Source organism: Candidatus Nitrososphaera sp. 86-2, from assembly GCF_056726185.1.
On the sequence record NZ_JBWZON010000001.1, the window covers coordinates 436,451 to 490,209 of the forward strand.

The 53,759-nt window shown below is 54.1% G+C and carries 66 protein-coding genes and 3 tRNA genes (1 of these 69 cut by a window edge); 41 read left to right on the forward strand and 28 right to left on the reverse strand.

The features are described 5' to 3' along the window. The 7 genes in view from ACYOR7_RS02665 to ACYOR7_RS02695 are tightly spaced (at most 21 nt apart) and all read left to right on the forward strand, a layout consistent with a single transcriptional unit that may run on beyond the window. Positions 1-282, forward strand: partial view of a complex I subunit 1/NuoH family protein gene (locus tag ACYOR7_RS02665; protein ID WP_294804555.1) — the final stretch only. 984 nt of this gene lie to the left of the window's left edge; the window shows 282 of its 1,266 coding nt (coding positions 985-1,266); its start codon lies beyond the left edge, outside the window; its stop codon occupies positions 280-282. Then, entirely contained in the window at positions 279-779 is a 501-nt protein-coding gene (locus tag ACYOR7_RS02670) for an NADH-quinone oxidoreductase subunit I (protein ID WP_294804557.1), read from the forward strand. Before ACYOR7_RS02665 ends, ACYOR7_RS02670 begins: the two co-directional genes overlap by 4 nt. Beyond that, positions 772-1,305, forward strand: coding sequence for an NADH-quinone oxidoreductase subunit J family protein (locus ACYOR7_RS02675; protein ID WP_479913048.1), 534 nt, complete (start codon positions 772-774; stop codon positions 1,303-1,305). Before ACYOR7_RS02670 ends, ACYOR7_RS02675 begins: the two co-directional genes overlap by 8 nt. Continuing rightward, positions 1,289-1,591, forward strand: coding sequence for an NADH-quinone oxidoreductase subunit NuoK (nuoK, locus tag ACYOR7_RS02680; RefSeq protein WP_294804561.1), 303 nt, complete (start codon positions 1,289-1,291; stop codon positions 1,589-1,591). The genes ACYOR7_RS02675 and nuoK overlap by 17 nt, the downstream gene beginning before the upstream one ends. Before the next feature lie 9 nt (positions 1,592-1,600). Continuing rightward, positions 1,601-3,340, forward strand: a complete 1,740-nt coding sequence (locus ACYOR7_RS02685; protein ID WP_479913049.1) for a complex I subunit 4 family protein — start codon at positions 1,601-1,603, stop codon at positions 3,338-3,340. A gap of 2 nt (positions 3,341-3,342) precedes the next feature. Continuing rightward, a complete protein-coding gene (locus tag ACYOR7_RS02690; protein ID WP_479913050.1) occupies positions 3,343-5,376 on the forward strand; it encodes an NADH-quinone oxidoreductase subunit 5 family protein in 2,034 nt (677 codons plus the stop codon). Positions 5,377-5,397: 21 nt separating this feature from the next. Beyond that, on the forward strand, positions 5,398-6,912 hold the full coding sequence (locus ACYOR7_RS02695; RefSeq protein ID WP_294804567.1) for an NADH-quinone oxidoreductase subunit N: 1,515 nt from the start codon (positions 5,398-5,400) through the stop codon (positions 6,910-6,912). 117 nt (positions 6,913-7,029) lie between these two features. Here ACYOR7_RS02695 and ACYOR7_RS02700 read toward each other — a convergent pair whose 3' ends face one another. The 3 genes from ACYOR7_RS02700 to ACYOR7_RS02710 all read right to left on the reverse strand — a co-directional run bounded on the left by ACYOR7_RS02700 (position 7,030) and on the right by ACYOR7_RS02710 (position 9,386). Further along, a complete protein-coding gene (locus ACYOR7_RS02700) occupies positions 7,030-7,935 on the reverse strand; it encodes a polyprenyl synthetase family protein (RefSeq protein ID WP_294804569.1) in 906 nt (301 codons plus the stop codon). A gap of 311 nt (positions 7,936-8,246) precedes the next feature. Further along, positions 8,247-8,621, reverse strand: coding sequence for a hypothetical protein (locus tag ACYOR7_RS02705; RefSeq protein ID WP_294804571.1), 375 nt, complete (start codon positions 8,619-8,621; stop codon positions 8,247-8,249). A 174-nt stretch (positions 8,622-8,795) separates the two neighbouring features. Then, positions 8,796-9,386, reverse strand: coding sequence for a hypothetical protein (locus tag ACYOR7_RS02710; RefSeq protein WP_479913051.1), 591 nt, complete (start codon positions 9,384-9,386; stop codon positions 8,796-8,798). 417 nt (positions 9,387-9,803) lie between these two features. Here ACYOR7_RS02710 and ACYOR7_RS02715 point away from each other — a divergent pair, with 417 nt between their 5' ends. After that, a complete protein-coding gene (locus ACYOR7_RS02715) occupies positions 9,804-9,974 on the forward strand; it encodes a DUF1059 domain-containing protein (RefSeq protein ID WP_479913052.1) in 171 nt (56 codons plus the stop codon). Positions 9,975-10,041: 67 nt separating this feature from the next. Here the strand turns inward: ACYOR7_RS02715 and ACYOR7_RS02720 are convergent, their stop codons facing one another. Beyond that, positions 10,042-10,206, reverse strand: a complete 165-nt coding sequence (locus ACYOR7_RS02720) for a hypothetical protein (protein ID WP_294804574.1) — start codon at positions 10,204-10,206, stop codon at positions 10,042-10,044. Between the two features lie 451 nt (positions 10,207-10,657). After that, a tRNA-Glu gene (locus tag ACYOR7_RS02725) sits at positions 10,658-10,773 on the reverse strand. 58 nt (positions 10,774-10,831) lie between these two features. Between ACYOR7_RS02725 and ACYOR7_RS02730 the strand changes: the two genes are divergently transcribed. From ACYOR7_RS02730 to ACYOR7_RS02745, 4 genes are all read left to right on the forward strand, one after another. Beyond that, on the forward strand, positions 10,832-11,527 hold the full coding sequence (locus ACYOR7_RS02730) for an iron-containing redox enzyme family protein (protein WP_294804576.1): 696 nt from the start codon (positions 10,832-10,834) through the stop codon (positions 11,525-11,527). Between the two features lie 62 nt (positions 11,528-11,589). Then, positions 11,590-11,664, forward strand: a tRNA-Ile gene (locus tag ACYOR7_RS02735). Positions 11,665-11,855: 191 nt separating this feature from the next. After that, positions 11,856-12,185, forward strand: coding sequence for a hypothetical protein (locus tag ACYOR7_RS02740; RefSeq protein WP_294804578.1), 330 nt, complete (start codon positions 11,856-11,858; stop codon positions 12,183-12,185). Between the two features lie 439 nt (positions 12,186-12,624). Further along, the gene (locus ACYOR7_RS02745) at positions 12,625-12,804 is read left to right on the forward strand and encodes a hypothetical protein (RefSeq protein WP_479913053.1); all 180 of its coding nucleotides are present in this window, start codon (positions 12,625-12,627) and stop codon (positions 12,802-12,804) included. A 39-nt stretch (positions 12,805-12,843) separates the two neighbouring features. Here the strand turns inward: ACYOR7_RS02745 and ACYOR7_RS02750 are convergent, their stop codons facing one another. From ACYOR7_RS02750 to ACYOR7_RS02765, 4 genes are all read right to left on the reverse strand, one after another. Continuing rightward, a complete protein-coding gene (locus tag ACYOR7_RS02750; RefSeq protein ID WP_294804580.1) occupies positions 12,844-13,017 on the reverse strand; it encodes a hypothetical protein in 174 nt (57 codons plus the stop codon). A 101-nt stretch (positions 13,018-13,118) separates the two neighbouring features. After that, complete coding sequence (locus ACYOR7_RS02755; protein WP_294804582.1) at positions 13,119-13,427, reverse strand: hypothetical protein; 309 nt, start codon at positions 13,425-13,427, stop codon at positions 13,119-13,121. Positions 13,428-13,650: 223 nt separating this feature from the next. Continuing rightward, positions 13,651-15,000 (reverse strand): Nramp family divalent metal transporter, encoded by a 1,350-nt coding sequence (locus tag ACYOR7_RS02760; protein WP_294804584.1) that lies wholly within the window; start codon positions 14,998-15,000, stop codon positions 13,651-13,653. A gap of 111 nt (positions 15,001-15,111) precedes the next feature. Continuing rightward, positions 15,112-15,249, reverse strand: coding sequence for a hypothetical protein (locus ACYOR7_RS02765; protein ID WP_294804585.1), 138 nt, complete (start codon positions 15,247-15,249; stop codon positions 15,112-15,114). Between the two features lie 112 nt (positions 15,250-15,361). On the opposite strand from ACYOR7_RS02765, the gene ACYOR7_RS02770 reads away from it, so the two are divergent. Together ACYOR7_RS02770 and ACYOR7_RS02775 are read left to right on the forward strand one after the other, a co-directional pair. Further along, on the forward strand, positions 15,362-15,520 hold the full coding sequence (locus ACYOR7_RS02770) for a hypothetical protein (RefSeq protein WP_294804587.1): 159 nt from the start codon (positions 15,362-15,364) through the stop codon (positions 15,518-15,520). Between the two features lie 31 nt (positions 15,521-15,551). After that, positions 15,552-15,938: a hypothetical protein gene (locus tag ACYOR7_RS02775; protein WP_294804589.1), complete on the forward strand. Its 387-nt coding sequence runs from the start codon at positions 15,552-15,554 to the stop codon at positions 15,936-15,938. A 150-nt stretch (positions 15,939-16,088) separates the two neighbouring features. On the opposite strand, the gene ACYOR7_RS02780 is transcribed toward ACYOR7_RS02775, so the two are convergent. The 4 genes from ACYOR7_RS02780 to ACYOR7_RS02795 are packed head-to-tail and all read right to left on the reverse strand — an operon-like array spanning position 16,089 to position 17,828. After that, on the reverse strand, positions 16,089-16,589 hold the full coding sequence (locus tag ACYOR7_RS02780; protein WP_294804591.1) for an RDD family protein: 501 nt from the start codon (positions 16,587-16,589) through the stop codon (positions 16,089-16,091). Positions 16,590-16,644: 55 nt separating this feature from the next. Continuing rightward, positions 16,645-16,920: a CBS domain-containing protein gene (locus tag ACYOR7_RS02785; protein ID WP_479913054.1), complete on the reverse strand. Its 276-nt coding sequence runs from the start codon at positions 16,918-16,920 to the stop codon at positions 16,645-16,647. Positions 16,921-16,923: 3 nt separating this feature from the next. After that, positions 16,924-17,082 (reverse strand): DUF294 nucleotidyltransferase-like/CBS domain-containing protein, encoded by a 159-nt coding sequence (locus tag ACYOR7_RS02790; RefSeq protein WP_479913055.1) that lies wholly within the window; start codon positions 17,080-17,082, stop codon positions 16,924-16,926. Positions 17,083-17,126: 44 nt separating this feature from the next. Then, positions 17,127-17,828 (reverse strand): adenylate/guanylate cyclase domain-containing protein, encoded by a 702-nt coding sequence (locus ACYOR7_RS02795; RefSeq protein ID WP_479913056.1) that lies wholly within the window; start codon positions 17,826-17,828, stop codon positions 17,127-17,129. Between the two features lie 107 nt (positions 17,829-17,935). Between ACYOR7_RS02795 and ACYOR7_RS02800 the strand changes: the two genes are divergently transcribed. Further along, a complete protein-coding gene (locus ACYOR7_RS02800; protein ID WP_294804597.1) occupies positions 17,936-18,532 on the forward strand; it encodes a hypothetical protein in 597 nt (198 codons plus the stop codon). 29 nt (positions 18,533-18,561) lie between these two features. Here the strand turns inward: ACYOR7_RS02800 and ACYOR7_RS02805 are convergent, their stop codons facing one another. After that, a complete protein-coding gene (locus tag ACYOR7_RS02805) occupies positions 18,562-18,735 on the reverse strand; it encodes a hypothetical protein (RefSeq protein WP_294804599.1) in 174 nt (57 codons plus the stop codon). A gap of 148 nt (positions 18,736-18,883) precedes the next feature. Beyond that, a complete protein-coding gene (locus ACYOR7_RS02810) occupies positions 18,884-19,528 on the reverse strand; it encodes a DUF4443 domain-containing protein (protein ID WP_294804601.1) in 645 nt (214 codons plus the stop codon). A gap of 112 nt (positions 19,529-19,640) precedes the next feature. Between ACYOR7_RS02810 and ACYOR7_RS02815 the strand changes: the two genes are divergently transcribed. The 10 genes from ACYOR7_RS02815 (at position 19,641) to ACYOR7_RS02860 (ending at position 27,593) form a co-directional block, all read left to right on the forward strand. After that, positions 19,641-19,862, forward strand: coding sequence for a CbtB domain-containing protein (locus tag ACYOR7_RS02815; RefSeq protein ID WP_294804603.1), 222 nt, complete (start codon positions 19,641-19,643; stop codon positions 19,860-19,862). Between the two features lie 15 nt (positions 19,863-19,877). After that, positions 19,878-20,606, forward strand: a complete 729-nt coding sequence (locus tag ACYOR7_RS02820) for a CbtA family protein (protein ID WP_294804605.1) — start codon at positions 19,878-19,880, stop codon at positions 20,604-20,606. A 45-nt stretch (positions 20,607-20,651) separates the two neighbouring features. Then, positions 20,652-21,074 carry a type II toxin-antitoxin system RatA family toxin gene (locus ACYOR7_RS02825; RefSeq protein ID WP_294804607.1) on the forward strand — a complete coding sequence of 141 codons (423 nt, stop codon included), beginning with the start codon at positions 20,652-20,654 and terminating at the stop codon, positions 21,072-21,074. 28 nt (positions 21,075-21,102) lie between these two features. Beyond that, positions 21,103-22,344, forward strand: coding sequence for a glycosyltransferase (locus ACYOR7_RS02830; RefSeq protein ID WP_294804609.1), 1,242 nt, complete (start codon positions 21,103-21,105; stop codon positions 22,342-22,344). Between the two features lie 79 nt (positions 22,345-22,423). After that, complete coding sequence (gene sso10a, locus ACYOR7_RS02835) at positions 22,424-22,732, forward strand: Sso10a family chromatin protein (RefSeq protein ID WP_294804611.1); 309 nt, start codon at positions 22,424-22,426, stop codon at positions 22,730-22,732. Between the two features lie 45 nt (positions 22,733-22,777). After that, the gene (locus ACYOR7_RS02840) at positions 22,778-23,992 is read left to right on the forward strand and encodes a S1C family serine protease (protein WP_479913057.1); all 1,215 of its coding nucleotides are present in this window, start codon (positions 22,778-22,780) and stop codon (positions 23,990-23,992) included. Between the two features lie 56 nt (positions 23,993-24,048). Continuing rightward, positions 24,049-25,230, forward strand: coding sequence for a 7,8-didemethyl-8-hydroxy-5-deazariboflavin synthase CofG (gene cofG, locus ACYOR7_RS02845; RefSeq protein ID WP_294804614.1), 1,182 nt, complete (start codon positions 24,049-24,051; stop codon positions 25,228-25,230). Next, positions 25,220-26,482 carry a 5-amino-6-(D-ribitylamino)uracil--L-tyrosine 4-hydroxyphenyl transferase CofH gene (gene cofH, locus ACYOR7_RS02850; protein ID WP_294804616.1) on the forward strand — a complete coding sequence of 421 codons (1,263 nt, stop codon included), beginning with the start codon at positions 25,220-25,222 and terminating at the stop codon, positions 26,480-26,482. The genes cofG and cofH overlap by 11 nt, the downstream gene beginning before the upstream one ends. 60 nt (positions 26,483-26,542) lie before the next feature. Further along, positions 26,543-26,677: transfer RNA gene (locus ACYOR7_RS02855), tRNA-Trp, on the forward strand. A 424-nt stretch (positions 26,678-27,101) separates the two neighbouring features. After that, complete coding sequence (locus tag ACYOR7_RS02860; protein ID WP_294804618.1) at positions 27,102-27,593, forward strand: cupredoxin domain-containing protein; 492 nt, start codon at positions 27,102-27,104, stop codon at positions 27,591-27,593. On the opposite strand, the gene ACYOR7_RS02865 is transcribed toward ACYOR7_RS02860, so the two are convergent. The 3 genes from ACYOR7_RS02865 to ACYOR7_RS02875 are packed head-to-tail and all read right to left on the reverse strand — an operon-like array spanning position 27,590 to position 29,256. Next, positions 27,590-27,724 (reverse strand): hypothetical protein, encoded by a 135-nt coding sequence (locus ACYOR7_RS02865; RefSeq protein ID WP_294804620.1) that lies wholly within the window; start codon positions 27,722-27,724, stop codon positions 27,590-27,592. The genes ACYOR7_RS02860 and ACYOR7_RS02865 overlap by 4 nt on opposite strands. Before the next feature lie 24 nt (positions 27,725-27,748). Next, positions 27,749-28,948 carry an alanine dehydrogenase gene (locus ACYOR7_RS02870; protein ID WP_479913058.1) on the reverse strand — a complete coding sequence of 400 codons (1,200 nt, stop codon included), beginning with the start codon at positions 28,946-28,948 and terminating at the stop codon, positions 27,749-27,751. Between the two features lie 38 nt (positions 28,949-28,986). Beyond that, the gene (locus ACYOR7_RS02875) at positions 28,987-29,256 is read right to left on the reverse strand and encodes a hypothetical protein (protein WP_294804624.1); all 270 of its coding nucleotides are present in this window, start codon (positions 29,254-29,256) and stop codon (positions 28,987-28,989) included. A gap of 147 nt (positions 29,257-29,403) precedes the next feature. On the opposite strand from ACYOR7_RS02875, the gene ACYOR7_RS02880 reads away from it, so the two are divergent. After that, positions 29,404-29,622, forward strand: a complete 219-nt coding sequence (locus tag ACYOR7_RS02880) for a hypothetical protein (protein WP_294804626.1) — start codon at positions 29,404-29,406, stop codon at positions 29,620-29,622. On the opposite strand, the gene uvrC is transcribed toward ACYOR7_RS02880, so the two are convergent. From uvrC to uvrB, 3 genes are read right to left on the reverse strand one after another with little or no spacing between them, the layout of a single operon-like run. After that, entirely contained in the window at positions 29,609-31,219 is a 1,611-nt protein-coding gene (uvrC, locus tag ACYOR7_RS02885; RefSeq protein WP_479913059.1) for an excinuclease ABC subunit UvrC, read from the reverse strand. The two genes, ACYOR7_RS02880 and uvrC, sit on opposite strands and share 14 nt — an antisense overlap. Beyond that, positions 31,216-34,074, reverse strand: a complete 2,859-nt coding sequence (uvrA, locus tag ACYOR7_RS02890) for an excinuclease ABC subunit UvrA (RefSeq protein ID WP_479914444.1) — start codon at positions 34,072-34,074, stop codon at positions 31,216-31,218. The genes uvrC and uvrA overlap by 4 nt, the downstream gene beginning before the upstream one ends. Positions 34,075-34,084: 10 nt before the next feature. Continuing rightward, positions 34,085-36,094 (reverse strand): excinuclease ABC subunit UvrB, encoded by a 2,010-nt coding sequence (uvrB, locus tag ACYOR7_RS02895; RefSeq protein ID WP_479913060.1) that lies wholly within the window; start codon positions 36,092-36,094, stop codon positions 34,085-34,087. 70 nt (positions 36,095-36,164) lie between these two features. Between uvrB and ACYOR7_RS02900 the strand changes: the two genes are divergently transcribed. Further along, on the forward strand, positions 36,165-36,293 hold the full coding sequence (locus ACYOR7_RS02900; protein ID WP_294806617.1) for a hypothetical protein: 129 nt from the start codon (positions 36,165-36,167) through the stop codon (positions 36,291-36,293). Between the two features lie 99 nt (positions 36,294-36,392). Next, on the forward strand, positions 36,393-38,033 hold the full coding sequence (gene asnB / locus ACYOR7_RS02905; protein WP_479913061.1) for an asparagine synthase (glutamine-hydrolyzing): 1,641 nt from the start codon (positions 36,393-36,395) through the stop codon (positions 38,031-38,033). A gap of 124 nt (positions 38,034-38,157) precedes the next feature. Here asnB and ACYOR7_RS02910 read toward each other — a convergent pair whose 3' ends face one another. Beyond that, positions 38,158-38,709 (reverse strand): ArsR/SmtB family transcription factor, encoded by a 552-nt coding sequence (locus ACYOR7_RS02910; protein WP_294806623.1) that lies wholly within the window; start codon positions 38,707-38,709, stop codon positions 38,158-38,160. A gap of 106 nt (positions 38,710-38,815) precedes the next feature. Between ACYOR7_RS02910 and ACYOR7_RS02915 the strand changes: the two genes are divergently transcribed. Next, positions 38,816-39,133: a hypothetical protein gene (locus ACYOR7_RS02915; protein ID WP_294806625.1), complete on the forward strand. Its 318-nt coding sequence runs from the start codon at positions 38,816-38,818 to the stop codon at positions 39,131-39,133. 10 nt (positions 39,134-39,143) lie between these two features. Here ACYOR7_RS02915 and ACYOR7_RS02920 read toward each other — a convergent pair whose 3' ends face one another. Next, positions 39,144-39,512 (reverse strand): phosphomannose isomerase type II C-terminal cupin domain, encoded by a 369-nt coding sequence (locus ACYOR7_RS02920; RefSeq protein ID WP_479913062.1) that lies wholly within the window; start codon positions 39,510-39,512, stop codon positions 39,144-39,146. A 215-nt stretch (positions 39,513-39,727) separates the two neighbouring features. Here ACYOR7_RS02920 and ACYOR7_RS02925 point away from each other — a divergent pair, with 215 nt between their 5' ends. From ACYOR7_RS02925 to ACYOR7_RS02940, 4 genes are read left to right on the forward strand one after another with little or no spacing between them, the layout of a single operon-like run. Further along, complete coding sequence (locus tag ACYOR7_RS02925) at positions 39,728-40,420, forward strand: HD domain-containing protein (protein WP_479913063.1); 693 nt, start codon at positions 39,728-39,730, stop codon at positions 40,418-40,420. Between the two features lie 54 nt (positions 40,421-40,474). Beyond that, positions 40,475-41,356, forward strand: a complete 882-nt coding sequence (locus ACYOR7_RS02930; RefSeq protein ID WP_294806631.1) for an electron transfer flavoprotein subunit beta/FixA family protein — start codon at positions 40,475-40,477, stop codon at positions 41,354-41,356. Beyond that, on the forward strand, positions 41,353-42,537 hold the full coding sequence (locus ACYOR7_RS02935) for an electron transfer flavoprotein subunit alpha/FixB family protein (protein ID WP_294806633.1): 1,185 nt from the start codon (positions 41,353-41,355) through the stop codon (positions 42,535-42,537). Before ACYOR7_RS02930 ends, ACYOR7_RS02935 begins: the two co-directional genes overlap by 4 nt. 1 nt (position 42,538) lies before the next feature. Beyond that, positions 42,539-44,407: an electron transfer flavoprotein gene (locus tag ACYOR7_RS02940; protein ID WP_479913064.1), complete on the forward strand. Its 1,869-nt coding sequence runs from the start codon at positions 42,539-42,541 to the stop codon at positions 44,405-44,407. On the opposite strand, the gene ACYOR7_RS02945 is transcribed toward ACYOR7_RS02940, so the two are convergent. Continuing rightward, positions 44,404-44,952 (reverse strand): thioredoxin family protein, encoded by a 549-nt coding sequence (locus ACYOR7_RS02945; protein WP_294806638.1) that lies wholly within the window; start codon positions 44,950-44,952, stop codon positions 44,404-44,406. The genes ACYOR7_RS02940 and ACYOR7_RS02945 overlap by 4 nt on opposite strands. An 85-nt stretch (positions 44,953-45,037) precedes the next feature. On the opposite strand from ACYOR7_RS02945, the gene ACYOR7_RS02950 reads away from it, so the two are divergent. The 6 genes from ACYOR7_RS02950 (at position 45,038) to ACYOR7_RS02975 (ending at position 49,301) form a co-directional block, all read left to right on the forward strand. Further along, positions 45,038-45,334 (forward strand): hypothetical protein, encoded by a 297-nt coding sequence (locus ACYOR7_RS02950; protein WP_479913065.1) that lies wholly within the window; start codon positions 45,038-45,040, stop codon positions 45,332-45,334. Between the two features lie 469 nt (positions 45,335-45,803). After that, on the forward strand, positions 45,804-46,193 hold the full coding sequence (locus ACYOR7_RS02955) for a hypothetical protein (protein WP_294808558.1): 390 nt from the start codon (positions 45,804-45,806) through the stop codon (positions 46,191-46,193). 23 nt (positions 46,194-46,216) lie between these two features. After that, positions 46,217-46,570, forward strand: a complete 354-nt coding sequence (locus tag ACYOR7_RS02960) for a hypothetical protein (RefSeq protein ID WP_294808556.1) — start codon at positions 46,217-46,219, stop codon at positions 46,568-46,570. A 90-nt stretch (positions 46,571-46,660) separates the two neighbouring features. Next, a complete protein-coding gene (locus ACYOR7_RS02965; RefSeq protein ID WP_479913066.1) occupies positions 46,661-48,013 on the forward strand; it encodes a tRNA (N(6)-L-threonylcarbamoyladenosine(37)-C(2))-methylthiotransferase in 1,353 nt (450 codons plus the stop codon). A 95-nt stretch (positions 48,014-48,108) separates the two neighbouring features. Beyond that, positions 48,109-49,077: an FtsZ/tubulin family protein gene (locus tag ACYOR7_RS02970; RefSeq protein WP_294805688.1), complete on the forward strand. Its 969-nt coding sequence runs from the start codon at positions 48,109-48,111 to the stop codon at positions 49,075-49,077. 32 nt (positions 49,078-49,109) lie between these two features. Beyond that, positions 49,110-49,301 carry a hypothetical protein gene (locus ACYOR7_RS02975; RefSeq protein ID WP_294805687.1) on the forward strand — a complete coding sequence of 64 codons (192 nt, stop codon included), beginning with the start codon at positions 49,110-49,112 and terminating at the stop codon, positions 49,299-49,301. 100 nt (positions 49,302-49,401) lie between these two features. Here ACYOR7_RS02975 and ACYOR7_RS02980 read toward each other — a convergent pair whose 3' ends face one another. The 3 genes from ACYOR7_RS02980 to ACYOR7_RS02990 all read right to left on the reverse strand — a co-directional run bounded on the left by ACYOR7_RS02980 (position 49,402) and on the right by ACYOR7_RS02990 (position 51,011). Beyond that, on the reverse strand, positions 49,402-49,881 hold the full coding sequence (locus ACYOR7_RS02980) for a hypothetical protein (RefSeq protein WP_294805686.1): 480 nt from the start codon (positions 49,879-49,881) through the stop codon (positions 49,402-49,404). 566 nt (positions 49,882-50,447) lie between these two features. Continuing rightward, positions 50,448-50,831, reverse strand: coding sequence for a 50S ribosomal protein L31e (locus ACYOR7_RS02985; RefSeq protein ID WP_294805685.1), 384 nt, complete (start codon positions 50,829-50,831; stop codon positions 50,448-50,450). Between the two features lie 21 nt (positions 50,832-50,852). Continuing rightward, entirely contained in the window at positions 50,853-51,011 is a 159-nt protein-coding gene (locus ACYOR7_RS02990; RefSeq protein ID WP_294805684.1) for a 50S ribosomal protein L39e, read from the reverse strand. Positions 51,012-51,097: 86 nt separating this feature from the next. On the opposite strand from ACYOR7_RS02990, the gene ACYOR7_RS02995 reads away from it, so the two are divergent. Then, the gene (locus ACYOR7_RS02995; protein ID WP_479913067.1) at positions 51,098-52,246 is read left to right on the forward strand and encodes a 3-hydroxyacyl-CoA dehydrogenase family protein; all 1,149 of its coding nucleotides are present in this window, start codon (positions 51,098-51,100) and stop codon (positions 52,244-52,246) included. 204 nt (positions 52,247-52,450) lie between these two features. Here ACYOR7_RS02995 and ACYOR7_RS03000 read toward each other — a convergent pair whose 3' ends face one another. After that, positions 52,451-53,002, reverse strand: coding sequence for a TIGR00725 family protein (locus ACYOR7_RS03000; RefSeq protein ID WP_479913068.1), 552 nt, complete (start codon positions 53,000-53,002; stop codon positions 52,451-52,453). A gap of 80 nt (positions 53,003-53,082) precedes the next feature. On the opposite strand from ACYOR7_RS03000, the gene ACYOR7_RS03005 reads away from it, so the two are divergent. Then, a complete protein-coding gene (locus ACYOR7_RS03005; protein WP_294805681.1) occupies positions 53,083-53,721 on the forward strand; it encodes a phosphoribosyltransferase in 639 nt (212 codons plus the stop codon). Positions 53,722-53,759: the final 38 nt, after the last annotated feature.

A 53,759-nucleotide genomic window follows, 5' to 3' on the forward strand; every position in this document is an offset into this window, starting at 1 on the left:
GCAGGCCCTGTGATATTCCCGCAAGAGATAATCCCAGGCTACACCGGCGACAAGATATACAACCCGCAGACGCTTTCGGCCATCGTCTGGTTCACGCTAAAGACCTTTGGCATGATAATGCTAATGCTGCTCCCTAGAGGCATCAGCCCCAGAATCAGGATAGACATCTTGCTTCACACCGGCTGGTACAAGCTGATCGTGCTTTCGTTCATCAACATGTTCGTCGCCCTTGCACTAATATATGGCGGCATACTTGGTCCGGGAGGGCTCCTGGTAAGATGAGTGGAACTGCATCCGGGTTTATCAAGGCAATCGAGTCTGGGTCCAAGCACCTTGTGATAAGGCGCTTTACGTTCCGCTATCCCGAGCAAAAGCTCCGCTTTGTGGGCGACGGCTACCAGTTTGATCCAAAGCGCGGCGTCGGCATTGCGGGATACAGAGGCCGGCACATCCTTCTCCATGACAAGTGCACCGGCTGCCAGCTGTGCGCCATTGCGTGCGAGGGCATCGCCGAGGCAATCGGCATGGTCAAGGTTGACGAGAACTGGAAACAAAACAAGAAGTCCATCATGCCGCAGATTGACTATGGCAAGTGCGTGTTCTGCGGGCTATGCGTCGACGCGTGCCCGTTTTACGCTCTATTCATGACAAACGACTACGAGCTTTCCGGCTTTACCAAAGAGCATTTGATATACACGCCGCAGCAGCTTGAAGTCAAGCCGAAATACCAAGGCGACGTCGAGATTAGGATAACCGACAGGGGTGCCTCGCATGGTTGACCCTGTATTCGTAGGAGTGGCGGTGCTCACCGTCGGCTCTGCCATAATCGCGCTAGAGACTCGCGAGCTCATCTATGGCGCAATCGGCCTTGCGATTTCCATGCTCGGCATCGCCGGCTTTTTCCTGCTGTTGGACGCGCCGTTCGTGGCCATGTTCCAGATCGCCGTATATGTCGGCGCTGTCGCGGTGCTCTTGATATTCACAGTCATGCTCGTCAGGACGCAGGCGTTGTTTACCACAAAGGAGGACAAGGGGCGAAAGGCAGGCGGCATTGTGCTGATGCTGTTCATAATGGCCGGCCTTGGCACGCTGCTCTTGGTCTCCGGCCTGAACAGCACCAACAGCTTTACCGCGCCAGCGGTCGACTTTGTACAGATTGGCGAGCAGATGCTTACGTACTATTCGCCGGTCCTAATAGTCCTCGGGCTCGTGCTTGCAGGTTCTGTAATAGCGGCGCTTGCGCTTGCGCGCAGAGAAGACCTGGAAAAGAAAGAAGAGGAGCAACAAAATGAGCGAATTGATTGATTTCCTGATAGTGTCCGTCGCGCTCGTGGCCGTGGGCATATACGGCATCGTGGTCAAGCGCAACGCGATAAGGATGCTGATTTCGATAGAGATAATCGCCAATGCGGCAAACCTTGTGCTGGTCGCGTTTTCAAGGTCGACGGGCAACGTCCAGGGGCAGGTCTTTGCGTTGTTTTCAATCGCAATCGCGGCGGCCGAAGTCGCAATCGGTCTTGGCCTTGTGATTGTCGCGTACCGCCTCTACAAGGAAATAGACGTCGCAGAATTCAGGAGTATGCGAGGATAGAGAAGGGGCATGGCAGAGTCATATTTCCTGTTGGCAGCGACCTTCATACCCCTCCTACTGGCGCCAGTCGCGTACGTCATCGGCAGGCGCGCGGGGTCCACGGCCGTCACGTGGTTCTCGTTTGGCGCGCTTGCAGTGTCTACTGGCCTGCTCTTCATACCGACGATGCTCTTGCACGGCGGCATGACCTCGTATTCTGAGACGTACAAGTGGGGGCAGTTTGGCGACTTTGGCCTAAAGCTTGATGGGCTTGCGTTGCCGTTTGCGCTGATAATCTATGTGCTGTGCACCGTTCTTGCGCTCTATTCAAAGCCGTACATGATCCACAAGATAATGGAAGACATGCCCGGCCACGGCAAGACGGAAGGCTCCTCTTCCTCTTCTTCTCCTTCGTCACACGAAAGCCACGGCCACAGCGGGACACTCGCACTCCTCAGCCCGGAGCAAAAGCATTACGTGAACAGCCAGATGGGCCTCTACTTTGGGCTCTATCTCGCATTCTCCATGGGGATGCTCGGCACGGTCCTTGCGACCAACGTGATAGAGTTCTATGTGTTCTTTGAACTGATGCTCGTCCCGTCGTTCTTCTTGGTCGCCTTTTACGGCTATGGCGCAAGGCGCAGAATAGCCCTGATGTTCTTCTTCTGGACCCACGTGGGTGCAGTGGTCCTGCTGTTGAGTCTGCTTGCGATGGGCTTTTTCGCAGGCGGATACGACTATGCCACGATAAAGGCAAACGCCGTGCACATTCCGCAGCAATGGCTTGCGCTAATCGTGTTTGGGCTCGTGGCCGGTCTTGGTGTAAAGCTAGCCGCGTTCCTGCTCCACATCTGGCTCCCGTATGCCCACGCCGAAGCGCCCACTCCAGTGTCCGCGCTGCTTTCGCCGGCGATGATCGGCATAGGAGCCTACGGCCTTCTCAGGCTGTGGTTGGAGCTGCTCACCGGCAGTTACGAGCAATACAGCCTCTACATCAACATGTGGGGCCTTGCCACCATGATATACGGAGGCGCCATGGCGCTGATGCAGGACGACATCAAGAAGGTTCTCGCTTATTCGTCGATCAGCCAGATGGGCTACATACTGTTCGGCCTCGGATCAGAGAGCATACTGGGCATCTCTGGCGCGACCATGCTCTATGTGACACACGGCCTCGGCAAAGCCGTGCTCTTCATGATGGCCGGCTCTATCATCCTGCAGACGGGAACCAGGAGCATGTCAAAGCTCGGCGGCCTTGCAGGCAAGATGCCGTACACGGCAGTCATTGCGTTCATTGGCGCGCTCACAATCATGGGCGTCCCGCCGACAAGCGGCTTTATGGCCGAGTGGACCATGTTCAACGGCGCGCTGCAGACTGCGGCCCACAACGGCGACTGGTTCCGCGCGGCGATGTTTGGCTTTGGCATCATGGCGACGATACTGACCTCTGCATACATCCTGTGGATGCTAAAGCGCGTCTTCTTTGGCAAGATACCGGAGGAGTTGGCGCACGTCAAGGAGGCAAGCCCATACATTACAGTCACGATGCTGGTCTTTGCAGCACTTTCGCTCACGATAGGCATACTGCCTGACCTGTTCCTCAACCCGATAACCGGCTATGTGCAGGGCATGTTTGCCGGACACGAAAATGTGCTCCCGTTGCCCCAGCATGCCGCCATTGCACCGGTCTCACTAGGGCACGAGGCTGACGGCGTCTCTGTGCATGAAGGAGTCTCTGCGCAGGTTAGTAGTAATGGAGGCGGGACCTGATAATGGTGGAAACGTTTGCTGATTCAATCAACGTCTGGCTGATCTGGATGCTCCCGTTTGCAGGAGCTGCCATCATCCCTGCAATCGCCAAGGGGAGCAAAAATGCCCGCAACTATATCGCCGTCGGGTTCGCGCTTGCAAGCGCGATATCCGCCGCGACCCTGATACCTGTAGCGCTTGCCGGCCATGAAGTGCACAGCCAGGTCACCTGGATCTCGGCACTCGGCCTGAAGGCAGGCGTCCTTGCTGATCCGCTTGCCATAGTCATGACCAACATCGTGGCATGGATAGCGTTTCTGATATTCGTGTATTCACTGGGCTACATGCACGGCGACAAGGACCTCACCAGGTACTGGTTCTTTATGCTGTTCTTCATAGGCTCGATGCAGCTTATTGTGATATCTGACAACCTGCTCATGGTCTTCTTTGGTTGGGAGGGAGTCGGCCTTGCGTCGTACGCGCTCATCGGGTTCTGGTACCACGACAGAAAGAAGGACTATGTCGGAAAGGAAGGTCACCTGGCGGGAGGAATCCCGATGTGGACCGCACCCACGCACGCCGGCATGAAGGCGTTCCTCATGACCAAGGCCGGAGACGTGATGATGCTTGCTGGCATGTTCCTGATATTTGCCTACGCCGGCACGTTCGGGTTCAAAGAGCTCGTCGCCGACCAGTCGTGGGCTGCGACCATGTCGCAGCAGAACCTGCTCGTTCCTGCCGCCGTGCTCTTGTTCGGAGGCGCGGTGGGCAAGTCTGCGCAATTCCCGCTCAACGAGTGGCTGCTTGAGGCCATGACAGGCCCGACTTCCGTCTCTGCGCTCATCCACGCCGCGACCATGGTCAAGGCCGGTGTGTTCTTGGTCGCAAGAATCGGGCCGCTGTTCTTTGCGCTCTCTGCGCTACACACAAGCCAGTTCTTTGAAGTGGTCGCGTGGACCGGCGCCATCACGGCGTTCCTGCTTGCCACTCAGGCATTGGTCAGCCCCGAGATCAAGAAGGTGCTTGCATATTCGACCGGCTCTCAGATAGGCTACATGATGATGGCCCTTGGCATCGCCGGCATCTCGCTTAATTTCACGGACGGCTACACTGCAGGGTTCTTCCACCTGATGAGCCACGCCATGTTCAAGGCGTCGCTCTTTATGGGGGCAGGCGCGCTCTTGCACAGCGTCGGGTCGCGTTTTATGACCGACATGGGCGGCCTGCGAAAGGACATGAGGAAAACCTACATCTTTATGATGCTTGCTGCACTTTCGCTAGCCGGAGCCCCACTGTTTACGTCCGGCTTTTGGAGCAAGGACGCGATATTTGCAGCCATACTGGAATCAGGATATGCATATTCATGGCCGCTCTTTGCAATGGCGGTAATAGTCGCCGTCATGACTGCCTTCTATACCATGAGGATGATAGGCATGTCGTTCTTTGGCAACAAGAGCAAGCACCTCGAAGAGATGGAACACAAGGGCCACCACGTGCACGAAGTGGGACCTGTGATGTGGGTGCCCTTCGCGATACTTGCCGTTGCGACTATAGCGGTCGGTGTAATTGGCTTTGTGTTTGAAGGCCAGTTGCACGAGCTATTCAGCGAGTACCTGAAGGACTCGTTTGGAATCGCGACTGCACCCGAGGCGGCCGGCAGAACGTTCCTCAACCTCAACCCGACGGCGGCAATCGCGTCGGTTGGCGCGTTTGCGGTGGGCGGAGGGCTTGGGTTCCTGTTCTACATCGCAAGAAAGGCCGACCCGGAGGCAATCGGTCGCAACATCGTGACAAGGGGCATCTGGAAGTTCCTCTACAACAGGTGGTACCTCAACACCGCGCTGTACTGGGGAGGAGTCATCGGGCCGCTTGCAATATACCGCTTTATCTGGCGCTACTTTGAAAGCACTGTGATAGACGGCATCAACCCTGCGTTCCAAGGCGCGATGGCCGGCATGTCCAAAGTCGTCAAGAGCGGCCAGACGGGCATCACGCAGACGTACCTGTTCGTGTTCGCAGTGGGCATCATGATAGTAGTGATGCTACTGCTGATGTAAAAAAAAGGAGATGGAGAAAAAATGGTAGACCTGACTTCGACACCAATATTGGTGACGGTAATACTGGGCGTGGTAGGCTTGGCCATACCCGCAATCGACGCCGGAAGGCGCGAAAAGGGGCTGGACCGGAACAAGGTTTACAGCGCAATCGCGTTTGGCGCTCTTGCCGTCGCCATGGGCATCGTGATATTCCGAGTATTTTCCGGCGAAGTGCTCCCCGCGGTGGCGTTCGGGCAGGGCGTGCTCACGGACGACATGTTCGGCTCGTTCTTTGCAGTCGCGCTGCTCCTTGTGTCGCTCATGATGACGGCGTCGTCGTGGAACTATTGGAAGGGCAGGTCAAACCCGGCGGCGTACTATTCGCTCATACTGCTTTCAAGCATAGGCATGGTGCTAATCGCCTACTCGACGGACCTGGTGATGCTGCTGGTCGCATGGGAACTGATGTCATTGCCGACGTACGCCCTTGCAGGCTTCCAGAAACGCGACCCAGTGTCAAACGAGGCAGCGATAAAATACTTTATGTTCGGCGCCCTGTCGTCGGCCCTCATCGTCTTTGCAATCGGCCTCGTCTACGGCATGACCGGGACTACGAACATTGGCGACTCTGTCAAGGCTCTGACCCACCTCGACCCGTCGATGCTGCCCGTCGGCCTGCTTGCAATTGCGCTCTTTATCGCCGGCTTTGGGTTCAAGATGGGCCTCGTGCCGTTCCACATGTGGCTTCCAGACGCATACGAGGGCTCACCTTCCACCATCGGCGGCCTGCTAGCGGCAGGAACCAAGAAGGCAGGCTTTGCAGCCGCGCTCCGCGTGGTCGTCCTCGGCATGTTTGCGCTCAACGCCGACTGGACGCTCACCCTTGCGATACTCGCAGTCTTTACCATGACTATTGGGAACCTCGGCGCCATAATGCAGAGAAGCGTGCCGAGGATGCTTGCCTATTCGTCAATAGCCCAGGCTGGCTACATCATGATAGGCATAGCCCTTGCGCCGTACTCTGATCAGGCACTTTCCGGCTCGCTCTTCCACATCATCAACCACGCTGTCATGAAATCTGCAGGTTTCGTTGCAGTCGCTGCAGTAGCGGTGACGCTTGCCAGCTACAGCCTCGAAAAGTACCGCGGCCTTGGGAGGCGTATGCCAATCACCGCTGCGACGCTTTCAATAGCGCTTCTGGCTCTTGCCGGCGTCCCACCCCTCAACGGGTTCTGGAGCAAGCTGGTGCTCTTTGGCGCGGCGATAAACTCGGGCTCATCAGTCGAATGGGGCCCGTGGCTTGCAATCGCAGGCGTCCTCAACAGCGCGCTCTCGCTCGGCTATTATGCCTGGATAATGAGAAAGATGTACATGGAGGAGGCGCCGGACATGAAGCGGGTAAAGGAGCCAAGGGCCATGATAGCCGTCCTCGTGTTCGCCGTGGTGTTCATGGTAGGCTTTGGCATCTGGCACGCGCCCCTGCTTGACTTTGCGTCAAAGGCGGTGCCCGACCTCAGCTTTATTTCTGGCGGCCACCCCGGCCCGCTGCTGCATTGATGCAGAGAACAGAGAAAAAACCGTTGTACAGGCGCCCAAAAGAACTTTTTTGCGATTGCAGGGCTTTTGGCGCAGAGCCGTGAGAGAGAAAAAAACTGTGTGTATATGTGTACCTGGCTAGATCTGCACCGACGCCAAATCTGTCATCAGTTCCAAGTGCCTGATGACTTCATTGTTTGCCGGCGCCACCTTTAGCAGCTCGTCCTTGGCCTTTGCGGCATATGATTGATACAATTTCTCCATCCTGTCGATAAAGTCCTTGGACCTGTCGTTCTGCTTGACAAGCATGTTGAAAAGCTTGTCCTCGTCGTTCCAGTCGATGAGGTCGTCGTGGATCTGGTACGCTATCCCGAGCAGGTGGCCAAATGTCGTCATGGCATGTATCTGCTCCTCGGTCCCCTCGCCCAGTATCGCGCCTATCTTGGCCGACGTCTCGAACAGCGACGCCGTCTTGTAATCAAGGACTTTGATGTAATCGTCCTCGGTTATCGCCGGCGCCTTGTTAAGCCTTATCTCCATCATCTCGCCCTCGCTCATGCGTGTAGCGGCGTTTGAAAGCTCGTTGAGCACACGGGGATTCTTTAGTTTGGAGCCGATGGAAAGTATCACTCCGAGTACGAAGTCCGCGGTAAGGATGCTACTGTTGTAGCCGTATTTCACGTGGAACGACGGCTTGCCCCTGCGGGTGTGCTCCTCGTCGATGATGTCGTCGTGGATTATCGACTCGGTGTGCAAGAGCTCTATGGCAGAAGCGGCAAGGTACGCGTCGCCGTTTGCCTTGTTGCACTTTATGGCCTCTGCCGACAGGACGAGGATGAGCGGCCTGATGCGCTTGCCACCGTCGCAGGCGTAGCGCAAGGGCGCGTGGAATTCTGACCATGAATAAGAATCGAGCTCGTGCTTGAGCGCGTCTTCAATTCGCACGAGGTAGTCGCCACAAAGGTCTGTCAGTGGGTTGGCCTCTATGTTTCTCCTGCCCAAGAACCAGCTCTTTCCCTGAGGGTGTTTCGATTTGTTGACCATATTAATTTACTGCTCTCCACAAATATGCTGGTAAAAGGCGCTACGCCAGGATAACCAAGTAGAGTCTGCCTAAAAAGCGCGAACGGGCAAGGAATACTGACCACAAATAATGGTGGACCTTCAGCGTACACCTATCCTGCCCTGTATGCTGCAATAGCAGGCATATTGGAGCGGCCCTCGTCTACGTGTTGTTAATGGGTTCAAAGATCCGCGGTTGGCTGCATAGGCCGTCGGCGCGCACACACGCGCCCAGCCTGATGCTGCTGCAAGCATTTCTTGAACACTGAAAAGGCGTTCCCTTGGCAAAAGGGCTATCGCCTACCTTGCGCGCCGCCAGGCTCTTGGTTTTCATTGTCTTTTCTTTTGTTGCTGCTGCTGATTGCGTCCCTGAGCGCTTTGTCCAGTTCCAGTATCCTGTTCAGAGTCGTCTCATGCCTCTGGTCGATTTTCTCTATCTTTTTCAAGAGCCTGTCATGGCTTTCTTCAAGCTCCTTGACCCTGTTCAATACAAGGTCCTGCACGTCCGAAGTCTTTTTCTGCCTGTTGTAAATCCACCAGCTGATGATGGCTCCTATCGCCACCCCGGCTATGATTCCAAGATACGTGCTGGAGGCGTTTGTCATGTCTTCGCAGTTCTTTGTAATCTCTGGTATGCAGCCCCATATGGACAGGATGGCTGAGAACATGTGCATAGTGATATTCTCCTGTGGATATAACGATTGTAACTGGCAGGTTCTTGAAAAGCAAATCTGCGCCTGATAGTCCTAACATCTTGCAAGCATGTGTGTCCCTTATCTTGGAAAGTCCGGGACAAAAAAAGGAGGAGGGAGTGATAACTCTCTATTTTTGGTTATCACTTTTTAATAGCCGCCGTCATCATCATTATCGTCTTCGTCATCGCTGTCGTCGTGTTTGTCGCCATTGTAGTAGTAATGATCGCCATTGTCAGAGTCGCCGTCGCCATTGCCATCAGTGTCGCACCATTCGTCGCCATCGTGCCTTTCCATGGTATTCCTCTTTTCAAACTCGTACGAGTCTTTGTGCTCGCCCTTGTACTTTTCATAGTCGCTAGAGTCCTTTGAGCTGCTGCCACTTCCATAGTCGTACGATGACTTGTCTTTGCCGTCATCGTTGTTATTGCTGTCGTCTTTGCTGTAGTCTTTATCATCATCGCCATTCTTGCCGTTTTTGTCATCATTGGAATAGTCATACTCATAGGACTTGCCTTCTCCACCGCCCTTCTCAGATTCTTTAGAATCCTGCGACTTCTTTAGCTTGTACTCGTAGTCGTAGCTTTTTTCGGTTTCTTTCCAGTACCCGCAGTTTTTGTACGAGTACTCGCTGCCTTTGGAGGCATGCGTTGCTGTTGGTGCCATTGCCATTGCTGCGATTGCGACGCCAAGGACCGACAGGAAGAGCAACGTCGCTTTGTTCCTGATCTGGGTTGACATCAATGTACTCTCTCAAATCACATGTTCTTAAATATCTGAGCAATAAGCGCACATAAATCGATTATTTTGAAATCCTAACGTAGTATCATCGTGTACATGCAGGTGATTCACGCCATTCTTTGAGAATTTTCTGTGAAGAGCTTTTGAACGTTTTCATCTATTGGCAACCGTGGGCTCTGCGAAGCGAAAGACCAACTCTACTATTTCACGCAATGCCTTCAAACAATAATCTTCCCTGTGTGCTTTCATTCCCGCAGGAATGTTTTCGCTGAGGGTGCGTCTGGACAAATGGACGCGATAAATGATGGTAAGGCTTGGTATCTTGTACAAGAAACGACATCCAAGGGCTTGTCATATAGTCCACGAAGGTAAGATTTCTAGTTCGCGCTTAAAGCGGACGCATGGCATCCTATAATCATGGAAATGAAATGTAAGGACGTAGGATACAACTGTGACTATGTGGTAAGAGGTAATACAGAACAGGAAATAATGCAAAACGCCGCGGCACACGCGCAAAGGGACCATAACATGAAGCCTGAAGACATTACAGAAGAGCTGAAGAACAAGATCCGCGCGAACATCCATTAAGACACGTCTTCTATAAGGGCCAATTGGCCCCAATTTCTTTCACATTTTGACACGACTACTGCTACTATTATTCTTCATCGCCTACAATAACCACGTCTTTGATGAACTGCAACAATTCGCCGTGATCTTCCAGCCTGTAATAATTTTTCAAATTAACCATAGTGTCGTCGTCGACTGTGAGGTAAGTCGCTTTCCTGTCGTTCAGCTTTTCAAATTCGTTTGTTCTTTTCATATGTAATTCCGGTTTTTATCGTAAAAATGACTTTCCCAAAAAGTGGCGCGGCTACTGTCTTGTGCGCTGGAAATAAAGGCTATTTTACGCGGGTCAGAGTCGCTATCGTAGGGATAGACAGTTAACCCTAGTTGCCCCGCCGCAATCCATTATTATGATCTCTGGGTAGAAACTAGTTACCGGTGGGTATGAGAGTCAACCGGTTGGTCCGTCCCCGTCTTGTGGCTGTGTACTGGGGGCGTGGGCGGACTTTTGTACGACCACGCAACGGCTTTTTGTGGGAAATGACAGCTGGAACGAATTTTCAGCTCCTTGACCTAGGAAAGGAAGGATCGAGCTTGTCTTGATTCAAAATATATGCCAAGAACCGTAACACCCGCGAATTTTGCAAGAGATGAAAGCGCTTTTATAGTGTGTATGCCGGCGCTAGCCGGCGCATTTGGTAAGAAAGTGCTCCGGCCGGGATTTGAACCCGGGATCTGCGACTCGAAAGGCCACAATGCTTGACCGGACTGTGCGACCTCTTGCCGGGCATAGCCGGCAGGATAGCCACTACACCACCGGAGCACTTGAGCACAATCGATGGGAGATTCACATAAAATCCTTGCTGTCATAAGGTTTTTCTATGGCTTTTGAAGTGAAGTACCTCATGGAAAATTACGACCTTGTAGAGAGGATCGACTCGGAAATAGAGAAGCGCAGCCTTTTGAAGCACCCGTTCTACCAAATGTGGTCGGAGGGCAGGCTGACAGTCGACCACCTGCAGGGTTATTCCAGGGAATACTTTCAACTTGTAAAGGCAGTGCCGGCGTTCGTGCAAAACATAGCCTCTGCTGCCACCGCCGACCCAGCAAAGGTCCCAGAGATTGAGGGGAACCTGAAGGAAGAGTCGGAGCACGTCGAGCCGTGGGCAAGGTTTGCCGGCGCGATGGGCGTTTCGCAGCCAGAGCTTGCCGGATATTTGGGCGCGGCAAAGACGAACGAGGCGGTGGCCAAGATGATATCACTCACTTCGCTGTCTTTTGAGGAGGCAGTCGCGGCGATGTACGCGTTTGAGGCAGAGCTTCCAAAGATAAGCAGGAGCAAGATAGACGGCCTTGTGAAATTCTACAACATGACGGGCAACAAGGATGCCCTCAACTATTTCGAGATACATGAAGAAGCTGACGTGAGGCACGCGCAGGTGTGGCGCGACATCCTGTCTGCGATTCCCGCTGAAAGGCGTGAAAAGGCGTTTGCGGCAGCAGTAGAGTCGCTAAAGGCGCAGAACCTGCTCCTTGACTCGGTGCAGGAAAAGTACGTCGGCGGCATGTACTGCTGACGACGACGCCTCCAAACCTTTATACATACTCGTCAGATTTTTGATTCTGCACAGACGTACGCGGGCCCATAGCTCAGCCTGGTTAGAGCGACCGGCTCATAACCGGTCGGCCAAGGGTTCGAATCCCTTTGGGCCCACCTTAAATTTGCATGTTAAACGGACCCGGACCGTATGTACGTATGTATTGTTGTTGTCTGGGCTATGACCGGGCAGAGATGGCGACTGTTTAGGCATCTAGCATTGGGTATCGGAATCTATTTTCCTGCACGACATTGCCTCTGTCTCGCTTCAGCGTATCTCATTAATATGATAGAGACGGAATGTACTCATGACAGATATAACCAACTTTGTGGATTGGAACGAGCTAAAAGGCAAGGAGGCTCGCGGTGTTAGCAAGAATATTGACCTTGGAGAAGTCCAGGAAATAGGCAGGCATTACATTCTAACCCAGAAAGGGCATGTGGAATTGGAAAAATTCTATATTCCCAAATACCTGGCAGAAAGGTACGACGGACACACTCTGTACTTTAATGTCACAGAAGGCCAAAAAAATGACTTCAAGCGTGAAGCCGCACCCACGTACGAAGAATACGCCCGCTACAGAGTAGCTGGCCTGCCAGAAGACATTGAAACACGCATACGCATAGCAGAAGCCTGAGACAGGTTTTTCCTCTCTCGCTTCTAGGTTCTTGGCTGCTGCACAGACTGCTGGCATGAAAAAACTGTCAAAGTAGAACATGCCAAACAAAGCCAATGAGACGCTCAAGTCAGAATATGAAGAAAAGACAATCCCCGCGCCCGATAATGGCACAGCGCGAGCGCGGGAAGTGTAATGAACACACACATCGGTCTTGGCTTGTGACTCGGGTGATCAGGGAAGCAGATTTTGTCTATTCCTTGGGGGATTGTCTCCCCATTATCAGACGACCTTGCTTAGCCTGACCCCGTCGTTATTGATACTATAAGCTCTGTACTATATCAGAAAATAGAACATCTTTAGAGAATTAAATGAGTATTTACGTCACTAAACCGATAGCCTAAAGAAGGACAGAGTTAAGAACATTATAGAGCCAAATAATTGTGGTGATTAACAACAAATGTCCACCTGCGAAAAATGCGCCTGCAAGACTGCTACGAACTTGATGGAGTACGAGAGCGGCGGCAAGAGGGCATTTCAGTACAACGGCAAGCTGTTTTGCCAAGAATGCTATATCGAAATACTGCGAACCAACGAGCCAAGGCAGGCGGATATGTTGGTATTACAAATGTCCAGCTAAAGAATCAAAATCTCCGCACTTGACGTGTCAAAAACCAGCTTATGGCTCGTTTGCATGTCTGTAGATTCCCTGTTCTTTGAGGATGGCGATGACGACCGGGATCTCTATGTCAAGCTGCATCGCAATAAACTCTTCAGGAATCCCAGAAACATACAGGTTTTTCACTATTTCCTTCTTTTCTGAAGAAACGCGCTTTATGATGTCTGCAGCCATCTCTACCCCACCAGCAATCAATATGCCATTACGCGCTATTAAGCGCAATCCTGCTCTAAAGCTGCTGCTTGAAAAAAGAAAAAGGAAGGGGAGGGGAGAAGTTAGTAAGGTGTCTCTGAGGGACTTGCTGGCTTGTAGTCGTCGCACTTGTAGAATTCGCCGTTGTAGAAGTAGTACCAGGAGTCGTCGTGGTGGGTCTCGCATTTGTATTCCTTGCCAGAATCGTCCTTGTACGACTTGCTGTCTTTGTCCCAGTGGTGTTTTTCAAAGTGCTTGTCGTTCCATTTGGGCTGGCTTCCGTCGTTCTGCGCAAAGGCGGCTATGGGCAAGACGGCGTACGACACAAGTGCCGCTCCTGTCACCAGCAGGGACAGCATCACTACTGTTCTGTTACCTGTTAGACTTGACATCACTGTAATCTTGTGGAGCTAATTTTAAAGTCTTGAGAATAAATGCTAGATAACGTGATTATTTTGAAATTACAACGTAAGATCGTCTTATTCTTTTGCAATTAAACATGAAAATGACATAGATTCTCTTCCTTATTGGTATTTCGGTAATCCCCGTCGTTAATATCAGCAATATATGTCGCAGTATTCTGGCAACGCGTAATGTGGTGCCCCTTTTTCTGCGCTACTTCGCCCACGCTGCAAACATGACGCAGACGGATGCGGCCATTATGGCAAACGTCAGCCACCCAAGAATATTGGAGGTCCTTCCGTTTACCTTGTTCCCAAGAATCTTTTTGTCGTTGGCTATCTTGAGCAGGACAAACAGGATGGGCACGGAAACGGTGGCGTTTATAACCGCAGAATAAACCAGCGCCTGGACCGGATCGACGTTCAGAAAGTTAATCGACAGCCCTATGATGACGGACGCGGCGATTACCGTGTAAAATGACTTGGCCTGACCAAACTTTTTGTCCAGCCCCTGCTTCCACCCAAAAACGTCGGCCAGCGCGTACCCGCTTGCCCCTGCCAGGACGGGGATTGACAAGAGCCCTGTCCCGATGACTCCTAGCGCAAATATGCTTTTTGAAACGGTGCCAGAGTACGGAAACGAGTTTACCAAAGGCTCTAGGGCCTTTGCGGCCTGTTCAACTGTCGTAATGTCTGTTATCCCGTTGGCGTGCAGGCTGCCTGCCGTGGTGACTACGATTGACCACATTATCAATTGCGAAAAGCCCATGCCTATCAGCACGTCGGCTTTCATGATCCTGATTTCTTTTCTGGATATTCTGGGCTTTTCCGGGCCGTCGATCTCTTTTTTCTTTCCCTTGTCGACATCCTCCTCCGCTTCCTCCGACGCCTGCCAGAAGAACAGGTACGGCGATATCGTCGTGCCGAAAATGGCCACAAACAGCATCGCAAACTCGGCGTTGAATTCCACGTGTGGCACCACGCTTGCGACCAAGATCTCGTCCCACTTGCCTCCAACTATGGCCGCCGTGATGACGTACGCAAACAAGAACAGCGTCAGGTACTTTAGCACCCTGACGTACTTTCTGTACGGGATTGCTATCAACGCCAGAATCACCAGCGCAGCAAAGGCGACGCTTGCGGCGGTATACGGAACTTGCGGAAATATCAGGCGCACAGACGCCGCCATTGCAGCGATGTCCGCGCCTATGTTGATGGCGTTTGCCGCAAGAAGCAGCACCGAAATCGGCAGGATGACCTTTTTGGAGTACTTGCTGGCCATGACCGCCGCAAGCCCGTTTCCAGTAACGAGGCCGATTCTGGCGCACATCTCTTGTATCGCAGACATTAGCGGGTACTGAAAGACGGCCATCCAGAGAAAGCCCGCGCCGAACTTGGCCCCTGCCTGCGAATAGGTCGCGATTCCAGAAGGGTCATCGTCAGAGGCCCCTGTTATTACGCCCGGGCCGATTATCTTGGCAAGGGACTTGGCTTTGCTTTCCGGTTTTTCGGCCTTCTTGCCATCAATCGTGCTTGCGTCTTTTTCCTCTTTGGGATCGCTCAATTTGCAGCAACTGCTATGTCAGTCAATGTTCGTTCATGATTCATATCAATTATGGAAGAAGAAACAGAGATGTAGCACGCGTACATCTGCGTGTGTATATGCCGTACGTGTCTAGGCTTTTTTTTGCGCCCGTCTGGACTTTTTCCAGTCGTCAACGACCCATTTTGTGACCACGACAAGGCCAACGAGTGGAAATGCTGCAATGAACGCGTACTGGAATATCACTACGAACGGCGAAGCCTCAAACATATGTATGTGTACGCCTGCACTTTTGTACAAGCCGCAATAAAAAGGTGCTACAGCGTCTTCTCTCTCTTTTTCTTTAAGGCATATATTGGCTTGCTGCAAGCCATGATTCTACATGAGCGACAAGCAGGCTTTTGCGCTTTCAATGGACGAGTGGCAGGTGGTGCTCGATGCGCTGAGCAACACAATCTTTAACGAAGACCTCACCGAAGACGCCCGGAAAAAGGCCAAGGACCTGTTTGTCAAGCTGCAGAAGGATCTGCCAAGAAAGTAATAAGTACCCCTCTGCATTTTGACATACTCTGTTGGACAGCTCCAATCTTGAAAAGGTCGTCCTGGATCTGCAAAAGAGGGTGACGAGCCTAGAGCAGGCGGTATACGGCAGCGGCTCAAAGCCGGCAGGGCGCGGCCTAGAACAGCGCATCGTGGAAAAAGTCGACGACATTGGCACGCAGGACCTTATTCTGGTCGCGCTGATGTTGGCGCCAAAGCAGAGCAAGACCCAGATCCGCCAGGTGCTGAGCGACTGGGGCAAGGCTTTTGGAAGCTGGTTCGAAGGTGGCAACTTTTCTGGCAGGCTCGTCAAGGCCGGCCTGGTGAAAAAGGACGGCGCAAGCGACACAGGCGAGGACCTGTTTTCACTCACGAAAAAAGGCGAGATGGAAGCAGACAGTCTGGTCTCAAAACTCTAGTAACAAACTTGTACTGCAACGTTGGGCAAGGTCGTTTCTGAAGCAAGACAAGCCTGTCCTTTATCCACCTGTGAGTTTTCACTGGTTGTAGTTGCAGTACTCCTCGCGTTTACGGCTCTGATGCGCGCCGACCAGACGGTCTGCTACTGGTCAGTCTTTTCTATAGCTTACACCTGGTTGCGCCGTGGCCGCCTCCTTTACCACGAGCGTGTCGCTTGCCCTGTTGAACAGGCGCTGCCTCTTGTCGTTTGTGAATATCCAGCCAAGGACGACGTCTATGGGAAGCAGAAACGCCTTGCCAAAGCTCTGTATCGCAGCGCTTTTCATGTCGACCGGCCTGCCTGCGAGGTCGACGGTCCTTATCTTTAGCACCATCTTGCCTATCGATTGACCCTTGGTCGATTCAAAGAACGTCCAGTACGCAAAGAACACTGCGCTCGTGATGACGTACTTTAGCGGGCTGTCGCCCCAGAACCTGTCTGCGTTAAAGTCGCCAAACCAGAACGTAAATGCCGCCGCTACAAACACTACCCCAAGCGCCACCTGCACTATGATAAAGTCTATCAGCCACGCGAAAAAGCGGTCACTCCATTTTGCGAGGACAAGCTCCGGCCGGGCGTCGCTTGACGACACCGGGTTTTCTGAACCCATGCGTAATATTCGCTGGTCGCCTTTATAACATTAAACCTGTCCTTGAGACAGACCTTTACAGCTCTAGCACCTGCCTGAGCGGGCGATACCTGCTCTGGTCGTCGGCCAGTATCTTGGCCAGCTTTTTTGCAATGTCCGCGGCAGAAATCATGCCTGCAAGCGATCCGTCGTCCTCCGTCAACGGCAGCCTCTTTATCCTGTTTCTGGACATGAGGCCGACGGCCGTGTCGACCGAGTCGTACGCCTTGACCGTCACAAGCGGCGTTGACATTATCTCCTCCGCCTTCACTTCAGCTGGCTTGGTGTTTCTTGCCGCGACTTTTTTGAGCAAGTCTCACTCGGTGATTATGCCTGCCGGCCTGCCGGCTTTGAAGGTGATTATTGCGCCCGTCCTGCCTCTGACCATTGCAGATGCGACGTCGAGCGCGGAAGTGCCGGGACTCAGGTCGATGCTGGCGACGCCTCTTGACATTATCTCGCTTACTGCGCTCATGGCAGTATATTCTTTGCACGGCGTCGCTAATATGCACACACATACTAGGAAGAATGGTAGTATAGTCTGTAGCGCCCGCTTGTCTTTTCGTCGGTGTACGACCAGTCTAGGTCGTGGATTTCCTGCATCTCCTTTTTCCCCGTGTCGCCGAGGTTGTCGTACGCCTTCATGCCAACCATTACGCTTCCAGATGGGGCGAATGCGAGCATCTTTGCCGCCATGCTGATGTTTGAGCCAATGATGTCGATATGCGAGTTTTCAATGCTCTTTCCGTACAGCACAACCAAGACCTCGCCATAGTCCATCGACACCTTTACTCCAAGCTCTGGCAGGTCGTGCGACTTTAGCGCGGGGTTGATGCCGCCGCTGATGGCCTCAAGCATTGTCCGCCCACATTCAAGGGCATTCTTGCATGCCTGCTCGACGTCGTGCACTGCCGGGAAAAGGGCAATGACTGCATCGCCCACGTATTTCAGCACGTACCCGCCATAGTTTGACACAAGGAGGCTCATCTCCTGCGAGAACAGCTGCAGTATGAGTGCAAGCTGGGTCGAGGGCACGCTCTGGGTAAGTCTGGTCGAGCCGTCGATGTCGACGTAAAGGACGACGACATTCGTCTTCTGGTTTGCGTGCCGGCGCAGGTAGCGCTTGCACAGTGCAGTAGACAGGTCTATCTGCACGCCCTTTTCTATGGTGCGCTCGGCCCTTGCCTGTATCTGCTTGAGGTCGATGGTGGGTGAGAGCAAGGCGCTTGATCCTACCGTCCCCTTTCTAGGGTAAAAAGATTTGCCCGAACGCTCATGAACCCATGTTACATAAGATATATCTGCAAGCAGCATAGGGCGTACACGCAATGGCAAGCGCCAAACAACAGGCAGCAATACTCGGCCTGAGCGCAATCCTTGTGGTGGGAGTGGTGTTTTCAGCTTTCCTGTCCGGCAGCACTGCGCAGGCTCAGAGCGACAAATCTCAAGGTGAGAAAATGAAAATGTCTGACCGCATTATGGCGGCGATGAAGGACGGTAAAAAGATAGTCGCAAGCGGCGTGATTTCGACGATGCAGACCGGGACAGACGGCGCACACTGGCTGGTCTACGGCCCGTGGAGGATGATAGTCACCCAGCCAAACAGCGGAGGCGAGGGCTCGAACCCGAACGTGGCGTTCAACGCGTCGGTGAGGATGGTCATGACGGACGGCAGCGCGATGCACAAGCACATGATAAGCAATTTCAAGGTGGGCAATTGGACTTCAGACGACTCGTCGATAACCCTTCAGGGCAAGGCCACGATAACCACGAAAGACGGGCCGGTGGAAGTGCCACTCACTATAAAGATACTGCAAAAGCAGGTTATAGTGATAACCCTCGACACGAGCGTCCTGAACCACTTTGGGGAGACTCCGCTCTACGGTCTGGTCGGCATGGTAAGGACGCCAGCGGAAGGTAACTGATCTAACCTACACTCCTCTTTCTTTTCTTCTTATTTTTTCTTGTCTTGCCGCGCCTTTTCGTGGCCTTTCTGCGCAGCTTCTTTGGCGCCGTCGTACGCTCTCGTGCTCACCTCCGCGCCTTTCTCAATTCCCTTCTTGCCAAGCTCCGCGCCTTTTTCAACGCTCTGCTCTGCAGCGTCCTTTAGTTTTTTGAGAAGCCCCATATGCAGGCCGTTCTACGAACCTTCTATATTAAATTGACCGAAGTTGGTTCTATAGTGTGTGTGCCAACATGCCGTAAATTGCTCTAAGGATTATCCAAACTACACTTGGTGCGTGTGTATGTAAAGCACATGACAAAATCTTGTGATATTATCTATCGTGCTTTTCGTGAGCCATTATGGTGGCAAGGGCCGCGCTTTTTGCGGCAAGCTCGGCCACCTTGCCCTTTTCTGCGCTCCCGATTATCACCGCGTCGCCTTCCTGCGGCTTTAGCGTCTCGGCAAGCTCTTTTTTGAGCATCTGCTCCTTTTTCAGCGGGTCCTGCCCACTGTCGGGCATGGCAAACCTGCCGTCCCGGTACAAAAGGGTGGTCGCGCCAGTGGCGCCCATCTTTATTGCCGCATCGCGCTGCTCAATCCCAGACCTGACTGCAAAGCCAAACTCGCGCAAAAGGACTGCATAATTGTATCTGCCAAGTGCTACCTGCAGCCGCGGTAGGTCCATCTCCGCCGGAATTGCTGACGCAAGGCCCTCAAAGATTCCCGTGCCCTTGGCGGTCATTTTCGTGCCGCCGTTTGAAGTCTCTATCAGGCCGCCCATCTTCATGTGCTTGACAAGCGTCTTTACCGCGCCACCGCCGAGGGCAAGCTCTCTTGCAAGCGCGTCCCTGCTCACGTGTCCGCGCCTGCTCATCAGCTGCATTGCCACAAAGACGTGCACCTCGCCAAAGGAGAGGAGCCTGCTAGGGGCGTACCTGCTCGCCACTTTTTCAAGCGCCCGTACATAGGTGTGCACCCTCTTTGAATGCCAAGACGGGCATTTATGCGCCGCGCAGGAGTTGGATAAACCGTCCAGTTGGACAAACTATCTCATTCTTTATATAGCGCCCACCTGCAAGCGAAATAGAATGTCATTTATTAACCAGATCGCACGAGCAACGGAAGGCGTTCCCAAGGTGGCCGTCGGCATTCTGCTTGGCATCCTTGTATTCGGCATCTTTGTGGTGGGCTTTGACCAGGGCCAGCTGTTCGCGCTGGCGCAGGGCGGTTCTGCCGACCCATCCAGCCCCGGGCTGATGCACGAATTTACGCACGACACTAGGCACGCTGCAGGATTCGCATGTCACTAAGGTCTGAGAAACTAGATGAAGACCCTCACTTTTATTGCCATTTCTCTTTTATCTGGAATTATCGCTGGAACCGTTCTGGCGCTTGTCAACCAAGTAGTTGTAGGGCCGTTCATCGAAAGGGCGATAGGCATTGAAAACCAGAAGGCAATAGCGCAGGGCGAGATGATAGACCCCGTCGCCATGGACGCATACAGGCTGTGGCAGAAGGAAGGAAGCGTTGCCGCAGGCGCGCTCCTTGGGCTTTCGTACGGCGCCCTTTTGGGCGTGGTGTTTGCATATTCCCGAAAGAGCCTCCCGGGCAAGAACCACGTCGCAAAAGCGGTAGTGCTTGCCGGGATAATGTGGGTCGTGATATATCTTGCAGTCGCAGTAAAATACCCTGCAAACCCGCCAGCAGTCGGCAACCCGGACACAATCAACCTGCGCATGACACTCTATGTCGCCATGCTGGGGATTTCTGGCGCCGCGGCGCTTGGCTCTGCGTTCATTTACAAAAAGATGGGATCAAAAAGCGCGGCAAGAAAGGCAGTCGCTCCCGCAGTGTACGTCGCGGTGGTAATTGCGGCTGTCTTTGCGCTTCCGGCAAACCCCGACCCGGTCACTGCGCCCATGGACCTCGTCAACGGCTTTAGGATTGCAAGCGCCTCCACAATGGCGATGTTTTGGCTGGTCCTCGGGGCGGTCCTCGGCGTGCTGTGGGACAGGACAAAGCCACACGAGACTGCGACTGTAAAGGCGCTCTAGACAAATAAGAGATATACCCGGCAACCTGATACCGATCTCGATAAAATGCCAACAATAAACGTCAGCCGTGAAATCGGGGCGCCGGTCGACAAGGTCTGGAACATAATCTCAGACGTCGACAACGAGGCGCAGTACTGGCACGGCACCAAGTCGGTCCGCAACATCCGCAAGGAAGGCAGCGTCATCCAGCGTGAAGTGGTTATCGCATTCAAGGATGCCAAGACGATGCAGACAGTCACCCTGAACCCGATGACGTCTGTCGACACAAGGATAACCGAAGGGCCGATAACCGGGAGCAGGATAGTGACCCTGAGTCCTGCAGAAGGCGGCAGCAAGACTAGAGTCGATGTGGCATGGGATTTCAAGCTTGCAGGTCTGCTGTCAGTCTTTGGCGGGATGGTGAAAAAACACATCGCCGAAGGGACCGAGCAGGCCCTGGAAAGGATAGCGGCCAAAGCAGCCGAATAAATAACGTCTCTCTTTACACAAAAGCTGCATGGAGCCTGCTGCTCTGGATGTGGCGATAGCGGCTGTCAATTTCGCGCTTGCAGCCATACTTGCCGGGGTATTTGGAGTCTGGGCCTACTTTCTTGCGTACATGGCAAAATCGTTCAGCCTTGCGCCAAGGATGGAGGATTTTCTTCTTGCACCTGCTGCCGGCAGGCCGAAGGTGAGCGTAATACTGCCGGCGAGAAACGAAGAGAAATACATTGCGCGCTGCCTCGACACGCTCCTTGCGCAGGACTATTCAAACTTTGAGGTAATTGCGATAAACGACAACTCGACTGACGGGACGGGCGAGATAATCCAGTCTTATGCAGCCCGGGACAGCCGCATTGTGTACGTGAGCACGCCTGCCAAGCCGGAGGGGTGGGCCGGCAAGAACTGGGCCTGCCACCAGGGCTACAAAAAGGCGTCAGGCGAGTACCTGTTTTTCACGGACGCAGACACCGAGCACGCGCCAAACGTCATGTCGCTTGCCGTGGGGCACATGCTCTCGGAAAGCCTCGACGCGCTGACTGCGATACCGCGGCTTCTCTGCAACGACTTTTGGACAAAGGTTACGCTCCCGGGGCTTTCCACTTTCCTGCACACCCGGTTTTCACCTCTGCGCGTGAACGACCCAAAGCAAAAGACCGGCTACTTTTTCGGCAGCTTTTTTGTGATAACCAAAAAGACGTACGAGGCCGTCGGCACGCACGAGGGAGTCAGGCAGGAGCTCGTGGAGGACGGCGCGCTTGGAAGCAAGGTCAAGGCCGCCGGCTTTCGCATGAAGATGGTGAGGGGAGAACAGCACGTCGAGGCAGTGTGGGCGCGGGACCTTTCGACCCTGTGGCACGGCCTGCGCAGACTTGCAATCCCGCTGTACCACCAGGACCACACGGGCGCCCACCTGATAGCGGCCGCGGTGTTTTTCATAATGCTCGCCCCGTTCCTGTTCCTCGCCTACACGGTCCCGGCGTTTGCCTTTGTCCCCAGCGGCGGCCTTGCCGGGCTGTCGGCGACAGTCCTTGCCGGCGTCCACGCCGCCACGATCCTGATGCTGCTCATGACCACCGCCATCCAGAGCAAGCACGGGGTCATGCAGAGCCCTGCCTACGCGCTGGGCTCGCCCCTCTCTGGCGCTCTCATCTACCTGGGGTTTGCCTCTGCAATAGTCGATGCACGCAAAAAGGATGCGGTTAGCTGGCGCGGCAGGCAGTACACGGTGAGCGAAAAGCAGGACTTTTTGCACTGAAACAGGCTTGAAACGGCCGTTCCAGCTGCAAATTCCGCCCTTCCCCTAATTTATTGACCAGATGATACGTACGGCAGAAATGTCAATACCAGAACGCAAGAACAACAGGGGAAGGATACAGATAATGGGCGACGTGCTCGGACTCGCCACGTCGGGGATACGCAAGACCCATATCATGTACCGGGCCAACCTGAGCTACGAGCAAGTGCACCAGTACCTGTCGGAGCTCATCGAGCGTGGATTGCTTGAACAGCACGCAACGGACGAGGGAGTGGTGTACAGGACTACAGAGCGCGGCAGGGAGTACATCTACTTTTACGCAAAGCTAGTGGACTTTCTCGAAATCCCGCAGCAGACTGGCCTTGAAATGCCGTACCTGAGCAGGTAACCGGGGAAAAAGATTATTAGCATTAACGGGGTTTTTTCCTTCAGGTTGCACAAGGGATTACTTGCAGCGGCAATAGTCGTCGCTGCAGTCGCCATCTTTTTCGCTTATTCGCAGTTCAATCCCCTGGACTTTGCGCCCAGAGGATCGCTGCCGGACGTTTCAAAGCTGATAACCGACACCAACAACACCGACAACCCGCGCCAGGGGCTCCAGAACAGCGCCTTTGAAGTGGGGCGCGTCAGCACTGTTGCGGCCGCAGATTCGGAACTGACTCTTCCAGACCTGTTTGACAAGGCCGAGCCGTCAGTGGTGCAGGTGTCTGCAACCAGCGACACCTCGGAGCAGGGCAAGCTCGGCTCGGGCTTTGTGTACGACGACAACGGCCACATCGTGACAAACCTGCACGTCGCGTCGGGCTCTAACCAGCTTGACGTCACGTTTGCCGACGGGACGGTGTACAGCGCAACTGTCATCGGCTCTGACCCATTCACGGACCTTGCCGTGCTTTACCTAAAGGACGCGCCAAAGGACAAGCTCGTGCCCCTGCCACTTGCAGACTCGACAAAGATCCGCGTGGGTGAGCAGGTCGCGGCGATAGGAAACCCATTTGGGCTCTCAAGCTCGATGACTGCCGGCATAGTAAGCGGCGTCGGTCGCCTTATCCCGTCGCAGGACTCTGGCCCATTGCCGTTTTTCATTCCGGATATCGTACAGACCGATGCGCCGATAAACCCTGGCAACTCGGGAGGCCCGCTCCTTGACACGCGGGGCGAAGTGATAGGTATCAACACGGCCATCCGCTCGACCACCGGCGAGTTTGCCGGCATAGGCTTTGCGGTCCCGTCAAACACCATAAGCAAGGTAGTGCCGTCCCTGATAAAGAGCGGCAAGTTCCAGCACCCGTGGGTCGGCATATCTGGAGCCGACATGACGCCCGCTCTGGCAAAGGCGCTCAACCTGAAGGAGCCCCGCGGCGTCCTCGTGGTCGAAGTCATCGGCGGAAGCCCCGCGGAAAAGGCCGGCATCAAGGCCGGCACCAACACTGTCCGTGTGGACGGCCGGCAGGTGCCTCTTGGAGGCGACATCGTGCTAGAGCTTGACGGCCACCAAGTGAGGAAGGTCGACGACATACTCGTGTACCTTCAGAGGGAAAAATCGGTGGGAGACACGATGGACGTCACCGTCCTGCGCAACGGGCAACTGCAACACATCAACCTGCACCTTGACGCAAGGCCGTCTACGACGCAGGAATCGCAGTAGCACCCTAGCGGCAGGACATTGTGTTTATTAGACGACCTCGCGATAAAATCACACAGATGCTTGCCGACACAGAGACGCTCTCTAGGGCTATTGAAAGGCCCAGCGCCATCACCCGTCACGACGCGGCACGGCTGATGGCCGAGTGCCCGACAGAGGATCTCGTGGCGGCGGCAGGCAAGGTGCGCGATCTGACCAGGCCAGGAGTTGTGACCTATTCCCGAAAGGTGTTCATCAATCTAGTCAATTTATGCCGGGACACGTGCTCGTACTGCACGTACAAAAAAGAGCCAGGCGACCCGATGCTCTCGATGCTCCGCCCGGACGGCGTACTTGCGATAGCCGAGGCGGGAAGGCGCGCCCGGTGCACGGAAGCGCTGTTTGTCACGGGCGAGCGCCCCGAGCAGAAATACAGCGAGGCAAGATCGTGGCTGTCGTCGCTTGGCCACTCGTCCACTGTTGATTATATCCAAGAAATGAGCGAGCTCGTCCTTGAAAAAACAGGGTTGCTTCCACATACAAACGCCGGCAGCATGACGAAAAAAGAGATGGCGCAGCTGCGCGACACCAACGTCAGCATGGGAGTGATGCTTGAAACGTCGAGTGAGCGGTTGATGGGGAAGGGGATGGCCCACGAGGGAGCGCCGAGCAAGAACCCAAAGGTGAGGATAAAGACGCTAGAGGGCGCCGGCGAGCTAAAGATACCGATGACAACCGGTGTGCTTGTCGGAATAGGCGAGACTCCGGAAGAGCTAATCGACTCGCTGTTTGTGATAAAGGAACTACACGAAAAACACGGACACATCCAGGAAGTGATACTGCAAAACTTTGAGCCCAAGCCGGACACAGGAATGGCAAACTTTGCGTCAACTCCAAAAGAATATTTCCTGCGCGCAGTCGCGCTGTCGCGCCTCGTGATGCCTGCGATGAACATACAGGTGCCCCCAAACCTAAACCCTGCAATATACGGCCGCTACCTTGACGCCGGCATCAACGACTGGGGCGGAATATCGCCAGTCACTATAGACCATGTCAACCCCGAGTTCCCCTGGCCCACCATAGATTCTGTGCAAAAGGTCACGGAGGAAAAGGGCAAGAGCCTGCGCGCCCGGCTGCCTGTTTACCCTGAATACCTCAAAAAGGATGGAGGATTTATATCGGAACGCCTTGAAGAGTATGTGCGCTTGTTTGCTGATGGCTCGGGCCTTGTGAAGGAGGATTATCTAAATAATGGCTCTTGAATCGATGCTGAAAAACGCCGACCCTGTGGTGGCGTCTGCGCTTGACCGCGCCCTTGCCGGCAAAGACATTACCGTTGACGAGGCAATCGCGCTCTTTGACTGCACGGGCCTGGAGATGAACCTGCTTGTCACCGTGGCAGACGTGCTCCGGCGCCGGACAGTGGGCGACATTGTCACGTATGTCGTCAACCGCAACATCAACTTTACAAATGTCTGCATAAAGCAGTGCGGCTTTTGCGCCTTTTCACGCGATTTTCGCGAGGAGGAAGGCTACTTTTTACCAAATGAAGAGATAGTAAGGCGCGCCAAGGAAGCAGCGTCGCTTGGCGCGACAGAAGTCTGCATACAGGCGGGGCTCCCGCCCAAGATGGACGGCAACCTCTACGTCGACATCTGCAAGGCTGTGAAAAAAGACCTGCCGGACATGCACATACACGCCTTTTCGCCGGAGGAGGTGCTGTACGGCGCGGTGAGGTCCAATACGCAAACTTATGATTATTTAAAGATGTTAAAGGAGGCCGGGGTCGGCAGCCTCCCGGGCACCGCGGCTGAAATCCTCGACCAGCCATTACGCGACGTGATATCTCCGGGCAGGATAAACGTCAACGACTGGGTCTCGATAATCAAGCAAGCACACTCGCTTGGCATCGCGACAACGTCGACTATAATGTACGGCCACATCGAGACTTCGCGCCACAAGGCAGAGCACGTCGCGCTCTTGCGCGAAATCCAAAAGGAAACACACGGCTTTACCGAGTTTGTCCCACTGAGTTTCGTCCATACGGAAGCGCCGATGTACAGCCACCACACGGTTTCGGGGATACGCGCCGGCGCGGACGGCAACGAAGTGGTCAAGATGCACGCGGTGGCGCGGATAATGCTGAACAACCACATACCGAACATCCAAGTGTCGTGGGTCAAGGAAGGGGCGAGGATGTCGCAGCTCCTTCTTGCTGCCGGCGCAAACGACTTTGGGGGCACGCTGATAAACGAGAGTATCTCTACTGCGGCAGGCGCGCAGCACGGCCAGCTGATGAGGCCAAAGGAGATAAGGCAGCTGATACGCTCGTCAGGCAGGGTTCCGGCACAGCGCTCTACCACGTACAAACTGCTAAAGACCTACCGCGACGAAAACGACGAGACAGAATCCGCGCTTGACAGCGCAGACCCTGCTCAATTTGGCTCGTACCAGCAGCTGGTGAAGCTGGACAAGTTCCGCTACAAGGATGCCAAGAACAAGCCGAGCCAGTAAAGAAAGATAAGACTTATACAGACATGTTCGCGCTATCAAAAACACACGATGCCACTTGGTGGGGTCGTAGCGAAGCCAGGCATCGCAACGGGCTCCAGATCTAACAAAAATGGGCTAGTTAGAAAAGAAACCCGTGGGTCAAGGGTTCAAATGATTGCGGTTAGCCCCGCGTCAGGACAAATCCCTTCGGCCCCACTTTTGTATTCTTTCAAGCCGGACGATGTCGTCATTACTTCTTCTGGCTTGCTTGTTATTGCTGTCAAAATCTGACAGTGGCAGCTACAGCCGGAGGAAAATGGACACCGCGCAGTGCCGGTAAGGTTAGCTGCAACATCACTGCCGACTTTTTTTCCACTTGCACGCAGCCCGGAAAATTTCCGGCTACCCAAAATAATATCAATAAGCTGTCACTCTACTAGAACAATGGCAGCTAAAAAGGCAAAGAAGTCCAAGGCAAAACCGAAAAAGAAGTAATTTTCGGTAAGCTTTAGGCGCTGCTTTGGCCGCAAGCCGCGCCAGTACATGTCCGGCGGCCGTACGTCTTTTCCACAACAACATTATCAACTTTTGTCCGAACGTTTGGACTAATTTCCAAATAAAACTCTGCTATATACGCGGCGTGCAAGCCGCAAGAAACCACACTGCGGGAATAAGCATGGTTGCGTTCATAGTCGCAGTCACAGTCAGCCTGGCGTACTACCAGTACGTATACGTGCCAGAGGCCAACATGACCCCCTACGTTCCAAAAGAGGTACGAAACCCCGAGCAAACCACGCAGATAACCATAGTAAAGGACGCAGGCTTGGAATCAAACCCCAAGAACTTTGTCCCAAATGACGTGCGCGCCGTCCTGGGGCTGTCAAACAAGGTGACTTGGACAAACCAGGATTCCAATTTTCATACCGTGACGACTGATGACGGCGAAAACTATGTCGACGCCATAAACGGCAAGTTCGATTCGCAGGCGCACCTTGACGATACCACAAACGGCTTTATCGCCCCTGGCAGCTCGTGGTCATTCACGTTCACAAAAGCCGGAGACTATCACTATCATTGCGTCCCGCATCCTTTCATGCAGGGCGTGGTCCACGTTGTAGAGAACTTCTCCTAGGTGGAGCAATGGCCGTCACTGGACCCGCAGCCGCAGCATCCTTTGTGGCAGTGGCCTTCCTTGTCGTGGTAGCCGTACTCGTGCTGGCACGCCGGGCAGAGCGCGTGCGAGTCTCTGGCAGCAGCTTCCAACGTTCTCTTCGAACAAAAGCGCGGCTAAAAGACCTTTGCATGGGGCATGTTGTGCGCTCTTGCAACTGCCTCATCAAGAATTTTGCCGCCTGAGATGCTGGTCGCGCGTACAAGCTCCGGCCTTGCCTGGCCGGTAGCGATGGCCCTGACATAGTCGGTTATCGCGTTTGAAAGCGCCATTGACGCATAGCGGGGGACAATGGACGGCATGTTCGGGACACGCACAAAGACGTTTCCGAAATAGTCTATCTGCGCCGGCGACATTATCGTGCCCATGCTCTGCGGCGCGTATTTGCCAGTCGAGTCGACAAACGGGAAATTTCCTCCCTGGTCGATAGAAATATCGACTATCACCTTCTTGCGCATCTCAGACGCGTCCTTTAGCGTCTTTTCGTCAATAACCCTGTCCGCCTTTTCCTTGTCGTACGTGGCGCCGATTATCGCGCTTGCACCCCTTATTGTGTCATAGTCGGCGCTTGCCACGATCGAGCACCTGCCAAGGCCAAGCTCCTGCAGGTATTTCCTGCGGCTGTCCCTCTTTTCTATTATCGTGAGTTTTGCCCCGAGCGCGTGGCACGTCTTTGCGGCCATCTCGCCCGCGGTACCGCCCCCAAATATCACCGCCTGCTTGTCCTGCAGAGACAGGCTGCTTGCCAGCGCGGCGTCCACCTTGCCCTCTGTTATTCGCTCAAAATCCTCGACGAACCTTGTCTTTATCTGGTCTGCCCCTGCCTTCATCCGGAGTGACCTGTCGTGCCGGAAAGCATAGTTGTGGAAGAACCCTGCCCATACGCCGGCAAGGGTTCCGGCAATCCTGCTCATGGGCATCAAAAGGGGCGTAAGGCCGTTTCCGTCCACCACCTTTTCAAACGAGATGAATGTGGCGCCCGAGTTTATCGCGGCATCAGTCAGTTCCCTGCTTGACTCGAAATGGTTGTAGCCGAAAATCACGTGCCTCGGCAAGACGTGCACGTGCTCGCCCTTGCCTACCTGCAGCTCCTTTACCTTGACCACCAGGTCTGCCTTTGAATATAGTTCCGCCATGTCTTTTGCAATCTGCGCGCCCGCAGAGACGTATTCGGCGTCTGAAAAGCCACTCTTTGCGCCTGCATCCCGCTCGACTGCCACCTTTATTCCTGACGCGACCAGCGACGCGATAGAGCGCGGGGTGAGCGCGACCCTGTTTTCATAGTCTTTTATCTCCTTCGGGACGCCTATTGTCAACGCAGGCTATAGCCAAAATTTCCTATTATTATTTTTCCCTAGTGTATGACCTTGGATATTTCCGCAGTCGAGCCAAAGGTGTCTTTTGCCTCCGGGATGTGCCTTTCGATGGCCTTGTGGGCCGAGTCGACAAACACCATCGCCGGGTCCTGCTTCTTGAAAGCCTTCAGGAGCTTGCGCGCAGAGGAGCCCAGCTTTTCAAAATAGATGGCCGAGCTCTCCTCGATTATCATGTCTGCGTCGCGGCACGAGATCCCGTTCTTTCTCAAGTGCTGCTCCAGCTTGCTTGCAAAATGGGCAAAATGCACCGAATATGGGTTATCGTCAAAAGCTGACGTGCCTCTCCACCGCTAGTATATGCGCCTACCATGCATTTTAATTTTGCATATTGCGCCTCTTGCTGTCTCGATATAAAGTTTAAGACGCAGGATGCACACACACTTTACTGCATATATATGGTAGAAAAGAGCCCCGGCCCGAGCACCGACCTGTTCGTGTGGCCCTTTGTGGCAGGCAAGATGGCGACCGAGATGGCCCTGACGGCGTCGGTCTCGTTTGCGAGGATGGTCCAGATAGCGGCCCAGTCTACAAACACTGCCCTTGACAAGTACATCGAGCTTGCAGAGCAGGAGATGAAGAGGGCCCAGCGCAGGGAAAGCGTCAAGGTCGAGTGAGCCTTCGCAGGCTCTTGTTGTATGCAAGGCCGAACCTGTGCGCCTCGTCGCGGGCGTATTGCAGCATCCTTAATGCCGCGCTCCTCCTTGGCAGGACTATTGGCTCTTTTGCATCCTGCATATAGATCTCCTCGTTTTCCTTGGCAAGGCCGACGCACTGCACTATGAGGCCCGTCGACGCAAGCGCCGCAGTCGCTGCTCCTAGCTGGCCCTTGCCGCCGTCTATCACCACGAGGTCGGGCAAGTCCTTTGCGTCTTTGTATCTGCGCCGTACAAGCTCTCCAATCATCGCAAAGTCGTTCTGGCCCTTTACGGTCTGTATCCTGAACTTGCGGTAGCCCTCCTTGTGCGGCCTGCCGTTTACAAAGCGCACGCTAGAGCCCACCGCAATGTCCGTCCCCAGGTTAGAAACGTCAAAGCAGTCGACTGTCTCTGGCATGACTGAAAGCGCAAGTGCCTGTTTCAGCTCGACTACCGCCGGCGCATAGCCCCGCTCGACGTACATCGCAAGGTTCTTCATTATCAGGTCGACCAGCTGGCGCCTCTCGCCCGAACTTCCGGCAGTCCTTATCTTTACCGGGTGTCCCGCAAGCTTTTCAAGCGACATCAAAAGCACGCCTTTTTCCTCCGGTTCTTCGCTTGTGAATATCATCTGCGGGATCGCAGGAACCGACGAATAGTACTGCAGGAGAAACGACGAAAATGAGTTGTCCGCCACGATGTCAAACTCGAATTTTTTCCTGTCGCTTATGACGCCGTGGGTGCGCTTGAGCGCCATGACGTGCGCCACGCCCTTTTTCTCGTCACGGATTATGCCGACGTACTCCTCATGCGGCCTCTTTGCCGCCTTTTCCATCTTTTGCCTTATGCGCAGGTCGCTCAGGCGGTACAGGGTGTCGCGGATCTCTTTTGCGCGCTCGTAGTCGCCAATGTCCGACGCGCGCCTCATCTCGACTTCCATCTCTCGCGCAAAGCGCTCGACGCTGCTCTTGCCCTCAAGTATCTCTCGCAGCGACTCTATTCCTTCCATGTATTTTTCCCGCGTCACGTTTGCGATGCACGGCGCGTCGCAGTTCTTGATAAAGTACTGCAGGCAAGGGAGCTTTGGCAGGCGGGTGCACACCCTGACCTTGAACAGCTTGCGCAAGAGTCCTATCGTCAGGTACTTTGAACTGCCACGCACGAATGGACCGTAGATCCTCCCCCTTGGGCCTGAGAACTCGCCGTTTCTGTTCCTCCGGGCAACAAGCAGCCGGGGAAATGGCTCGTCGGTTATCTTTAAGTACGAATACCCGCTGTTGTCCTTGAGCGCGATGTTGAACGCCGGCCGATAGCGCTTTATCAGGTTCGATTCTAGCAGGAACGCCTCTGTCTCGTTGTCAGTGACCATGAACTCGATGTCGGCTATCTCTAGCACGAGCCTTGCCGTCTTGTCGTCGTGGTCGCGTTTTGTGAAATAAGAGGCGACGCGCTTGCTTAGGTCTTTGGCCTTGCCGATGTAGATTATCTGCCCCTTTGCGTCTTTCATAAGATAGACGCCCGGGTTTTTTGGGATGCGCTTTTCCCGAAGGACAGTTGTAGTTATCATCGTCGTCATTGCCTGCGCCGCACCAGCCTCTGGTCCATAGCAAGTTTCTGCTTCAGGTACTGGCCAGTGTAGCTTGCGGTGTTTTCGCTGACCTGCTCGGGCGTGCCCTCGGCGACTACCGTGCCTCCACCCTCTCCTCCCTCCGGCCCGAGGTCCACCAGCCAGTCAGCCGAGGCGATGACGTCGAGGTTGTGCTCTATTATGATGGCCGTGTTGCCAAGCTCCACCAGCCTCTTCAATACATGCAAAAGCTTGCTCACGTCAGCAAAGTGAAGGCCGGTGGTCGGCTCGTCGAGTATGTAGACGGTCTTGCCCGTGTCGCGCCTCGATAGTTCTGCCGCAAGCTTGATCCTCTGCGCCTCTCCTCCGGACATCGTGGTCGCCGGCTGGCCGAGGCGCAGGTACCCAAGGCCCACGTCGTTCAGGGTCTGCAGCTTCTTTGTTATGGCAGGTATGTTTTCAAAGAACGACAGCGCCTCTTCTATCGTCATGTCGAGCACATCTGAAATCGTCTTGCCTTTGTATTTTATCAATAGAGTCTCCGAATTGTATCGCCTGCCCTTGCACTCGTCGCATGTCACGTACACGTCGGGCAAGAACTGCATCTCTATCTTTTTGACGCCTCCTCCCTCGCACGCCTCGCACCTGCCCTCTGATACGTTGAACGAGAACCTGCCGGCGGTGTAACCCATCTCCCTAGCGTGCGGCGTCCTTGCAAACAGCTCGCGAATGGGAGTAAAGGCGTTGACGTAGGTCGCGGCGTTGGACCTAGGTGTCCTGCCGATTGGCGACTGGTCGATTCCAATCACCTTGTCGACGTTTTCAAGCCCTGAAATCCTGTCGTGCCCGCCCGGCCTGTCCTTTGCGCCAAAAAAGTGACCTGCAAGTGCCTTGAACAGTATGTCGTTTACAAGGGTCGACTTGCCCGAGCCGGAAACGCCGGTGACGACTGACATGCAGCCGAGCGGGAACCTCACGTCGATCTTTTTCAAGTTGTTTTCCTGAGCGCCGTGCACGGTGATCCACTTGCTTGGTTTCTTGCGCTCGTGCATGTGCGCCGCAGTCTGCTCGCCACGCAGAAAAGCGCCTGTGACAGAATCGCCGCTAGAGATAATGTCAGCAAGCGTCCCAGACGCCACTATCTGTCCTCCGTGTATTCCTGCCCCTGGCCCGATGTCTATAATCCAGTCGGAGCTGCGTATCACCTCCTCGTCATGCTCTACAACCACGAGTGTGTTATCAAGGTCGCGCAGTTTCTTTAGCGTGTCTATCAGCCGCGAATTGTCGCGCTGGTGCAGGCCGATTGTCGGCTCGTCAAGGACGTAAAGCACGCCGGTGAGGTTAGAGCCTATCTGCGTCGCAAGCCTTATCCTCTGCGACTCGCCTCCGGATAGAGTCGCGCTCATCCTGTTGAGCGTAAGGTAGTTCAGGCCGACGTTTCGCAGAAACTCTAGCCTCGACATTATCTCCTTCAGTATAGTCCGGGCAATGTAGCGCTCTGTCTCTGACAGCTCTATGTTCTGAAAGAAACTATAGCAAGAGTCTATCGACAAATCGCAGACCTGCATTATCGACCTGTCGCCTATCTTGACAGCAAGTGCCTCTTCGCGCAGGCGCCTGCCTCCGCAGCGCTCGCAGGGCCGCTCGCGCATGAACTGCAAGAGGTCCTCGCGTTTGCTCTCCGACTCGGTCTGCCTGTACGTGCGCTCTAGGTTCGGTATCACTCCCTCGAACGTGCCATTGTACTCCCAGCGGCTGTCGGAATACTTTGACTCGTACTTGAAGTGGATGTTCTCGTCGGTGCCGTACAGGATGACGCTGAGCTGTCGCGGAGTCATCTTGGCGACAGGCACCGAAAGGTCAAAGCCGTATTTTCTGCCAACGTCCTTTAGCATCGAGGAGCGGAAAGTGGCAAAGTGGCCCGTCCACGGCTTTATCGCGCCCTCCAAGATGCTCTTTTGCTTGTCAGGTATTATCAGTTCGGGGTCGAACTCGATTTTCATGCCGAGGCCGTTGCATCCCTGGCAGGCCCCAAAGGGCGAGTTGAACGAAAACGTGCGGGGCTCTATGTCGCCTATGCTTATCTCGCAGTGGGGGCACGCGTTTTTCTGCGAGTACATCGTGTCCTTGCCGTCGACTGACACGACGGCGGTCCCACCTCCGACCTTGAGGGCCGACTGTATAGATTCAAACAGCCTGCTCTTTTCTTCCATCGACGGCTTTAGCCTGTCTACGATTACCTCTATCGTGTGCTTTTTCTGCTTGTCAAGCCTCGGCGTCTTGGGTTTTTCCTCCTCTTCGAGGTTCGTGACCTCGCCGTCGAGCCTTATGCGTGAGTAGCCCTCTTGTTTCAAGTCGTCGAACAGCTTTTCGTAGGTGCCTTTTTTTGCCTGCACCACGGGCCCAAGCACCATCACGCTCTTGCCCTCTGCCGTCTTTAGCACCGACTCTGTTATTGAATCAACAGACTGGCTTGCGATGCGCCTGCCGCATTTTGGGCAGTGCGGTATCCCAATCCTTGCAAAGAGCAGGCGCAAATAGTCATAGATTTCAGTCACGGTGCCGACGGTCGAGCGAGGGTTCTTGCTGGTGGTCTTTTGCTGGATGGATATGGCCGGCGAAAGCCCGTCTATCGAGTCGACGTCGGGCTTGTCCATGAGCTCCAGAAACTGCCTTGCGTACGCCGACAATGATTCAACATACCTGCGCTGGCCTTCCGCGTATATCGTGTCAAACGCAAGCGTAGATTTTCCCGAGCCTGACAAGCCGGTAATCACGACGAGCTTGTTCTTTGGTATCTCGACGTTGATATTTTTCAGGTTGTGCTGCCGCGCGCCTCTTATGATTATCTTGTCGTGAGCCATCATATAGTAATCATGACACCTCCGTGATAGGAGTCGCGTCGCCAATCGCCCTTTTTATCCTTGCCAACTTTTCCCTGAACTCTATGGCCTTTTCAAATTCCAGCTCCTCTGCGTATTTCTTCATGGTAGCCTCTGTCTCTATCGCAAGCTTTAGCAGGTCGCGCCGAGTCATCGACTTTGTCTCTGCCGCCTCTGCGACCTCTTCCGGCGCGGTGCTTTCGGGCACCGGCTTGACAATCGTCTTTGGAGTTATCTTGTGGCGCCTGTTGTAGTCGAGCTGGCGCTTGCGCCTGCGCTCCGTCTCCTCAATCGCTTCCTCCATAGACTCTGTCATCCTGTCAGAATACATTATCACCGTGCCGTCTAGGTTCCTTGCCGCCCTGCCAAAGGTCTGTATTAGGCTGGTAGTGTTGCGCAAAAAGCCCTCCTTGTCGGCGTCCAGAATCGCAACTAGCGAGACTTCTGGGATGTCAAGACCCTCCCTCAAAAGGTTGATGCCCACGATGACGTCGAATTCGCCGAGGCGCAATTGCCTGATAAGCTCTGTACGCTCTAGTCCCTCTATCTCGGAGTGGAGATAGCGCACGCGCACCTCGTTTTTCGCCAAAAACTCTGCAAGGTCCTCTGCCATCCTCTTTGTCAGGGTGGTCACGAGCGTGCGCTGGCCGTGCTTTGCCCTTGCCTTTATCTCGCGTATGAGGTCGTCCATCTGATCCTTTGTCGGCCTGACCTCCACCTGGGGGTCCACAAGTCCGGTTGGCCTTACTAGTTGCTCGACGACCTGCCTGCTGGTCTTTAGCTCGTACGGGCCCGGAGTCGCGGAAACAAACACCGTGTTTTTCAGGTATTTCTCAAACTCTTCAAATTTCAGGGGGCGGTTGTCAAACGCGCTCGGCAGGCGAAAGCCAAAGTCCACAAGCGACTTTTTGCGCGTGTGGTCGCCGGCGTGCATACCGTGCAGCTGTGGAAGCGTGACGTGCGACTCGTCTATTACAAGGAGAAAGTCATCGCCGAAAAAGTCCAGCAGGCAGGACGGAGGCTCGCCCTGCTTTCTTCCGTCAAAGTGGCGGGAATAGTTTTCAATCCCTGAGCAATAGCCAAGCTCCTCTATCATCTCCAGGTCGTATTTCGTCCTTGAGGCGAGGCGCTGCCTCTCTAGTTCCGAGGGCAGCTGCGGCAGCCACTCTTGCAACTCACCCTTTATCGACCTGACGGCCTGCTCGCGGGCCTCCTCCGCGGTGATGTAGTGCTTTGCAGGAAATATCCTTACTGCGCCCGTGTCGCGAAGTTTCTTCATGCTGACGTGGTCGTGTATGCTTATCCTCTCTATCTCGTCGCCGAACATGGACACGCGGATGACGTCGTCAGAGTAGCCCGGGATTATGTCAATCGTGTCGCCCTTTGCGCGAAACGTGCCCGGTACTAGCGCAAGGTCGTTTCGCTCGTAGCGCGCATCAATGAGGCTCTTTATTATCGCCTTTCTGTCGATTACGTCGCCCCTTGAAAGGGCTATGCTGCTTCCCTCCCATTCCTCTGGCGAGCCTAGCGAGTAGATGCACGAAACGGTCGCGATTATTATCGTGGGCTGGCCTGACATGAGCATCGCAGTCGCCTCCAGTCGCATCTTTTCGATTTTTTCGTTGACCTCGGTGTCCTTTTCGATGTAAGTGTCTGTCTGCGGGATGTAGCTTTCCGGCTGGTAATAGTCGTAGAAACTGACGAAATAACCGACGTTGTTTTCAGGAAAGAACTCTTTAAACTCGGCGTACAATTGCGCCGCAAGGGTCTTGTTGTGCGATATTACAAGCGTGTTTTTGTTCGTCTTTGCGACGACGTTTGCGATTGTAAATGTCTTGCCGCTTCCAGTCACTCCAAGGAGCGTCTGCCTTCCGCCCTTTTTCACACTCTGGGCAAGCTTTTCTATGGCCTCCGGCTGGTCGCCGCTAGGGGCAAACACGTTTGCGAGGATGAATCTTCCCGTGGATGAGAGCAAGGGGCAGTAGATTTCCACTTCGAGCATATATTGTTAATGACTCACGCACGCAAACACAAACACTTATCCGCCGGCGCATTTGCACCTGTCAGACGTTATGGCAAACAAAAGGTGCGTCAGCTGCAAGCAAGAAGTGGACGAAAGCAATTTCGTTGGAAACCAGTGCAAGGACTGCCATGCGGCATACCTAGAGTCGCTTGGCGGCGAAGACCAGTACTCGTCATAAAAAAGACGATGCGGCACAATCCCTGCAAACTCTTTTAAATTATGTACGGGTACTTTTTGGCAGATGCCTGACAGCGTGTCAGGTTTTGGTTAAAGAAAAATGTGTGGAATTGCAGGTGTATTGAGCAAACGTGGAGGGAACGTCGCGCCGCTTGTTGGCTCGATGCTTTTTAGCATGGCAAGCCGCGGGCCGGACGGCGCCGGCGTATCCTTTGAAGGGCAGGTGGTGCGTTCGCAGTCAGTTGCAGACCTCGATCTCGGCACGATGCGCGCCCAGAGCGTCATCGGCCATTCGAGGCTTGCAATCGTGGGGGGGACATGTGGAACGCAGCCGTTCCGGAGCTGCGACGGCAGGCTGACTCTGGAGCACAACGGCGAGATTTACAACTACAAAGAGCTAAAGGCGCGCCTTTCGGGGCGCCACACCTTTACGACAGAGACTGACAGCGAAGTCATTGTGCACCTGCTTGAAGAGCATTACAATTCATGCAATGGCGACCTCCTTGAGGCAGTCAAGAGGACCGTGGCAGAACTTGACGGCGTCTATGCCCTTGCGATACGGGACGAGGCCGCTGACACAACAGTGCTTGTGCGTGACAGGCTAGGGGTCAGGCCAATGTACTATGCGGAAAACGAGCAGATGGTGGCGTTTGCGTCAGAGCGCAAGGCGCTCTGGGCAGTGGGCCTGAAGGAGCCAACTCTGCGCGTTCTTCCCGGCCACGCCCTGATAATCGAAGGTGCACGGACCAAGCCGCAGGTGCAGATTGCCGGCCTGCTGAAAGCGCAGGTAGTGCACAGGACGATGGCTTCCGCTGTGGCGGCCTATGAAGACACTCTTGTCGCCGCGATGAAAAAGCGCACGCAGGACGTAGATCGCATCGGGATAATATTTTCCGGTGGAATCGACAGCGTGCTTGTGGCGTACCTTGCAAGCAAGATGGTGCCCAAAGTCATTTGCTACACATGCGGAGTAGAGGGTTCAAGCGACCTAGAGTTTGCGCGCCAGATTGCAGACACGCTCGGCCTTGAGCTGCGCGCAAACGAGCTTTCGCAGGACAGAGTCGAGCAGCTGGTGCCGGAGATAATTCGCGTAATAGAGGAAAGCAACGCGGGCCAAATTGAAGTCGCCCTGCCGGTGTACGGCGCGGTAGAGCTAGCAAAGAAGGACGGGATAAGGATAATGCTGACAGGCCAGGGCGCAGACGAGCTTTTCGCCGGCTACAACTGGTACTCGTGCGTGGCAGAGCGCGAAGGCTACCGCAAGCTGAGAACGCGCATGGCGCAGGACCTCTCACTTCTGTACAAGGAGACACTTGAGCGCGAGGACAAGATAACGATGGCGCACAGCATAGAACTGCGCGAGCCATACCTTGACATGTACGTGATAAAGGCGTCGATGGAAATGGACCTGCGTCTAAACGTCAGGCCGAACGACAAGTTTGGCAAGCGCGTCCACAGGAGGCTTGCGGAGAAGCTGGGCATCCCGCACGATGTCGCCTTCAGGGTCAAAGAGGCCGCGCAGCATGGCTCGGGTATGCACGACATGCTTGAAGCAGTCGCCAGGAAGAACGGCTTTGACGAAGAGGCGATAACGGCGCGCTACCTGACGGAACTGCAGTCCAAAGAAAAGATGGGAAGCTCGCAGCGGTATGGATACCTGTTTGAAAAAGAAAGCAAGCTGTGGGTCGCAGAGCCGCACGTGCAGATGTACCTCGACAGCATCGTGCACAAGGCATCCTGAAATTGGCGCCGGCTGCTTCGAGGCGACTGACCCTGCGCAACACCAACAAAAAACTCTATATCGCAATAATAATCGCGTGCGCCCTGGTGTCGTCGTCAATAGTACTACTGGTGCTCGCCTGAGCCTACTTGCGCTTTTGGCGCACACCAATCGCGCTCTTGCCGCCAAGGGCAGCTATGGCCTTGCCGTAGATCTCGTGGATGGTCTCGTCGCTTCCGTACGGGACTTTTTTCTTCTCGTACGCCTTGGCAGCGCTCACCAAAAGGCGCGACAGGTTGTCAGATATCGCGTCGACTGACTGCGAGTCGTGGGCGTCTATCCCCAAGTCGTGCATCGAGATGACCGACCTTGCGCGTTCTAGGCTCTGCGGGTAAAAGTAGCGCGCGATGTCCTTTGGAAGCGCGTCAATGTCATACACGAAAAGGCAGGCCGCCGGCGAAAAGAACTTTTGGATTATGCCGTGCTCCTCTGCGACCTTTTTGGTCAGCATGACAAGATCGTATTCCTTAAGTATCTTCATGTGGTAATTGAGCGACGCGTCAGACAGCCCGAGCTCGTCGGCAAGCTGCGCCTGGGTCATTGGCTTTTCGCGCAACAAGCTCAGTATCGCCCTGCGCATCGGATCTACAAGCACCTTTGCGACCTGCGGATCTCTGACCACATATACCGCTTTCATGGACCGCATGGGTTATTTCTATTCAAGATATAACCTTAGTGCTTGTATGTAATTAGCTAACATATGACCATTAGACTTATCTAACCGCTCCGCCTCTTTAACAGGTATGGCACAACAGATTCCAAACAACTGCGACCCCGTGCTGGTGGAGATAGCACGGGAAGTGTGTTCAAAGGAAGGCCTTGATTTTGAGTCGCTTACGCTCCACCAAACGCGGGGTCTGATGTACTACTGGTGCTCGACCTGCTCAGGGACGCATCCGCTGACCGACCTTGTGATATTGAAAAAGAAAAAGGTGTGCACCCACTGTGACACGCCTGTCAAACTATATGCGACAAGCAACAAGTTTGGCAAGCTCCGCAGGGCGATATTCTTCAAGCACCTCGCAGGGGCTATAACCGGAAAAGACTCTGACGACGACTGACCGAATAAAACTAGGCATAAAGGACGTCTTTCGTCCTTCCAAAGTCGTCCTCTATCCTGACAATATCGTCTTCGTCGAAATGGCCGTACGATATCTCTAGAACGAGGGCATCTGAACTTTTTTTTGCGGCAAGCCTGTGCTTGGCGCGAGTAGGTATCTCAAACTCGTCACCGGCCTTGCCCGTAAACGTCTTGCCGTCTATCTGAACAATTGCCGGCCCTTTTACCACCTTCCAGAACTCCCTGCGCTTTTCATGGTACTGCAAAGAAAGCCTGCTTCCGGCTTTGACGTGGATGAGTTTTACCGTGCACGGGTCGTTTTCGTTGAACTGCTCAAACCATCCCCACGGTCTCTGCTCTCTGTTTGTTGTTGTCGCCATCTTTGCCATATCTTTTCACATCAGTCATATACTCAAAGGAGCGCCAACGCTTGCCTGCGTCAAGGACACCACCACCCGAGCCTCAACAACGGTGCGGCAAGCGCCGGTCGCTGTAGAATATCGACGAAACAATAATTTTAAAGAGTTATGAACAAATCATCTAGATCTTCCTAGAAAATCTTTTCTTGCAGTTCTACGCTCTAGAGGGTACCATCATGGCCCCAACTACTAGGGCAAGCAGGAGTGAGTTCCTTTCGTTCCTTGAAAACGAGGGCAGGCTCCGGCCAGACAGCCTGATAGAAGGCGCGATAGAAATTGCAGAAGAGGTACACGCCGGCCTTGTCAGGGAGGACGGCCGGTCGCCGTTTCTTGAAACACATACTTGGCCCGTCGCCATGGACGTGGTGGCGCACTACCGGTCAAACAACAGGGGCATAACCGGAGTCGAAGTCGCGTCGGCGATACTGCACGACGTGATGGAAGACGACGAGCGCATCCTCAACCTGCACGAGTCCAAGGCGTACGGGTTTGAAGCGTACCTTGCATACCGCTTTGGGGCAAAAGTGCAGAGAATAGCAAGCGACCTGAAGATAAAGCCGCTTGAAATCTTTACCGGCTGGACCGAAGACGACCGCAGGGCCGCGCGGTTCTGGGACTATTGCAACCTCCTTGCAAAGGCAGACTATGATGTCAAGGTGATAAAACTCGCAGACCGGCTCAACAACATGGCGTTTGCCTATCAAAGCCTGCCAGGGCACGAAAAGCAAAAGCGCTACGTGCGCGAGGCGGAGGACTTTTACCTCGCCTACGCGATGCTTGCGCCTAGCATGCCGCAGTTTTACGCGAGGCTTCGCAAGGCGTACGAGGCTCTGCGTTCGCAAAAGCAAGTGGCTGCTGCCACCGTGTAATACATGGCAAAACCATTTAAAGGAAAACAATGGAAATAAAGGGGAGTGTAAAGTATGCCGAACCTTAACGTCGCCGTTATTGTGAAACTAGAGCCTGATTTTTCCGAAGGAAACGTAAGCTACAACGCCGACGGAACCCTCAATAGGGCAGAAACAAAGAGCATTCTGGGGCCGCACAGCGCAATTGCCTGCCAGGCCGCGTTTTACGCCCGCGTAAAGTTCGGGGCCAGAGTGTCGGTCGGAACGATGGGCCCACCAAACGCAGACGCCGCCCTTGCGCAGGCGCAATTGATTTGCGACGCGGAGGAGTTGCACCTGTACAGCGACAGGCTATTTGCAGGAGCAGACACGCTTGCCACCGCCGAGGTCCTCCGAGCAGGAGTGGCAAAGATGGATGTCGGCAAGATGGACATCGTCTTTTCCGGCCACCGCGCATCCGACGGCGAGACTGGCCAGACTGGGCCGCAGACTGCGTGGAAGCTTGGATTTACGTTTCTTGGACACGTCATAGACTATGATATTGACGTGGAAAGGCGGGTGGTGAGGGCAAGGCGCCTCATATCGCTGCAGGGCGTTTACGACGTCGAGGAGGAGGTGGAGGCCCCGCTTCCAGTGTTTATCGCAATAGATCCGTCATACAAGCCGTCGTTTGACACGGTATCGCAGAGGCTTGCGCTTGAAAAATACCAAAAGGAGGCAAAAGAAAGATCGTCTGACTACAAGCGATACCTAAAGACGTTCAACGCGCAGCAGCTGGAAGTCGACCCAAAAACGGTGGGCCTTCCCGGCTCGCCCACAATCGTGTACAAGGTAGAAAAGATACCCCGGGCCAAGGCTAGCAGAAAGGCCGAGGTAATAGATGGCTCTGACCGGGAGCAGCTGCGCAAGGTCGCGGCCAAGATACACGAAGTACTTGGAGGCATGGTCATAAAATGACGACAAAGTACGAGCACCTGTACATGATAATAGAGCACGAGGAGGGCCAATTAGTGCCGGTCAGCCTGGAGATGCTTGGCGAGGCAAGGCGCCTCATGGACGGCTACAACAGGAAATATTCCGCCGACGAAAAGGTGGTTGCACTGGTCCTTGGAAGCGGCGTTCGGAAAATATGCGACGAGCTTGTGTATCATGGCGCGGACGCCGTGATATACGCCGACAGCCCGGAGCTGAAATACTCGCGCAACCTGGTCGACACCAAGGTTATCTCGCAGATAGCGCTCGACCGGTCGCTTGTCGCAAAATTTTCAAATTCTTCGGATTTTGAACGCCCGCGTTACATGTTCTTTGCGGCAGACAGCGTTGGCAGGCAGCTGTCCTCGACCGTGATGGCGCAGCTCGACTCGGGCCTTGCGTCTGACATCAACAAGCTGGTCATAAGCGACCTTGAGATAAGGCATGAGCACAAGACCAAGGGCCAGCCCATGGTCTACGAAAGGACACTTGAAATGTACCGGCCCGACTTTTCCGGCTTTCTCTGGACCACTATTCTGTGCCTTGACAACCGCAACCCGGCAATCGCAAGGGACTACCATCCACAGGCGTGCAGCATAATCCCTGGAGTCTTTGAACCCATAGCGCGCGACGAATCGAGGAAAGGCGTCATAATCGACTATACTCCGACGTTTGACCCTGAAGACCTGAAGGTGAAGGTGCTGGCAAGAAAGCCTGTGAAAAGCGCGGTCGACTATGACAGCAAAAAGGCAGTGGTCAGTTTCGGCCGGGGGATAAAGGACGCGCCGGAGCAGAACATAAAGCTGGTGATAGAGCTTGCAAAAGAAATCGACGCCGAGGTCGGAGTCTCGCTTCCCATATCGAAAAAGCCGTACCCTGTGAGTGAGGGCATCAGCTCTGCCTACATGATACCTGACAGGGTTATAGGCACAAGCGGCAGGAAGGTAATGCCTCTTCTCTACATAGCCGCCGGCATCAGCGGCGCGATGCAGCACATCGCCGGCATGAAAGAGTCAGGCTTTGTCATTGCGATAAACCCAGACGTCGAGTCGCCGATAAAGGACGAATGCGACGTGTTCATCCAAGGCAGGATGGAAGACGTGATTCCCGCACTAATCGAAGAACTGCGGGTGATAAAGCCCGCATTGGAGGCAAGGAGAAAATAAAATGACAGAGCGCTATGACGTGGCAGTCATCGGCGGAGGCTCTGCCGGGCTTGCCGCGCTAAAGAAACTGGCAGACCTCGGCAGGCAGGCCGTGCTCATCGAGGCCGGCAGGCAGGTGGGGACAAAGAATGTCTCCGGTGGCATCCTGTATTCGAAAAAGCCAAGGCACGGCAAGGTGCACAACGTAGAGGACGTCTATGGCAACTTTTCCGAGGCGCCGGTGGAGCGCCAGATTACCAAATACATCCTGCACGCAGTCTCAAAAGACAAGGACTATGCGATAGACCTGACTGCAGCACACGAGTACCAGGCAAATTTCGGTTATTCTGTGCTCCTTGGAAGGCTGAACGCCTGGTTTGCAAAACAGGCCGCAGAGGCCGCAGAAAAGTCTGGCGGAGGAATAGTGTCCGGCGTCCATGTGCGGTCGATTGGCTGGAACAATGGACATGCGGTTATAGAGACTGACGAATTAGAGCCCTTTGAGGTAAAGGCAGTCATTGCCGCAGACGGCGTCAACTCGGAAATAGCCGAGATGACAGGGGCAAGACCAAAGTTTTCGCCGGCGCAGACGTACCAGGGCGTCAAGGTGATTGCCAAGCTTCCAGAACAGATACTGGAGGAGCGCTTTGGCATAGGCTCTGATGAAGGCGCCGCCCACCTGTTTGCGGGAGACGTCACGCTAGGGCACATCGGCGGCGGCTTTGCTTACACGAACCGCGACACGCTGTCTGTCGGCGCCGTCTACCATTTCGACTCGCTGGTGGAAAAACCCGCAGAGCCCAGCGCGCTTGTTGACGCACTCTTGCGGAACCCGCTGGTGTCAGAGTTTGTCAGGGATGAGGTGGCAGTCAAGAAGGAGATAGACCGCAACCTGCCAAAGGAGGAGCAGCTGCGCATAAAATTCGCAGTCAGCAAGCTGATAAAGACGTGGAGCGAACTTCGCGACGCCTACTACTCGCCTTCTGCGCGCAAAAAATTGGTAGAGTCTGGAAAATACAAGTCTGACGACGAGATAAAATCGCGGCTTGAATCGATAAAGGCCGACCTGCAGTCCAAGTACGGCGCAAGGTTTGAAACCGACTATGTGGAGCTGGAATACTCTGCAAAACTCGTGCCGGACGGCAAGCGCTGCATGATGAAAAAGCCGTACCACAAGAACATCCTGTTCGTGGGAGACGCGGCCGGAAGGGGCGTCTTTATCGGGCCCCGGATAGAGGGGCTTAACGTCGGGATAGACGACGCCGTGAGGGCCGCCGAGTCGGTGTCTCGCGCAATCGACCGCAACGACTTTTCCGGCGAATACATGGGCGAATACTACTCGCAGCAGGTGGAGGCAAGCCCGTACACGCGGGACATGCGCGAAATCGACAAGGACTATTTGAAAACGTTCCTCGATGCGGCAAAGGACGTTCCAAAGGACATCGTGGGCCAGCGCTACGGCATAATATTTCGGCTGATGTCGTCAAGCACGTTCCGGGGTCTTGCGGTGGGCCTTGCCAACATGCTCGGCTACGACAAGCTCTTGCCGCTGGTCGAGTCGGAGGAGACGTACGTGCAGGTGCCAGTAGAAATCGCAGAAAGGCTCGGCAAGCAGGTTACGGCGTCGTACGCGCCCACCATACCAAGCGTAGCAGAGCGTGTTGCGAAATTAAAGTACGACGACGACAGGCAGTCGCACATCAAAGTCACACACCCCGAGTCAGAATTCATGAAAAAGCTCGTCACTCTTTGCCCGACAAAGTGCTACAGTCTAGAAGACGGCAAGGTGGTGCTGCAGCACGAAGCTTGCATAGAGTGCGGGACGTGCGCCAAAGAAACCGAGTGGCGCCACCCAAGAGGGGAAAAGGGAGTAGTCTACCAGTATGGCTAGTTCTTCCACTTGATCGAGCAGCCGATAGATGGGTCGAAATCCTTTTCCAGCTTTTTGCCAGAAAGGAGCGTACGCACGTTGTTTTCCATCACCGGCACGGTTGGTTTGGCCTCCGGCTCCATTGCGTCGTTTATCCTGCCGTGGAATGCCAGCTTGCCGTCGACAAAGAGGAACGGGTCGGGCGTGCACACCGCGCCATACGCCCGCGCTACTTCTTGGCTGTCGTCAATGAGGTAGTGAAAGTTCAGGCCATATTCTTTGGAAAACTTGACCATGTTGTCAAAGCCCTCGTCCTGATAGCTCGGGTCGTTGCTATTGATGCCGATCACTTGCAGTTCGGAGGGCTTGAACTTGGACTGGAGCGCGACAATGTCGCCAATCCTTGCCTTGACAAAGGGGCAGTGGTTGCAGATGAAAACTACAAGCGTCGCCCTGCTTTTGTACTCTGACAGCGAGTGCATCTTGCCGTCGACGCCCTTTAACTGGAAATCAGGCGCGCTTGAGCCCGTTTTTAGGACCTGCGGAGATGATAGTGTTCGTGCCATGCAATCAAGATCGTCTTTCAGATATTATATCTATTGCGATGTTTCTCTCGCGACGCTTAAAATCAACCACCCTCTATCATCTGGCATGAGGTTTGTCATAAGAGCCATCATACCTACTGAAGCCGGCAACAAGGCAGTCCAAGACCCAAACTTTGTATCCAACATGGAAAACTACATGAAGTCAAACAAAGTCGAGGCCGCGTACTTTATGGAGTCGAACGGAGAAAGGATCGCGATGTTTGTACTTGACCTGCCAAGCGTCGACAGGATACCTGCGGTGGCAGAGCCACTGTTCATGCTCGGAGCAAAGGTCGAGCTTCGCCCTGCGATGACGATTGATGACCTGAAAAAGGGAATCCCCGCGGCTATGGGCAAAGCCTGACTGCTACTGTTAGAGCATATGCAGAGCAAGTGATCGCCCAGAAAAGCAAGAAGTAGTACATTATGCCTGAGCAGTATTTGTGTGATCTCTGCGCGTGGTTATTGTCTTGCCGCCTGCGATCTCTTTTCTGTGCGTTGCAAGGAACCATGCCACCAGTGGCAAGCCTCTATCCCAAATGCCAGATAGCTACCGTGTATCTCAAACACCATTTTTTAACCTTGGTATATCATACGCTTTGGAATATTTAGATGTAAAGTTTACATTTGTTTTGTAGATTCCATAAAATAGTAATGCTCATTACCTAGTTTTAGACGAATATTTTATCATGTTGATTTCATGCGCGCATGTTTTTTGGAAATGAGGCAGCGGTGCAAGCGCAAATCTCGATAATGGAAGGGCCGCGGAATGTCGCAGCCGTGTGCGTGTGTGGATATTATAATATAACACTGCTTGCAAACAACAAACTCAGATGTCGTCCTCCGAATCTCTGGACGCAATTTTACGGCTGCCACAGAGAAAACTCGTAGTCGCGCAGAGCGATGTGCATCTAGACAAGCCTGCCAAAAATGAAATCTTTGTCCTGATGGTAGAAGAGTCGCGTGGGTCTGCAGGCGGCCGTGCGGCCGGCTCGGGCCACCGGAAAATAGGCAAGGTATACGGCTTTGCCTGCGAGGGTGGCAAGTGCACCAAGTTTGTCGACGTGGACGATCCTGCCAAGGTCGAGATGTTTGACATACCATACAGCGCGGTGGCGATGGACATCGTGCTTTCTACCGGGCAACCGTATGTTGTACAGGGAATAGTAGATCCTGAATTTGTCGCAGGCTACAAGAATGTCGTCGCGGGCAATCTAAAATAGCACATAGGTGGTAACTGATAGCGTTGTCCAACGACCGCGTTGAAGAGGCCGCCTCTGCAATCGAGGACCTGCTCTACATGGGAGCGATAAGGCTCGACGGGGAAAAGGCGCTCCTGTCGCCGCAGTTTTCGCTCGTAGCATCCAACGTGACTGACAGCATGGATGTAAAGGCAGACAGCCCCGCGGAAGTGATGAAGCTGATGTACTACTCGCTTTTGATATACATGAACGAGTACCTAAAGATGCCAAAAGCGCTCACCATGGCGCTTGGAAACGACATGGAAAGCCACCGCGACTCGATGGAGTCCGGGGCACTCGTCACGACCTACGTGGCCATCCTGTCAGAAATATGGTCGCAGAACGAGCCGCAGGGATGATTTTTTTTCCTTGCAAGCCGGCAAATGCCTCTGCCTGTTTCCAAAAAGACATGATTTTTAAACCAATGCACGTTACCTGAAAGCCGATATATGTACGTCCGGTCGCTCAAGCCCAAGCTCATAGAGTCGATACGCCTGATAAAGCACGAACCTGCAAAAGGCAAGAAGGTGTGGGTTGAGGCATACGGGTGCTCTGCCAGCATGGCCGATTCGGAAATGATAACCGGGCTCTTGAAGAGCGCCGGATACGAGATTGCGTCGAGCAGAAAGGAGGGCTCGCTCAACCTCATTGTCACGTGCTCTGTAAAGGACACGACGGAGCACAAGATGGTCCACCGCATAAAGCAGCTTGGCAAGACCGGCAAACCTCTCGTAGTCGCAGGCTGCCTCCCAAAGGCAGACAGGGCGATGGTCGAGTCGCTCAGCCCGATGGCAAGCCTCATGGGGCCGCACTCTATCGACAGGTCTGCAGATGTCGTCGGCTCTGCATTTCTGGGCAATCGCTTGGTCGCACTTGAGGACTCACAGGCCGACAAGGTCAACATCCCAAGGGTCAGGATAAATCCCGTCGTGAGCATCGTCGAGATTGCAAGCGGGTGCATGAGCGAGTGCACGTTCTGCCAGACAAAGCTTGCCAAGGGGTGGCTCCACAGCTACAGGATAGGCGACATTGCAAGACAAGTGAGAGACGACGTTGACGCCGGATGCAAAGAGGTGTGGCTCACCTCGACTGACAGCGGCTGCTACGGACGGGACATGGGGACGAACCTTGCTGAGCTGTTGAGGGCTTGTACCGGGATTGACGGCGACTTTAAAATCCGCGTCGGGATGCTGAACCCTCAGTACATGCCCGACATGATGAGTGAGATTGCCGACGTCTATTCTCAAAACGACAGACTGTTCAGGTTCATCCACATGCCGGTGCAGAGCGGGAGCGAAAGGGTATTGAGAAAGATGAAACGTGGCCACACCGCGCAGGTGTTTTCAGACGCGGTAAAGACACTGAGGGCAAAAATGCCAGACTTTACGATATCGACGGACATCATAGTCGGCTTTCCGACAGAGACCGAAGACGACTTTCAAGAGACGCTTGCCCTTCTCAAAGAGACGCAGCCTGACGTGGTCAACATCTCGCGGTATAGCGCCCGGCCAGGGACAGAGTCTGCCAAGATGAAAAAGGTTAGCTCGCAGGTGGCAAAAGAAAGATCAGAGCGGCTGACAAGACTCGTGCGCGATATTGCGAAAAAGCGCAACGCTTCGTGGAAGGGTTGGCAGGGCGACATCGTAATCGACGAGCTTGGCAAGGTCGCTCAGGGCAGGAACTATGCCTACAAATCAGTAGTGCTTGCCGGCAAGCCGGACAGTTTCAAGCTGGGTGAAAAAATACGCGTCAGCGTTTACGATTTTTCCAGCTTTTCTTTGAAAGCCCGCGCGATTCTGTAACAGCTCAAACTTGTTACACCCGACGCGGCCGGCTGCTAATCTCCAAAGCTTTTTAACTTTCGCGAGCTACTGTTGCAAAGGGAGAGCGGGGGACAGTGTCGGAAGACGTTTTGATCAAAAATCCATTACTTGTCGTAGGTATAGGCGGCGCAGGAAGCAGGCTGGCAAAAAAGGCAAGCGAAGCGATAGGCTGCGAGTGCCTCCTTGTGAGCAACGACAAACGCGACCTTGACGACAACAATTCTATTCTTGTTAATTCAGGCAAGTGGGTCAATCCCTCGACGTACAAGCTGAGGTCTTTTGCGTCTGCAAAGCAAGAGCAGATCCGCTCCAAGCTTGAGGGCTTTGGCACCATAATTGTCATCGCAAACCTTGCCGGCAGGGCAGGCGCGGCAATGGCGCCCGTGGTCTGCAGCGTCGCCCGCAAGACCAGCACCGTGATCTCTTTTGCCATCATGCCTTTTGGTTTCGAGAAGGACCGCATGTTTACGGCAGGCGTGTCGCTGAGACGGATGCGCGAAGCGTCTCACTCTATTGTAGTCATGGACAACGACGCGTTTCTTGATAATAATCCCGAGCTCTCAAAGGAGGAATGCTATTCTGCCACCAACGGCGCGATAATCGAGGTGGCATCGTCCCTTGCCTCAAGGGGCGTCAGGCCGGACATGAACATACTTTCGACCAGCAAGGCGTCGGGAGACTCGCAGGCGTGCCTCCGGGACTCTGTCTCGATGCTGTACCAAAATGTCATCGATTCAGGCGCCATAAGGCGCACAGTCGTGTACGTCATGGGAGGAGAGACGCTCCCCATATCACAATTGAACCAGCTAGTGGGCTATGCGCAGGGCATATTCAAGGAAGAAGGGACTACGGAGGTCGCCATGTCATCGCTTGCGACGGCAACCGACGGCGTGCGCGTGCATGTCGTAGCCTCGGCGCCGCAAAAGACTCGCTTTGACGCGTACGACCCGCTCGGCGAGATCTTTGACGCAGACAGCCACCTTGACTGGGATGAGCCGGATTCTGCGCCGGACCTAGAGCTTGCAATCCCAATCCTAGAATAGGTTATTATAGAAAAACGCCTCTCTGAGAGGCGTTGGAAATAATCCAGTGCGGCTGCCGGTGCATTGTCTGCAAGGGCCAAAAGCTTGAGGGCAAGAGCTTTAACGCGCCCGACGGATACCTTGACATACACCACACCTGCAAGGACTGCGGCGCCCATTTCGACCACCTCGACGGCACCGTTTTTGAAAAATGCGAGATCTGCAGCTATACTAAAAAACCTTGAACTGGCTGTCAGTCGAAAGACTCGCACGCACACACACAAGCAAGTATGAGGCCAGAATACCTGCCCTCATACCTTTTCCGTTAGCTGTCTAGTTCTTGCCTCATTGGGAATGCCGCGGAATGCGCTCAAAGGTCACGACATAATCCCTGTTGAACGTATCTGTCAGTCTCAAAGTCGCGCTGTCTATTACGTCAGTAAGGGTGATGTCTGCTTGGGAAAGATGGAACCTGTATTGTTGTTTTACTGTTTTTCCAACGCTCAACTCGACAGGTGTGTCTGCCTCTGGATCAGGGTAATATTCCCGACCCGCGTGTGTTATTGTTAGTCTGGCTCGGCGAATAGTCGTATTTGCTCCCATGTTTTGCAGGCTAACCGTGACGTCTATGTCATAGACTTTGGAGCTGTCCTGCTGTAAATTCCAGAATGCATACTCACGCATAGCCGCCACTATTGGTTTTTGCTTCTTGGTGGTGCGGTAGGCTAGGATGCCCGCCAGAGCGGCAATTGGGAACGCCAGGATGATGACGAGATAAGTCGTCGTATCGGTTATTACGTACATCATCGTATCGGCCAGGTACATCGATGTATGATACCTGTCCCTAAATATAATGCCACTCTATCATGCTGCCTCTGCCTGTTATTGGCAGCAGGAAGCAATAGGGTTGCAGCCGTTGTGTACTAATTGTTACGAATTGTCAATTGAACGAAATCGGATCCAAAAAAAGCACGGGTGAGTAGTGAATTAGGCCGCCGCCTTTGCCATGGTTCGCCTCTCGTACCCACAAGACGGCGGCCCGTAATATGGTTCGATGACGTTGAGGCATGTCCTGCTAATTGCCGGAGTATAAGAGGTTCGATTAACTAGGTTCATCTTCACGCTTGGAGTTACGAAGCAGAGAGAGGTTGGGCGGATTTTTTTCTAAAAAAAGACCAAAAGTGGCAGGCGCAGATTGCAAGGATTTGCCTGCAATGTGATCTATGCTTGCTAATCCCGTTCTTCTAGTATGTGTTTTTTTACCTGTCTGTCAGTTTCTTGTGATACATGCTCTTGCATTCGCCGTCCTGCGCGAGCCTGACTTCTTTCATCTTTTTCTTGTCGTAGATTGTCTGTAAAAATTTGTAACAGAAGGGGCAGACGTCTATCATTTACTGCGTCTTTTCTACTTCTGCCTTCGTCTCTTCTGCTGCTGGCTTGGTTTCTGCTGCGGCCGGCGCTTCAGTTGTTGACGCTGGAGCTGGTGCCGGGGCTGACGCAGACTCGGTCGGCTCTTCGTACAGCGAGACCGTGACGACGTCGTCCTCGTCCTTGACCATCTTGACCCTGACCTTCCTTGGCGGGTTAGTCTTGCCGCGAGACCAGATCTGCCTGTTGAGATCCTGGTCCAGCTTGATCTCGCCGGACTTCATGTGTTTTTCTGCGAATTCCCTGATCATGTTGACAACCCGGTCGGTCCTCCTGTACTCTGGTGTTATCCAGGCCCTTCCGAGGTTGATGGTGTAAACGCGGGTAATGTTTTCTTCTACTGACATTTCTTTTATTTCACCTATCTATTATCCAACTTTGACGTCAGACCTGCGCCAAAGCCTGCGCTTGGGGTTGGTCCTGACCTTCCTGCTGGTCCTGATGATAACCCACGCTGGAACCGGCTGGTTCTGCCTGGTCTTTTTCATCAGTCGCTTTTTGCGCGACGTGTTCTTACGCGCAGCCATATACGTCTGTTCGATTCTTTTTCTCCGTCTTTTAAGTGTTCGTAATAGCAACATTAAAAATCACCGTGCAATCATGTGTGCATAACATGTCCGTCTCAATAAACAAGATAACCGTCCTTGGCTCCGGCGTGATGGGCCACGGCATAGCGCAGGTTTCCGCGATGGCTGGCTACAACGTTACGCTTCGCGACATCGAGCAGTCGTTCCTCGACAAGGCAATGGAAAAGATAAAGTGGTCGCTGGGCAAGCTGGTCGAAAAGCAAAAGCTGTCGCAGGAGGACGCGGACAGGATATTTGCGCGCATCACTCCCATCGTTGATTTGAAGACTGCCCTGAAAGGCGCAGACCTGCTCATAGAAGCAGTGCCGGAGGACATGAACCTAAAGAAAAAAGTGTATGCAGAGGTGGACAGCTTTGCAGAAGAAAAGACGCTCTATGCCTCCAATACCAGCACGCTCCCAATAACCGACATGGCCGCGCTCACGAACAGGCCGGAGCGCTTTATCGGTCTGCACTTTTTCAACCCGCCGCAGCTGATGCCGCTTGTGGAGGTGATACCTGGCGCAAAGAGCAACTCGGGCATGGTGGACATGGCGATGGACTATTGCAAAAAGGTGGGCAAGCAGCCGGTCCTGTGCAAAAAGGATGTGCCGGGCTTTATCGTAAACCGCGTCTTTATCCCGCTGGTGCATGAGGCGGTGTATTGCATGGAGCGCGACAACGCGTCTATGACGCAGATAGACTCGGCAGTAAAGTTCAGGATGTCTTTTCCGATGGGGATTTTCGAGCTGGCAGACTATACCGGCCTTGACGTGATACACAAGGCGACGGTAGAGATGCACATGCGCGACACCAAGGTCATTTTCCCGCACCCCAAAGTCAAGCAGCTGTTCGACGAAAAGAACCTGGGTCAAAAGACCGGCAAGGGCTTTTACCAGTACAGCGGCGACAAGTACGAGCGCGTCAACCTGACAGAGCAAGAGGCTGCAACCTACAATCCGATAAAGCTGCTTGCAGTAGCTGCAAACAATGCGGCGTGGCTCATAACAAACGGCGTCTGCGACAGGGCAGAACTTGAAAAGGCGCTAAGGCTCGGCATGGGCCTGAAGAAAGAGCTGTTTGCGACTGTGCAAGAATTTGGTCCGCAGGACGTGGTTAAGATGCTTCGGGACCTGGCGGCAAAATACGGGCAGTTCTACCAGCCAGACCCATACCTAGTCAACTATCGGGCCTAGCTTTTGCTGCACAAAATGACAGAAAGTCTTAAATCGTTTTTCTGTGTATAGAAGGTGCCGAACTGGAAAAGCACGATCCGTCAGAAAACTACGCAAAGGGTATAGGCTCTTGGCGCAAGTTCATGTGGCTGCCAGAACGCCCTCCTGTCTCTCGGGACAGGTGTGCAAGTAACGGCAGAATCTACTGAAGCACGCGTGACATCGTCACGTTGTGTCCGGCAGGCTGTCGTGCCCCAGCCCGGCATTATTATTCTTCTGGATTTTATCCAATATTGTATTGACAGCTTCTCTCGGGCTTGATGACGTGGTTATCTCTACGCGCTTGCGCTCGTCTAGATGCCTGCCGCTGTATTCGTCTGCAGTCCCTCCGCTTCCCTTTACTGCGGCCATCGGCTTTTTCATCATGTAGCCGACCGTCAATTCGGTCAGGGTGCCGACCCCGCCGCCGACTGCGATTATTCCGTCGGCAGAGCCGGCCACGATAAAGTCGCGGGCAAGCCCGATGGTCGTGCAGATTACGATGTCGCAGTACTTGTTCGCATAGGAAAAGTCGTCCTGCGGGATGATGCCGACAGTAGTGCCGTTGTTGTCCTTGGCGCCCCTGCAAGCCTCCTCCATGACCCCGCCGAGGCCCCCGCACACCAGCACCGCGCCGGCCCTTGCTATCTCGCTTCCCACCTCGTACGCCGCCTTTCTTGCCGCGTCAGTGCACCTATCTTTGTTGTAGCCGATGACTGCTATCTGGAGCCTGCGCACAGGTGCAAGAGACGGCAGGGCAGTGAATTATAGTTTTGGACAGCTGAACGCTTAAAAACTGCGCCGGCCGGATCTATCTCGTGAAGTTTCAGAACCGGGCAGACGCGGGCAACGCGCTTGCAGAAGTGCTTGCGCCGGCGGTGAAAAAGGGCGCACTCGTACTAGGAATACCGCGGGGCGGAGTCGTCCTTGCGGACATTGTCGCCGGCAAGCTGGGGGCGGGCTTTGACATCGTCATACCAAGAAAGCTAGGCGCGCCCGGAAACGAGGAGCTTGCAATCGGCGCGGTCATGGCCGACGGCACCGACTATGTCAACCGCTACGTAGTAATTGCACTCAGGGTCAAGGAGGAGTACATAGAGAAGGAAAAGGAAAGGCAAGTGGCCGAGATAGAAAGAAGGCTGTCCAAGTACCGCAAGGCCGGCCTGCCCTACGACATCCGGGGAAAAGAAGTCGTCCTTGTCGACGACGGGGTTGCCACCGGCGCGACTGCAATTGCCGCCGCAAGGTGGATAAGGAAACACCAGCCGGCGTCTCTCACTATAGCCGCGCCAGTGGCGCCGGCACAGACGGTCGATGCGCTGAGGCACGAGGCAGATTCCGTGACCGTGCTTGCGGCGCCGGCGGACTTTGGCGCGGTAGGCGAGTTTTACGAGGACTTTGCGCCCGTGACTGACGAGCACGTGATGGCGATAATGCTCCGGCGCGGTCTCCTCTAGCGAACACGTAATATATGGCGCCGGCCCTTGCAGTTTTC

Coding starts and splice junctions, on each gene's coding strand:
- ACYOR7_RS02670 (WP_294804557.1), top strand. CDS start 279: ATGAGTGGAACTGCATCCGGGTTTATCAAGGCAATCGAGTCTGGGTCC.
- ACYOR7_RS02675 (WP_479913048.1), top strand. CDS start 772: ATGGTTGACCCTGTATTCGTAGGAGTGGCGGTGCTCACCGTCGGCTCT.
- nuoK (WP_294804561.1), top strand. CDS start 1,289: ATGAGCGAATTGATTGATTTCCTGATAGTGTCCGTCGCGCTCGTGGCC.
- ACYOR7_RS02685 (WP_479913049.1), top strand. CDS start 1,601: ATGGCAGAGTCATATTTCCTGTTGGCAGCGACCTTCATACCCCTCCTA.
- ACYOR7_RS02690 (WP_479913050.1), top strand. CDS start 3,343: ATGGTGGAAACGTTTGCTGATTCAATCAACGTCTGGCTGATCTGGATG.
- ACYOR7_RS02695 (WP_294804567.1), top strand. CDS start 5,398: ATGGTAGACCTGACTTCGACACCAATATTGGTGACGGTAATACTGGGC.
- ACYOR7_RS02700 (WP_294804569.1), bottom strand. CDS start 7,935: ATGGTCAACAAATCGAAACACCCTCAGGGAAAGAGCTGGTTCTTGGGC.
- ACYOR7_RS02705 (WP_294804571.1), bottom strand. CDS start 8,621: ATGTTCTCAGCCATCCTGTCCATATGGGGCTGCATACCAGAGATTACA.
- ACYOR7_RS02710 (WP_479913051.1), bottom strand. CDS start 9,386: ATGTCAACCCAGATCAGGAACAAAGCGACGTTGCTCTTCCTGTCGGTC.
- ACYOR7_RS02715 (WP_479913052.1), top strand. CDS start 9,804: ATGGAAATGAAATGTAAGGACGTAGGATACAACTGTGACTATGTGGTA.
- ACYOR7_RS02720 (WP_294804574.1), bottom strand. CDS start 10,206: ATGAAAAGAACAAACGAATTTGAAAAGCTGAACGACAGGAAAGCGACT.
- ACYOR7_RS02730 (WP_294804576.1), top strand. CDS start 10,832: ATGGCTTTTGAAGTGAAGTACCTCATGGAAAATTACGACCTTGTAGAG.
- ACYOR7_RS02740 (WP_294804578.1), top strand. CDS start 11,856: ATGACAGATATAACCAACTTTGTGGATTGGAACGAGCTAAAAGGCAAG.
- ACYOR7_RS02745 (WP_479913053.1), top strand. CDS start 12,625: ATGTCCACCTGCGAAAAATGCGCCTGCAAGACTGCTACGAACTTGATG.
- ACYOR7_RS02750 (WP_294804580.1), bottom strand. CDS start 13,017: ATGGCTGCAGACATCATAAAGCGCGTTTCTTCAGAAAAGAAGGAAATA.
- ACYOR7_RS02755 (WP_294804582.1), bottom strand. CDS start 13,427: ATGTCAAGTCTAACAGGTAACAGAACAGTAGTGATGCTGTCCCTGCTG.
- ACYOR7_RS02765 (WP_294804585.1), bottom strand. CDS start 15,249: ATGTTTGAGGCTTCGCCGTTCGTAGTGATATTCCAGTACGCGTTCATT.
- ACYOR7_RS02770 (WP_294804587.1), top strand. CDS start 15,362: ATGAGCGACAAGCAGGCTTTTGCGCTTTCAATGGACGAGTGGCAGGTG.
- ACYOR7_RS02780 (WP_294804591.1), bottom strand. CDS start 16,589: ATGGGTTCAGAAAACCCGGTGTCGTCAAGCGACGCCCGGCCGGAGCTT.
- ACYOR7_RS02790 (WP_479913055.1), bottom strand. CDS start 17,082: ATGAGCGCAGTAAGCGAGATAATGTCAAGAGGCGTCGCCAGCATCGAC.
- ACYOR7_RS02800 (WP_294804597.1), top strand. CDS start 17,936: ATGGCAAGCGCCAAACAACAGGCAGCAATACTCGGCCTGAGCGCAATC.
- ACYOR7_RS02805 (WP_294804599.1), bottom strand. CDS start 18,735: ATGGGGCTTCTCAAAAAACTAAAGGACGCTGCAGAGCAGAGCGTTGAA.
- ACYOR7_RS02815 (WP_294804603.1), top strand. CDS start 19,641: ATGTCATTTATTAACCAGATCGCACGAGCAACGGAAGGCGTTCCCAAG.
- ACYOR7_RS02820 (WP_294804605.1), top strand. CDS start 19,878: ATGAAGACCCTCACTTTTATTGCCATTTCTCTTTTATCTGGAATTATC.
- ACYOR7_RS02825 (WP_294804607.1), top strand. CDS start 20,652: ATGCCAACAATAAACGTCAGCCGTGAAATCGGGGCGCCGGTCGACAAG.
- ACYOR7_RS02830 (WP_294804609.1), top strand. CDS start 21,103: ATGGAGCCTGCTGCTCTGGATGTGGCGATAGCGGCTGTCAATTTCGCG.
- sso10a (WP_294804611.1), top strand. CDS start 22,424: ATGTCAATACCAGAACGCAAGAACAACAGGGGAAGGATACAGATAATG.
- cofG (WP_294804614.1), top strand. CDS start 24,049: ATGCTTGCCGACACAGAGACGCTCTCTAGGGCTATTGAAAGGCCCAGC.
- cofH (WP_294804616.1), top strand. CDS start 25,220: ATGGCTCTTGAATCGATGCTGAAAAACGCCGACCCTGTGGTGGCGTCT.
- ACYOR7_RS02880 (WP_294804626.1), top strand. CDS start 29,404: ATGGTAGAAAAGAGCCCCGGCCCGAGCACCGACCTGTTCGTGTGGCCC.
- uvrC (WP_479913059.1), bottom strand. CDS start 31,219: ATGACGACGATGATAACTACAACTGTCCTTCGGGAAAAGCGCATCCCA.
- uvrA (WP_479914444.1), bottom strand. CDS start 34,074: ATGGCTCACGACAAGATAATCATAAGAGGCGCGCGGCAGCACAACCTG.
- uvrB (WP_479913060.1), bottom strand. CDS start 36,094: ATGCTCGAAGTGGAAATCTACTGCCCCTTGCTCTCATCCACGGGAAGA.
- ACYOR7_RS02900 (WP_294806617.1), top strand. CDS start 36,165: ATGGCAAACAAAAGGTGCGTCAGCTGCAAGCAAGAAGTGGACGAAAGC.
- asnB (WP_479913061.1), top strand. CDS start 36,393: ATGTGTGGAATTGCAGGTGTATTGAGCAAACGTGGAGGGAACGTCGCG.
- ACYOR7_RS02910 (WP_294806623.1), bottom strand. CDS start 38,709: ATGAAAGCGGTATATGTGGTCAGAGATCCGCAGGTCGCAAAGGTGCTT.
- ACYOR7_RS02915 (WP_294806625.1), top strand. CDS start 38,816: ATGGCACAACAGATTCCAAACAACTGCGACCCCGTGCTGGTGGAGATA.
- ACYOR7_RS02920 (WP_479913062.1), bottom strand. CDS start 39,512: ATGGCGACAACAACAAACAGAGAGCAGAGACCGTGGGGATGGTTTGAG.
- ACYOR7_RS02925 (WP_479913063.1), top strand. CDS start 39,728: ATGGCCCCAACTACTAGGGCAAGCAGGAGTGAGTTCCTTTCGTTCCTT.
- ACYOR7_RS02930 (WP_294806631.1), top strand. CDS start 40,475: ATGCCGAACCTTAACGTCGCCGTTATTGTGAAACTAGAGCCTGATTTT.
- ACYOR7_RS02935 (WP_294806633.1), top strand. CDS start 41,353: ATGACGACAAAGTACGAGCACCTGTACATGATAATAGAGCACGAGGAG.
- ACYOR7_RS02940 (WP_479913064.1), top strand. CDS start 42,539: ATGACAGAGCGCTATGACGTGGCAGTCATCGGCGGAGGCTCTGCCGGG.
- ACYOR7_RS02945 (WP_294806638.1), bottom strand. CDS start 44,952: ATGGCACGAACACTATCATCTCCGCAGGTCCTAAAAACGGGCTCAAGC.
- ACYOR7_RS02950 (WP_479913065.1), top strand. CDS start 45,038: ATGAGGTTTGTCATAAGAGCCATCATACCTACTGAAGCCGGCAACAAG.
- ACYOR7_RS02955 (WP_294808558.1), top strand. CDS start 45,804: ATGTCGTCCTCCGAATCTCTGGACGCAATTTTACGGCTGCCACAGAGA.
- ACYOR7_RS02965 (WP_479913066.1), top strand. CDS start 46,661: ATGTACGTCCGGTCGCTCAAGCCCAAGCTCATAGAGTCGATACGCCTG.
- ACYOR7_RS02980 (WP_294805686.1), bottom strand. CDS start 49,881: ATGTACCTGGCCGATACGATGATGTACGTAATAACCGATACGACGACT.
- ACYOR7_RS02985 (WP_294805685.1), bottom strand. CDS start 50,831: ATGTCAGTAGAAGAAAACATTACCCGCGTTTACACCATCAACCTCGGA.
- ACYOR7_RS02990 (WP_294805684.1), bottom strand. CDS start 51,011: ATGGCTGCGCGTAAGAACACGTCGCGCAAAAAGCGACTGATGAAAAAG.
- ACYOR7_RS02995 (WP_479913067.1), top strand. CDS start 51,098: ATGTCCGTCTCAATAAACAAGATAACCGTCCTTGGCTCCGGCGTGATG.